Raw genomic sequence first — 56,519 nt, forward strand, 5'->3', positions numbered from 1 at the left:
TCGGCTTGCGCCGCCTGGTCCGCCGAAGCTTCGAGCCGACCCCGTTCCAAAGACTGCACGACCAAGTCCGTCGCCTGCCGCGTCACCGCGCCGGGTACCTCGCCGACCAGCAGCAACGCGCCCGCCAGTTCGTCGTGGACGTGCAACGGGACCGCCGTCACGCCCCGCGAGGTGATCGGCTCCTCCTGGTGCAGCACGTCGTCCAGGATTTGGGACACCGCGTCGTCAGCTCCGGGGCGGCCGGACCACATCAACGTGCCGGAGAGATCGGAGAGCCCTAGTCCGGCGACGTCGAAAAGCCGTCGCAGACCGTGTACGGCGCGCCGGGCGCGGACTCCGGACAGGCCGTCTTTCAGGTCGTCGGCGACCTTCCGCGCCGCGCCGAGCACGCCGACGGCGTCCGGGCGGGAGCGCCACGGCAGCCGGGCACTCTCGGTCATCGACGAGCCTCCCCTCGGGTACCTGGGGGAGTAGATACTAGCCCGTAACAAGGCGAAGGGGACTTTCCGTGCGGAAAGTCCCCTTCGATCGCGACCAGAGGCTAGCAGCTCTGCTTGTAGAAGTACTGCGAATTGGCGTCCAGGTCGTCCTTGGTGATCGAGTGCAGCTGCGCGGTCAGGTTCCGCTCGGTCGGCTTGCCCTCGAGCGCGGCCACCGCCTGGTCGACGCCCTTCGTGCCGATCTGCGCCGGGTCCTGGGCGATGAGCGCCTGGTACTCGCCCTTCTTCAGACCGTCCACTTCGGACGGGCTGGCGTCGAAGCCGACCAGGTTGACCTTGCCGATCTTGCCCGCGTTGCGCAGGCCGGTCGCCGCGCCCTCGCCGGTGTTGAGGTTGGTGGCGAAGATGCCGACGAGATCCGGCGTCGAGGCCAGCGCCGCGGTGACCTTCGACGCTGCCTGGTCCGGCTCGTTCTGAGTGAACTGGATGCCCACCGACTTGAGGTTCGAGTGGTTCTTCAGCTCGTCCTCGAAGCCCTTCGCCCGGGCGGCGGTGGTGGAGGTGCCCGCGATGGTGTCGAGGACCAGCACCGAACCCGGCTTGTCGCCGACGAGCTTCGCCATGGTCTGCGCGGCGAGCTTGCCGCCCTCGGCGTTGTCCGAGGACACCGACGACACCGCGACGCTCTTGTCCTTGAGCGAGGTGTCGACCTCGACGATCTTCGTGCCGCGGTTTTTCACCTGCTGGATCGGCGCGAGCATCGCCTGGTCGTCGGTCGGCGCGATGAGCAGCGCGGCGGGCGGATTGGAGCCCATCGCGTTGACGATCGACGTCTGCATGGCCGCGTCGAACTTCTGCGGCGCCTGCGTGGTCAGTTCGTAGCCGAGCTTCTTCGCTTCGGCCTGCGCGCCGCACTGCATCGAGATGTAGAACGGTTCCGCCTGTACGCCGGGCACCAGCGCGAGTTTCTTGCTGTTCGCGGAGTTGCCGCCGGGCTTGTCCCCGGACCCGCTCTGCCCCACCTGCCCGGAGCCGCACGCGGCCACCAGCATGGCCGCGGACGCGAGCGTCCCCGCGGCGAGGACGGTTTTGCTAAATTTCATCGTAAGCACCTCTTTGTACTCGGGAACCGATTCAGCGGGAGTTGCGCTTGCGGCGGCGGCGCTGGTCGAACCACACCGCCGCGATCAGGACGGCGCCGACCGCGATCATCTGCCAGAAGTCCTGCACGTGCGTGATGTTGAAGCCCTTCTTCAGCACCGCCGGGATGAACACCCCGATCACCGTGCCGAGCATCGAGCCGACGCCGCCGAAGAGGCTCGTGCCGCCCATCACCGTCGCGGAGATGGCGTTGAGGTTGTCGTTGGTGTGCGCCGAGATCGTGGTCGACGCGTAATAGGCGAGCGACAGGAAACCCGCGATTCCGGCGAGGAAACCAGTGAGCAGGTACACCTTCAGCAGGTGCGCGGTCACACCGATGCCTGAGCGTCGCGCCGCCTCGGCGTTCGAGCCGACCGCGAACGTGTAGCGGCCGAACCGCGTGGTGTGCAGCAGCCACGCACCGATCAGCGTGATCACCACGGCCACCAGCACGAGGTTCGGGACCCCGCCGAACGACGTGCCGTAGCCGAGGGTCTTGTTCAGTTCGGTGGGCACGCTGCGCACGTCCGACCCGCCGTTGAGCAGGTACGACGCGCCGAGCGCCGCTCCCATCGTGCCGAGCGTGACGATCAGCGGCGGAATGCCCGCCACCGCGATGAGGAAGCCGTTGATCAGGCCCCAGACCGTGCCCGCGAGCACCGCCGCGACAAGCCCGACGGTGATGACGCCCCAGCCCGCGTGCGAGGCGTCGCCGCCGCTGAGCGCTTCCATGGTCTTGCCCGCGACCATCCCGGCGAAGATCAGCACCGACCCGACGGACAGGTCGATGCCGGAGGTGATGATCACGAACGTCATGCCGACCGAAAGCACCAGCAGCACGGACGTTTCGATCAGCAGCGTCTGGAAGGTGAACAGCGTCGCGAACTCGGCGGGCGCGATGGCGGTGAACACCGCGATCAACGCGATCAGCACCAGCGCGATCCAGAACGTATTGGCCCCGATGAGCCGTTTCCCCAGCGGACGCTTGCCGAACCCGCCGTCCACAGTGGCCTGGATATCCTTCACCGGAGCGCTCATGCCGCCTCCTCCTGAACGAGAGCCCCGGTCATCGCCGCGACCAGGTCCTCGAGCTTCGTGTCCGCACCGGCGAATCGGGCCACCCGCTTGCCCAGACGCAGCACCTCGATCCGATCCGACACCGAAAGCACCTCAGGCATGTTGTGGCTGATCAGCACGACCGCGATGCCCTTGTCGCGGACCTTCTTGATCACGTCCAGCACGCGTTCGCGCTGCACCACCCCGAGCGCGGCGGTCGGCTCGTCCATGAACACGACCTTCGAAGCCCACACCACCGACCGTGCCACCGCCACGCTTTGCCGCTGCCCGCCGGACAGCGAACCGATCGGCACGTCGGTGCTCTGCAGAGTCACGCCGAGCCGCTCGAACTCGACGACCGCCTGGCGGCGCATCTCCGCCTTGTCCAGCATGCCGAGCTTGCCGAGGATGCCCTTGCGCGGGATTTCCCGGCCCAGGAACAGATTCGCCGCCGGGTCCAGCTCCGGCGCGACGGCGAGATCCTGGTACACCGTCTCGATCCCGGCCCGGCGCGCGGCCACCGGCGAGTCGAGATGGACCTCTTTCCCGTCGAGCAAGATCCGGCCCGACGTCGGCTGTTCGGCTCCGGACAGGCACTTCACGAGCGTGGACTTGCCCGCGCCGTTGTCGCCGATCAATGCGGTCACCTCACCCGCGCGCGCCTGGAAAGACGCGCCGCGCAAGGCTTCCACCGATCCGTAGTGCTTGGTCAGGTCCACCGCGTCGAGCAGGATCTCGCTCATCGGCGCTAACTCCTTTCCGGGGCGGGCGGACGGCAGCGGATGACGGTGAGCGAGCCGGACAGCTCGGTCTGGCCCGCGGCGAACGGCACCGCGTAGGTGTCGCCCTTGGTCATCGGGAACTCGCCGCCGTGCTCGGTGCGCAGGGTGCCTTCGCCGTCGAGCGCGACGAGCACGCTGAACGACGGGTCGAGCGAGAACGCGTTGCCGGACAACTGAATGCGGTCGGCGCGGAAGAACTCCGCCGAGCCCGGCGCGAGCAAGTCCACTGTGGTCGCTTCGTCGCCGGAGGTGTGCTTCACGATCGTCTTGAGCCGGTCGTCGTCCCAGCCCGAGGTGTCGAGCGTTTCGATCGCGGTGTCGAAGCCGATCCCGAGGTGGCCCTTTTCCGGCGAGGCAAGGAAATCACGCCATTCCAGGGTCAGCGAGAAGTCCGTCGGCTGCTGCAGTTCGACCACGAAGACGCCTTCGCCGATCGCGTGCGGCAGCCCGGCCGGGATGTAGACCGTGTCGCCTGCTTGCACCGGGATGCTGTTGAGCGCGCCCAGCATGCTCGGCGCGTCCTGTTCGCGGGTCCACTCGGCGACGGTTTCCTTGCTCAGCGTCTCCCGGAAACCCGGGTAGACGCGCGGGTCGTCGCCGTAGGTGCCGACCACGATCCACGCCTCGGTCTTGCCGAAGTGCGAGTCGAAGTGCTTGCGGGCAAAGGAATCCGACGGGTGGAAGTGCACCGGAAGCCGCTGTCCGGCGTCGAGCAGCTTGACCAGCAGGCCGGTCGAGTCGCCGAGCTTGGCGACGTGCGCCGCGCCCAGCCACGCGACCGGGTCGGCGCCGACCGCGTCGCGCAGCCAGATCCCGCTGGGCAGCTTGGTGAGACCGTTGGTCTCCTGGCCGAACATGGTGGTGACGGAACCGACCCAGTCCTCCGGCCCGAACTTCGAGTCGGTGCCGGTGGCGCCGCGCAGGGCGGCGATGGCGTCGCCGCCCCGGTAGAACTGCGGCGGCTGGTTGGCCGGGAGTGCGACCGGCTCGAGGTGCTGGGTCACAGGGCGGCCTCACCGGAACCGCGGGCGACTAGGTGCACGGGCAGAACTACCTTTCTCGGGGCGGACTGATCGCCCTGGATGCGGGCGAACAGCAGCTCGGCCGCTGCGTGCCCGAGGGCGCTGACGTCGTGGGCGATCACGGTGACCGGCGGGTCGAGCAGGTCCGCCAGTTCGAAATCGTCGAAGCTCACCAGCGCGGGCCGGTGCTCGGCGTGCGCGAGCGCGCGCAGCAGGTGCACCGCGACCCGGTTGTTGCCCGCGATCACGGCGGTGGCCGGGTTCGGGCCGCCGGCCAGCTTGCGCACCGCGTTGCCGACGGTTTCCGGCGTCGGCGTCTGCATCGCCACGAGGCTCTCGTCGTAGGAGATCCCGTTGCGCACACAGCCTTCCCGGAAGCCGCGCAGCCGCTCGGCGGCGGTGAAGATGTCCGGGCTGTCGCCGAGGAACGCGATGCGCCGGTGGCCGTGCCGCACGAGATGGCTGACCGCCTCGATGGTGCCGCCGAGGTTGTCCACGAGCACGGTGTCGGCCACGATGTCGCCGGCCGGCCGGTCGAGGAACACCACCGGCGTGCCCGCGCGCATTTCCGGCACGAGATAGCCGTGCTGCAGCCCGGCGGGCACGATCAGCAGCCCGTCCACGCGCCGCGCGCAGAACTCCAGCGACAGCTCGCGCTCGCGGTCGGAATTCTCGCCGGACGACCCGGTCAGCACGTGTCTGCCGAAGGACGTCGCGATCCGTTCCACCGCGCGGTTCAGCTCGGAGTAGAAGGGGTTGCCGACGTCTTCGACGACCAGGCCGATGGTGCCGGTGGTCGAGCCGCGGCGCAGGTTGCGGGCGCCGAGGTTCCGGCGGAACCCCAGCTGTTCGATCGCGGCCACCACGCGTTCGGCGGTGTCCGGATGCACCGCGGGCTCGTCGTTGACGACCCGCGACACCGTTTTGATGCTGACGCCGGCCAGCCGCGCCACATCGCTCATCGTGGCCCGCCTGCTGGCGGGGCGGGGAAGCCCGTCCGCGTCCCGGCCCGAGTGAGACAACGTTGTCATAATGCGGGGGATTGGACACCATCCGGCCGCTTCGTGTCAATGGCCGCCGACCGGCTGTGCCCTGGGCGACGAATCCGCTGGTGCGGATGGTGGACATCGTTGTCTCGAATCGGACAGGCTCTCACCGCGGTCTTGACGATCCGGTGAGCCATTGCCGAAGGTAGCCCGCATCGACGGTGCGCGACAAGGTTGTCATCGATGCCTCGAGGTCGGTGACGGCGGGTTCGCGCCGGACAACTGGAGAGGCGATGGCGATGGCGCGAGCGCGCTGGAGAGCCGGACTGATCTTCCTGACTTCCGCGGTCGTGGCGACTGGGGCCTCCTTGGCCCCCGCTGCCCCCGCACTGGCCGACACCGGGGCGAACGCCGCGAAGACCGCTGACCTGGCGAAGTGGGTGAACCCGTTCGTCGGCACCCGGCCCGGCGGCGCGGACCACGGGACCGGCGGCGGCGCGGGCAACACCTTCCCCGGCGCGGTCGCGCCGTTCGGCATGGTGCAGTGGAGCCCGGACACGAAGAAATCCCAGCCGGGCGGCTATTTCTACGACGACAACACGATCACCGGCTTCAGCCTCACGCACCTTTCCGGCGCGGGCTGCACCACGTATCAGGACCTGCCGTTCATGCCGTACGTCGGCGAGATCAGCACGTCGCCCGCGACCGATCCGGGCCACTACACCTCGACCTTCGACCACAAGAACGAGCACGCGACGGCCGGCGCGTACGACGTCGCCCTCGACAACGGGGCGAAGGTCGAACTGAGCGCGACCCAGCGCACCGGTTCTGGCCGCTTCACCTACCCGGCGGGCGCGGCGTCGACGTTGCTGGTCAACACTTCCGGCTCAGTCAACGGCACCGACGACGCGTCGATCAGCATCGGCAAGGACACCATCAGCGGCTGGGCGACCAGCGGCCGGTTCTGCGGCGCGAAGAACTCCTACCGGGTCTACTTCTCGGCGAAGTTCGACACCCCGTTCGAGTCGGTCGGGACGTGGAAGAACGGCGCGGTGACGCCGGGCAAGACCGCGGAGACCGGCGGCGCCAGGGCGAAGGTCGCCCAGCCCAACGGCATCGGTTCCTCGATGGCGCGCCCGGCGAAGGCCAAGCCACAGGACACCACGGTCAGCGGACCGGGCAGCGGCGGGTACGTGACCTTCCCGAACCTCAACGGCGCGCAGGTCAACGTCCAGGTCGGACTGTCCTTTGTGTCCGTAGACGGGGCGAAGGCGAACCTGAAGGCGGAGAACAACGGCAAGAAGTCGTTCGACCAGGTGGCCGCGTCCGCGCGGCAGGCGTGGAACGACCAGCTCGGCAAGATCCAGGTCAGCGGCGGCAGCGACGCCGACACCACGACGTTCTACACCTCGCTGTACCACTCGCTGATCCAGCCGAACGTGTTCTCCGATGTGGACGGTCGCTACCCAGGCTTCGACGGCCGGATCCACCAGGCCGACCGCGGCCACGCGATGTACACCAACATCTCCGGCTGGGACATCTACCGCTCCGAAGTCCCGCTGCTGGCCACGATCGCGCCGAAGCAGACCTCGGACCTCGTGCGCTCGATGATGGCCTTCGCCGAACAGGGCGGTTCGTGGGACCGCTGGACGGTGGCGAACGACTACACCGGCGTGATGAACGGGGATCCGTACCACATCATCGTTTCCAGCGCCTACGCGTTCGGCGCGCGTGACTTCGACGCGCAGAAAGCGTTGCTGCTCATGATCAAGGGCGCGACGCAGCCGACGCAGGGCTACACCGAACGGCCGGGTCTGCAGGACTACCAGCGGCTCGGCTACGTGCCCGGCGCGGCGGCGGACACCCTGGAGTACACGAGCGCCGACTTCGCCATCGCCCAGTTCGCGAAGCGGCTCGGCGACAGCGCCACGTACACCACGTTCATGAAGCGCGCGCAGTACTGGCAGAACCTCTACAACCCGGGCAGCGGACACCTGCAGCCGCGCAACGCGGACGGCTCGTTCTCCGGGAACTACGACCCGGCCAGCTCGCAGGGCTGGGTCGAGGGCAACGGCGCGCAGTACGACTGGATGGTCCCGTACGACCTCGCCGGTCTCGTGACCGCGTTCGGCGGCACCACCGCCACGCAGTCGCGTTTGGACACTTTCTTCACGAAGCTGAACGCCGGGACCCATGAGCCGTACGCGTTCCTGGGCAACGAGCCGAACTCGAACGCGCCGTACGTGTACTCGTTCGCCGGTGCTCCGGCGAAGACGCAGAACATCGTGCGCCGGGCGATGGACGAGCTGTACAACCCGCGTCCGGAAGGCTTGATCGGCAACGACGACCTCGGGCAGATGTCGTCCTGGTACGTCTGGTCCGCGCTCGGCGTCTACCCGGAGATCCCGGGCCGCGCGGAAACCGTGCTGACCACGCCGCGTTTCGCGCACGCCGAGGTGACCACCGGGGCGGGCAAGAAGATCACCGTCAACGCTCCCGGCACCGGCGAGTACACCAGCGGCCTGAAGGTGAACGGCGGCACGGCCACCAAGGCGTGGCTGTCGGAAGGCCTGATCTCGCAGGGCGGCAAGCTGGACTTCACTCGCTCGACGACCGCGACCGCGTGGGGTTCCGCTCCGGCTGACGCGCCGCCGTCGTTCCGCGAACAGGAGAAGCCGAGCCTGTCCTTTGTGGACCCGGCACGCGCGGTGGTGCCCGCTGGCACGACCTCGACCGCTTCGGTGGGCGTGCAGGATCTGTCCGGCACCGCCAGGACCTGGACCTACTCCGCGGGCAGCGCGGACGGCATCACGCTGACCCCCGCGACCGGTTCCGTCCAGGTTCCCGCGGCGGGCAAGGGCCACGCTGACGTGACGGTGAGCGTTCCGGCGGGCACCTCCGACGGTCCGCGCCGGATCCCGGTCACCTTCTCCTCGCCGGGTCTCGCGGACGTCCAGGCGGTGCTGACCGTCCTGGTGGCGAAGCCGAACAGCTGGCTGGCCACGGTGAACAACACCGGGCTGTCGCCGGACTCCAACTCGGCGGCCGGGAACTTCGACGGCGGTGGCTGGAGCTACTCCGCGGACGCACTGGCCAAGGCCGGCGCCAAGCCGGGCAGCACGGTGTCGAGCGACGGGCTGAACTTCACCTGGCCGTCGTTCCCGGTCGGCGACCCGGACAACGTCGTGGCCTCGGGACAGACGATCAACCTGTCCGGTTCGGGACGGCTCGCGCTGCTCGGCTCCGCCAGCAACGGCAACGCGCAAGGCACGCTCACCGTCACCTACACCGACGGCAGCAAGTCCACTGCCACCATCGGATTCTCGGACTGGACTCTCGGCGGCGGCGGAGCGCAGCCGGCGTTCGGCAACCGGATCGTCCTGTCCACGCCGTACCGCAATTCCGCGGGCGGCGACCCGCAGCAGATCCGCACGATGGTGTTCGCCACCGCGCCGATCACGCTGGACGCGGGCAAAACCGTCGCGAGCGTGACGCTGCCGAGCGGCGTCAGCGGCGGCTCCCTGCACGTGTTCGCCATCGCCGCGGGCTGATCCACTCGTTCCGCAGAAGGGCTCCCGGCGGGAATTCCCGCGGGGAGCCTCTTCTGCGGACTTTTCCAAGGAGTCTCATGAGGAGCAGAGTTGTGGCGGGCGCGACGGCGCTCGCCGTGGTCGCGGCCGCGCTGACGCCGGTCGCGGCACAGGCGCGTCCGGCCGATCCGCTGGACGCGGTGAACACGTTCATCGGCACCCAGGACGAGGGCAACACCTTCCCCGGTGCGTCCGCGCCGTTCGGCATGGTCCAGTCCAGCCCGATCACCACGCACTACGCCGGATACCTGTACACCGACACCGCGATCCGCGGCTTCGGGCACTTCTTCCTGTCCGGCGCGGGCTGCTGGGAACAGGGCGGCCTGGTGTCCATGCTGCCCACCACCGGCGACATCGGCCCGGGCGCGGCGTTCGACACCAGCAAGCCGGCGACCTTCGACCAAGCCAAGTACGCCGCGCCGTACACGCACGAAGGCGAAGTCGGCAAACCCGGCTACTACAAGGTGCATCTCACCGGCTACGGCGGCATCGACGTCGAAACCACCGCCAGTACCCGCAGCGGCGTCGAACGGTATTCCTTCGACAAATCCGGCCCGGCCAACGTTTTCGTCAATGTCGGGCAGGCCAACGCGAAGGAACCGGTCAGCGGCAGCAGCGTCCGGATCGTCGACGACCACACCATCGCGGGCACCGTCGAATCGCAGGCTTTCTGCGGTGGCAAGCCTTACACCACTTACTTCACCACGAAATTCGACCAGCCGTTCTCCTCGTACGGCACGTGGTCGCCGGACGGCGGCACGCCCGGCAGCCGCTCGGCACAAGGCGGCGCGGGCCTGCGCGGCGCGTGGCTGACCTTCCCCAAGGGCGGCCAAGTCACTGCCACCACATCGATTTCCCAAGTGGACGCTCGCGGTGCGGACACGAACCTCGCCGCCTCGCGCGTCCGTCCGTTCGACGCAGTGAAGAAGGACGTCCAGCGAGACTGGCGACGCGAACTGTCCAGTGTGGACATCACCGGCGGCACCCCGGACGACCGCACGGTCTTCTACACCTCGCTCTACCACGCCTTCCTGCAACCGCTGACCGCGAACGACGCCGACGGCCGGTACTACGGCTTCGACAAGAAGATCCACCGCGCGATCGGCTGGACGTACTACGACTTCTTCTCCCTCTGGGACACCTACCGCTCGCAGAACCAGTTGCTGGCGCTGCTGAAACCGGACCGCGCCCGCGACATCGCGAAGAGCATCCTCGCCATCCACGACCAAGGCGGCTGGCTCCCGCGCTGGGCGTACGCGAGCCAGGAAACGAACACGATGACCGGCGACCCGGTCACGCCGTTCCTGGTCGACCTGTGGCGGTTCGGCGCGCTGAGCGGCGAAGAAATGCACGCCTACCAAGCACTGCTGCAGAATTCGACCGAGATCCCGCCCGCGTCGTCGCCGTTCCAAGGCCGTTCCGGCAACGCGAGCTACCAGGCCGACGGATTCGTCCAATACGACCCGAATTTCCCGAAAAAGGGCCAGGACACCGATCCGGCACACGGCGCGTCCGCGACGCTGGAATACGCCCTCGCCGACTGCTCCCTCTCGGTGATGGCCTCCGCGCTCGGCCGCAAGCAAGACGCGAAGCAACTCGCCGCCAAGGGCCGGACGTACGCGACGCTGTGGGATCCGTCCGTGACCGACCGCGGCTTCACCGGCTACTTCCGCCCGAAGGTCACCGGCGGCAGCTGGTACACCCCGGCTGACGGCCCGTACAGCCCGCAAGGCCAGGACGGCTTCCACGAGGGCACGGCCTGGCAGTACCAGTGGCTGGTGCAGCAGGACGTGCCCGGCCTGGTCGCGAAGATGGGCGGCGCGGCCAACGCGGGCAAGCGGCTCGACGACTTCTTCGCCTACGACGACCTGGTGAAGGACCCGGCGAAGACCGCGCACGAGAAGTGGGTCGTCGGCCCGTACGACTACTACAAGCAGTTCCGCTACAACCCCAACAACGAGCCCGATCTGCACTCGCCGTGGATGTACACGCTCACCGGGCAGCCGTGGAAGACCTCCGCGGTGGTGCGGGCCGCGCACACCTTGTTCACGAACGCTCCCAACGGCGTCACCGGCAACGACGACCTCGGCACCATGTCCGCCTGGTACGTCTTCAGCGCGCTCGGCCTCTACCCGGCCGTTCCGGGCACCGGCAACTTCGTGCTGAACGCGCCGCGGTTCGCCAAGTCGGTAGTGCACCTGCCGAACGGCCGCGACTTCACCATCAACGCGCGCGGCGCGAACGGGGCGCAATTGCAGTACGTCTCCGGGTTGCGCGTCAACGGCACGGCGTCGGACAAAACGTTCGTCAGCCTCGAACAACTGCGCCGCGGGTCCACTCTGGACTTCGCGCTGACCGCCGACGCGCCGAAGGCCACGTGGGGAACGTCACCCTCCTCCGCGCCGCCTTCTCCTTGTGCCGGTTAGTGTTCGCACGTGGACGGTAAGTGAAGGCCGCCTCCCGGATCCTGGGATCGGGAGGCGGCCTTTCCCGTTAACCGGGCATTTCCCGCCTGTTTCCGGCTCTCGTCCGGAATTGGTTCGGACCTTTGCCGCGATTGCTCGTGACCAGAGTCACGGGCCCCGGTGTTCCGGTGAGGCCGGTCACGCCTCACACTGGTCTCATACCCGTTCGACAGTGCTGTTGACGCCAGGCGGTTTCCGTCCGCCTTGGACAGTCCGTCGGACGTGTTTTTTGTGTGTGCAGTCAGCACGCACCGGGTGACGCACAGGAGGATGTCGTGTCCAGCAAGGCCGCTCTCGTGTTCCGCGTGGCCGCAGTCGCCGAGGCTCTGTCCTGGCTCGGCTTGCTGATCGGGATGTTTCTCAAGTACGTCGTCGACGCGTCTAACGAGGGCGGCGTGCCCGTCCTCGGCATGGTGCACGGCGTCGTCTTCGCCCTGTACGTGATCGTCTCCCTGTCCGTGGCCAAGCCGCTGGGCTGGCGCGGCAAGACCCTGGTGCTGGCGCTGCTCGCGAGCATTCCGCCGCTGTTCACCTGGCTGTTCGAGAAGTGGGCCCTGCGCAACGGCAAGCTGGACGGCCCGCAGCGGCTGACCCACGGCGGCGTCGGCCTCTTCGTCCGCGCGCAGGAGCCGGTCGGCGTCTGATCTTCCGCTTTTCCCGAAGGGCCCGTGCGAACCGCGCGGGCCCTTCGTGCGTTACGAGGTGAAATCGCCCGCGGACTTGCGGACCTTGGTGAGCAGGTCGGTGAGCTGCTCCACCTGCCGCTCGGTGAGCCCAGTAAGCCCGAAGTCGATGTCGGTGACCGCGGCGGTGGCGGTTTCCCGCAGCGCGCGCCCCTCGTCGGTGATCTCGACGAGCGTGGTGCGCCGGTCGGTGGGATGCGGCACGCGCTTCACGAGCCCGTCGCGCTCGAGCCGGTCCACTATGTTGGTGACGCTGGTGGGATGCAGTTGGAGCCGTTCGCCCATCACCCGCATCGGCAGCCGCGCGTTGCGGGAGAAGGTGAGCAGCACCAGCGCCTCGTAGCGGGCGAAGGTGAGGCCGTGCGGCTTGAGAGCGCCGTCGACCGCCGACTGGATGATCTGCTGCACCCGCATCACACCGGTGACCGCGGCCATGGTTCCGGCCGGGCCGATCCGGTCTTCCCACAGCTGCGCGGCACGGGCGATCGGATCGAACGGCAGCGGACGGTTCATGGCAACCGAAGCTACCAGCGGGTACCCCGGTCGTGGGGGTCGCCCTGCGAGAACAGCGAAAGGAATCCGGCATGATCGTCGCGTTCAGCGTGAGCCCCTCGGCGGGGGAACCGGACGGCGGAGTGAGCGAGGCCGTCTCGCGCGCGGTGAAGGTGGTGCGCGAATCGGGCCTGCCGAACTCGACCAGCTCGATGTTCACGGAGATCGAAGGCGACTGGGACTCCGTGATGGCGGTGGTGAAGAAGGCGGTGGAAGCCGCGGGGGAGGGCTCGGCGCGCGTCGGGCTGGTGCTGAAGGCCGACATCCGCCCCGGTTACGACTCCGGCCAGCTCACCGCGAAGGTCGAGCGCGTGGAAGCGCACCTGCGCGAGGACTGAGCTACGGAATCGGCGGCGTGAACGCGACGGTCCAGCGTCCCTTGGCGCTGGTCACCGCGAGCCGGTAGCTGAACTGCTCGCCCGTCCCGGTCTTCCCCTGCACGACGGCCGCGGTCGGCGAGCGCTCGTCCGGCGCGAGCCGCACGGAGATGTCGTGCGCGTTGCCGTCCTTGAGGACGCTGACGTAGTCCTTGGCGAGGTCGTCGCCGCCGGAGCCGGGGACGTCGAAGAGCCCGGCGAGCGCGTCCGCGTCCCGCCCGCTCAGCGCCGCGGTCAGCTCCGTGCGCAGTTCCGGCGGGGACGCCGCGCCGGGCGGGTCCTGGTGCGCGACGGTCGCCGTGATGCTGGCGATCCACGCCACCGCGACCACGACGGCCGCGGCCACCGTGACGTTGCGCCGGCTGAGCATCCTGCGGCCTCCTCGTTGTCCTCGCGCAGAGCATGCCTCAGCGGAGTGCGTATGCCAAAAGCGAACCTCGGGGCTGCTGCTGAACTCTCGCGGCGAGGCGTGCCAGGATGGAGGGCGTGACACACCCACGCGGATCTGCAGCGAACTCAGCGGCCATGTCCGCCGCGTTGTCCGGCGCGGTCGACCTGTCCGCGCTCAAAGCCAGGGCGGAGGCGTCCCGGAACCAGCCGCCTTCGGGGGCGGGACAGCCGGGCGGCACGTCCGCGCCTCCGTCGGACACGGTGCTCGAGGTCACCGAGGCGACCTTCCAGTCCGTCGTCGAACTCTCCCTCAACCAGCTCGTGGTCGTCGACCTGTGGGCCGGGTTCTCCGAACAGTGCCAGCAGCTGACCGCGGTGCTGGAGCGGCTGGCCGGCGAGAGCGGCGGCGCCTGGGTGCTCGCGAAGGTCGACGTCGAGGCGAACCCGCGCATCGCGCAGGCGTTCGGCGCGCAGTCGGTCCCGACCGTGGTCGCGATCGCGGGCGGCCAGCCGGTGGACGCCTTCTCCGGCGCGCTGCCGGAGCCGGAGATCCGCAAGTGGCTGAACTCCCTGCTCGACGCGCTGCGCGACCGCCTGCCCGGCATCCGCGCCGCCGAAGAGGCCCGCGGTCCGGTCGAGGAGCCGGAAGACCCGCGCTTCACCGAGGCGGAGGAAGCCTTCGAGCAGGGCGACTACGCCGCCGCGCAGGCCGCGTACGAGCGCATCCTGGACGCCGAACCGGCCAACGAGCTGGCGAAGAACGCGCTGGCCCAGGTCAAGTTCACCGCCCGCGCCGAAGCCGCCGACCCGAGCGCCCGCGAGAAGGCCGAGGCCGACCCGAAGGACATCGACGCCCAGCTCGCGGCCGCCGACCTGGACATCGCGGAACAGGACGTGGAAGGCGCGTTCCGCCGCCTGGTCGACGTCGTCCGCCGCACCGCCGGGGACGACCGCAACCGCGTCCGCGAACACCTGGTCGCCCTGTTCGAACTCTTCGACCCGGCCGACGAGCGCGTCGCGAAGGCCCGCCGCGACCTGGCGAGCGCCCTGTTCTGAGCTGACGAAAAGGGCCGCACCGGAGCGTTCCGGTGCGGCCCTTTTTCTGTCTGGCTCAGGGGTACTGCTTCGAGCAGGAAGACGACCCCTCGAGATAGCCCCGCCGCAGCGCCTCGACCCGGTCGAACCCGCTGTCCGGCCGCTCCCCGTTCACGTTCGCCGACACCAGCCCGTCCGGCCGGAGCAGATCCGCGATCGCCTCGTCCAGGTCGCCGGACGACAGCTTCAGCCGCACCTCGCCGGTCGGGTGGTTCGAGAACGCCGCCCAAGCCCCTACGAGGCAAGCCGTGCGCAACCCGGCATTGGGTGTGTCGATCGACGCTCCCACGCCCTTCTGGACCCCGATCGCGTACCGCGACGCCAGCTCGGCGAAGGCGGCGAAGTCGCCCAGCCCGCCCCCAGGCCGGCCGGCCATCTCGGCTTCCTGGTCCACCGGCTCGGCCAGCTTCTCCAGCGCCCGCTGGTCGAAAACCACCGTGTTGTCGTTGGGGCAATAAGACGCGGGCGGGGTGCTCGGCCCGCCGGGACAGCTGCCCGACCCGGCCCGGAACTGCGGCCCCTGCACGCCCGCTTCCCGGAACGCCTCGTCGAGGCTGCCCTTCAGCTTCGCCACCCGCTGCTCGTCGAACGGGGCGTCGCCCTTGCCCTTGTCGCCCGAGTCGAACGGCCGCTCGGTCAACCGCTTCTGCACGTTCTGCGCGTTCATCGCCGCGCATTCCTTCGGCCCCTTCTCGAACCCGGCCTGGAACGCGTACGTCCGGTCGAAGGCCGTGCCGTGCGCCTGCCGGTCCGTCGCGCTGGTCCCGGCCTGGTCGCGGATGAAGAACATCGCCGCCATGATCTGGTCGAGCCCCTCGGCGGTCGACACCCGGTAGAACTTGCTCTTGTCCTCGGCGACCCACCGGAAGTACCCGCCGGCGAAGCAGTCCGCCTGCTGCTCCTTCACCACCGTCGGCGTCGACTTCGAAATCCCCGCGGTCGCCCCGAGCCGGTACTGGATCGCGTGGCCGAACTCGTGCGCCAGCACGGTCACCACCGACATCGGCCCGAACCGCTTGCGCAGCATCGGCAGCAGCACGCCGCGGTCCCAGGCCACCGAATCGTCGCCCGCGCAGTAGAACGCGTTCACCAGCTGCTTGACGCTGCCGCACGCGGTGTCCTCGGTGTCGTGCTTCGAGTCGTAGGACAGCAGCGATTTGACCGGCTCGAACCGCTTGCCGCCGAACTCCGCGGGCAGCGCCTCGGTCCAGTACGCCTGCACGTCCGCGATCGCGGCGGTGGCGAGCTGGTCGTCCTCGCCGCCGCTGGCGTTGCGCACCCGCAGGTCCGGCCGCGGCGCGTCGGTCCGCAGCCCGCTCTCGAAGTGCGTGACCGGCAGGCCGGCGACGTTCCCGGCTCCCGGCGTCGCCGCCGGAGTCTTGTCCCCGCACGCGGCTGTTCCCAGCACGGTCGCCGCGACCAGCGCGACCAGCGCGTACCGGCGTCCCCCTCGGCTCATGTTCCCTCGTTCCCCATCCGCGTCCGACAACGAACCGGGACATTACTGACCCGGATGGCGGAACGTGGCGGCAATCCCCGAAGTGGGGTGCGAGCGCGGGCGAAGCGGGCCGGATATCGTCGCTGACCATGCGTGCAGTCCGCCGGTTCACCGTCCGTGCCAGCCTGCCCGAGCCGCTCGCCGGGCTCGGGGCACTCGCGACCAACCTTCGCTGGACCTGGCATCCGCCGACGCGCGACCTGTTCGCCTCGATGGACGCCGAACTGTTCAACAAGATCCGCGACCCGCTGCGCATGCTCACCGCGCTGCCGCCGGAGCGGCTCGAGGAACTGGCGAAGGACGAGGACTTCCTGAACCGCACCCGCGAGGCCGCGGCCGGGCTGGAGCGCTACCTCAGCGAACCGCGCTGGTACCAGCGGCGCACCGACGACGGCCTTCCGCAGGCGGTCGCGTACTTCTCGATGGAATTCGGGGTCACCGAGGCGCTGCCGAACTACTCCGGCGGCCTCGGCGTGCTCGCCGGCGACCACCTCAAGGCGGCCTCGGACCTCGGCGTCCCGATGGTCGGCGTCGGCCTGCTGTACCGGTCCGGCTACTTCCGCCAGGGCCTGTCGCTGGACGGCTGGCAGGTCGAGCACTACCCGGTGATCGACCCGAACGCCTTCCCGCTGGAGCTGGTCACCGAGGACGGCCGCCCGGTGCTGGTCGAGGTCGCCATGCCCGGCGGACGCGACCTGCGCGCGCAGATGTGGCGGGCGCGCGTCGGCCGGATCCCGCTGCTGCTGCTCGACACCGACATCGAGGCCAACGACGAGGACCTCCGCTCGGTCACCGACCGGCTGTACGGCGGCGACGCCGACCACCGGATCCGGCAGGAGATCCTGGCCGGCATCGGCGGGTTCCGCGCGGTGCGGAAGTTCTGCGAGCTGACCGGGCATCCGCAGCCGAAGGTGTTCCACACCAACGAGGGCCACGCCGGATTCCTCGGGCTGGAGCGTGCCCGCGAGATCATCCAGTCCGACGGTCTCGCCTTCGACGAGGCGCTGCCCGCGGTCCGCGCCGGCACCGTGTTCACCACGCACACGCCGGTCAGCGCGGGCATCGACCGCTTCCCGGTCGACCTCGTGCAGCGGTACTTCTCCGACGGCAGGCTCGTCCCGGACGTCGACGTCCGCCGCGTGCTGCAACTCGGCGCGGAGGACAACCCCGGCCTGTTCAACATGGCGCACATGGGACTGCGGCTGGCGCAACGGGCGAACGGCGTCTCCAAGCTGCACGGCCGCGTCACGCGCCGGATGTTTTCCCGCCTGTGGCCCGGTTTCGACGACGCCGAGGTGCCGATCGCGTCCATCACCAACGGCGTGCACGGGCCGACCTGGGTGGCGCGCGAGCTGAGCGCGCTGCTCGGCGGCAACCACGAGGAGTTCGGCCACGAGGGCCGCACGCCGGACAGTTCGCTGCGCGACGGCGTCAGCGACCAGCAGCTGTGGGAACTGCGCCGGGAACTGCGGGGGAAGCTGGTCGGCGAGGTCCGGCGGCGGGTGCGGGCGGCGTGGATGCAGCGCGGCGCGTCAGCATTGGAACTGGGCTGGACCGTCCGCGTCTTCGACCCGGACGTGCTGACCGTCGGCTTCGCCCGCCGCGTGCCGACGTACAAGCGGCTCACGCTGATGCTGCGCGACCCGGACCGGCTGCGCGCGCTGCTGCTGGACGAGAAGCGCCCGATCCAGATCGTGATCGGCGGCAAATCGCATCCCGCCGACGAGAACGGCAAACAGCTGATCCAGCAGATCGTGCGGTTCGTCGACGATCCCGCGGTGCGCCACCGCATCGTCTTCCTGCCGGACTACGACATGTCGATGGCCCGCTACCTCTACCGCGGCTGCGACGTGTGGCTGAACAACCCGGTGCGGACGCTGGAAGCGTGCGGCACGTCCGGGATGAAGTCGGCGCTCAACGGCGGCCTGAACCTGTCCATCAAGGACGGTTGGTGGGACGAGTGCTACGACGGCTCGAACGGCTGGGCCATCCCCACCGCGGACGGCGTCACCGACCCGCTCCGCCGCGACGACCTCGAAGCCGCGGCGCTGTACGACCTGCTCGGCCAGCAGATCGCGCCGCTCTACTACGACACCGGCGAGGACGGCGTGCCGACCGGCTGGCTCGCGATGGTCTGGCACACGCTCGAAACGCTGGGCCCGCGAGTGCAGGCGTCGCGAATGGTGCGCGAGTACGTGGATTCCGGTTACCTGCCCGCATCGAGGATGGTCGCCGCCGCCACCGACAACGGCCACCAGGGCGCGCTTTCGCTGGCGGACTACCGGACCAAACTGGAAGTCGCGTGGCCGCGCGTGCGGATCTTCGACGCCGAACTCCAGTACGACCACACCGAACGCCTCGTGGTGGGCACCGAGGTCACCATCCGCGCCCGGATCGACCTGGCCGGCCTCGAACCGTCCGAAGTGGACATCCAAGCCGTAGTGGGCCAGGTCGGCGACGGGGACGAACTCGCGGACGCGGTACAGGTCCCGATGACACCGGACGGAATCGGCGCGTTCGCCGCGACCCTGCGCCTGCCACGAGCAGGCTCGGTCGGCTACACGGTGCGGGTGCTGCCGAAGCATCCGCTGCTGGCTAGTCCGGCGGAACTGGCGCGCGTCGTGCTCGCCTGAGCCCGCTCGCGCCCCAATGCCACATTGGGTGCATCTGACGCACCCAATGTGGCGTTCGGTGCGTGGGACGCACCCAATGCCACATTGGGGCGCTCGCGACCCAGCTCAATCGACCGCCGGGGTTCCGCCTTCCCGCACCGGCAACCCAGCCGCCGCCCAAGCCCGGAACCCGCCCACCAGATCCGTAGCCCGCGCCAGCCCCAGCCGCTGCAGATCCGCCGCGGCCAGGCTCGACGCGTACCCCTCGTTGCACACCACCACCGCGACCGTCTCCGCCGAAACCCCCGGCAGCCGCCACTCGCTTTCCGGGGCCAGCCGCCACTCCAGGTGGATCCGCTCGACCACCACCGAGCCGGGGATCTCGCCCTCGGCGACCCGGTTGGCGTACGGCCGGATGTCGACGATCAGCGCGCCGTCGGCCTGCAATTCGGCGGCGCGCGCCGGGTCCGCCCGGTCCAGCGTGGACCGGGCGGCGGCGAGGAAACCATCAAGTGCGCTCATGACCGCACAATGGCAGGAAGCGGCGGGATCTCGTTCGGCACGTCGGCGAGGCTCGTGTACTCGCGCGTCGGCACCAGCGGCGGCGAGTAGGCGTGCACGCTGGCCGCCGGTTCGCTGCCGACGCCGAGCACCTGGTGCGCGCGCCCCGCTCCGAAGCCGATGCCCTGGCCCGCGAGGTGCGTGCGGCGGCGCACCGGGCCGCCGGGGTAGCGGTACTCCTCGCCGAGTTCGCCCTGCAGCACGGTGAACGAACCCGACGCGCCGCCGTGGTCGTGCGGCTTCGTGGCCTGGCCGGGCAGCCACGACAGCAGCCACAGTTCGACGCCGTCGGTCAGCGCGAGGCGCGCCCACCAGCGCCGGTCCTCGTCGAAGCGCAGGACGTCGCGCAGGCTGGTGGTCAGTTCGGTGGTGACCGTGCGGGTCAGGTCGACCAGCTCGCGCGGCGTCCACAGCAGCCGCGACGGGTGCAGCAACTCGGGCAGCAGCGGATCGGTCAGCTGGGGGTGGATTTCGATTTCCGGACGGACGATGGACGTGGTCAACGCGGGTGCTCCTGGAATGAGTCGGTGCCGGGACGCGAGGCAGCGCGGCACGCCGACGGAGGATCAGCGTGCGTGCCGCGCCCGGCTACATCCGCTGGAAGCCACCAGGAGCAGGTCGATCGCGCGACGGCGCCACAACACGGGGCGCGCGGACCTGGACATGCCGGGGATGCTGCCACAGCCACGCGATCACGGCCGCTCGTCCCAGCGGCTGGACGCCCGGCGCGCCGTTAGCCCCGGGCGGGTGCGAGTCGGTGCCCGGGCGACCGCCACAATGGGCTCGTGAGCGAGCCGATCCTGCCCAGCGATCCTGACGACCTCGTCGTGCGGATGTCCGGTGTCGGCGTCCGCCGTACCGGAAACGACCTCCTCGCGGCCCTCGACTGGGCGGTCGAGCTGGACGAGCGATGGGTGGTGCTCGGGCCGAACGGGGCCGGCAAGACCACCCTGCTCCGCCTGGCCGCCGCCGAACTGCACCCCACCTCCGGCACTGTCGACCTGCTCGGCGACCGGATCGGCAAGGTGAACATCTTCGACCTGCGCCCGCGCATCGGGTTCACCTCCGCCGCGATCGCCCAGCGCGTGCCCGGCGACGAGCTCGTCGGCGACGTCGTGGTCAGCGCCGGGTACGCGGTGATGGGCCGCTGGCGCGAGCAGTACGACCGGATGGACCTCGACCGGGCGACCGAACTGCTCGGCACGCTCGGCATCGCGCACCTGGCCGAGCGCACGTTCGGCACGCTGAGCGAGGGCGAGCGCAAGCGCGTGCTGATCGCCCGCTCGCTGATGACCGACCCGGAGCTGCTGCTGCTCGACGAGCCCGCCGCGGGCCTCGACCTCGGCGGCCGCGAGGACCTCGTGGCCCGGCTGTCGGTGCTCGCGATGGACCCGGACGCGCCGGCGATGGTGCTGGTCACCCACCACGTCGAGGAGATCCCGCCGGGCTTCACCCACGCGCTGCTGCTGCGCGAGGGCCGCGCGGTGGTGTCCGGGCTGGTGGACGACGTGATCACCAGCGAGAACCTGTCCAAGACGTTCGACCAGGACCTGGTGCTGCAGCGTTCGGGCGAGCGGTTCTTCGCCCGCCGCAGGTAGGTCGGCTAGGTTGGCCTTACCGGCCGGTAGCCTGCTGGCGCTGCGTCAACGCCGTTAACGAGGAGGAGTTCGCGTGGGAGAGTTCGTAACCCTGGAGGTCGAGGGCGGGGTCGGCACGATCCGGCTGGACCGGCCGCCGGTCAACGCGCTGAACAACCAGGTGCAGGCCGAGCTCGCCGAGGCCGCGCGCGAGGCGTCCGACCGCGACGACGTGCGCGCGGTGATCCTCTACGGCGGCGAGAAGACCTTCGCCGGCGGCGCGGACATCAAGGAGATGGCGTCCCGCACGTACCCGGAGATCGCGAAGTTCGGCGCCGAGCTGACCGCGTCGCTCGCCCGGGTCGCGAACATCCCGAAGCCGGTCGTCTGCGCGATCACCGGCTACGCCCTCGGCGGCGGCCTCGAACTGGCGCTGACCGCGGACTGGCGGATCGCCGGCGACAACGTGAAGGTCGGCCAGCCGGAGATCCAGCTCGGCATCATCCCCGGCGCGGGCGGCACGCAGCGGCTGACCCGGCTGATCGGCCCGAGCAAGGCCAAGGACCTGATCTTCACCGGCCGGTTCGTGAAGGCCGAAGAGGCGCTCAAGCTCGGCATCGTCGACGAGGTCGTGGCCCCGGACGACGTGTACGCGGCGGCGCACAAGTGGGCCTCGCAGTTCGCGAACGGCCCGGCGGTGGCACTGCGCGCGGCGAAGACCGCGATCGACTCCGGCCTCGACGTCGACCTGGCCACCGGCCTCAAGATCGAGACGCAGCTGTTCACCGCGCTGTGGGCGACGGAGGACCAGAAGAACGGCATGCAGTCGTTCATCGACAACGGCCCCGGCAAGGCCAGTTTCGAGGGGAAGTGACTTCCGTGTCCGACCCGGCGCCGAACCCGCACGCCACCGAAGACGAGGTCAAGGCGGCCTACGCCGACCCGAAGCTCGCGAACGTCCTCTACCACGACTGGGAAGCCGGGACGTACGACGAGAAGTGGTCGATTTCCTACGACGAGCGCTGCATCTCCTACGCCACCGACGTGTTCAACGCGGTGGCGGGCGACGACGGCCAGCCGTACCAGCACGCGATGGAACTGGGCAGCGGCACCGGCTTCTTCCTGCTGAACCTGATGCAGGGCGGCGTCGCGAAGAAGGGTTCGGTCACCGACCTGTCGCCGGGCATGGTGCAGGTCGCGCTGCGCAACGCCGAGGGCCTCGGCCTCGACGTCGACGGCCGGGTCGCCGACGCGGAGCGGATCCCGTACGACGACAACACGTTCGACCTCGTGGTCGGGCACGCGGTGCTGCACCACATCCCGGACGTGCGCCAGGCGTTCGGCGAGGTGCTGCGCGTGCTCAAGCCGGGCGGGCGGTTCGTGTTCGCCGGCGAGCCGACGAAAATCGGCGACCGCTACGCGCGCCGCCTCGGCCAGCTCACCTGGTACCTGACCACGAACATCACCAAGCTGCCCGCGCTGAGCGGCTGGCGGCGTCCGCAGTCCGAATTGGACGAATCCTCGCGCGCGGCGGCGCTGGAGGCTGTGGTCGACATCCACACCTTCGACCCGTCGGAGCTGGAAGCGATGGCGCGCGGCGCCGGCGCCCAGGACGTCCGCGCGGTCACCGAGGAGTTCTCGGCGGCGCTGGCCGGCTGGCCGATCCGCACCTTCGAGGCCGCGGTGCCGCAGGAGAAGCTCACCGTGCGCTGGCGGCTGTTCGCCTACCACCTGTGGCTGCGGCTGTCCGCTTTGGACAAGAAGCTGCTGTCGAAGGTGCTGCCGCGCGAGCTGTTCTACAACGTGATGATCACCGGGACCAAGCGGCCGTCCTGAATTGCCCTACAGTTTCACGCTCGACGACGTCGCCTTCCTGCGCTCCGGCGCGGGACGGGCGGCGCTCGCCGAGTGCTCCGCTTTGGACGGTTCGCGGATCGCGGACGTCACGACCGCTCGTCGCCTGGCCGGGGAGCACGCTTCCCCGGTGCTGGAAACCGTTGCGCTGCGGCATAAATCGGTTCTGAAACTGGCTTCGTCCGAAGATTGGCTGTTCACTGGCGACGCCCTGCAGCAGGCGAGCGCTACGCCAGTGGCCCGGCATCGAGCTTCCCGGCTCGCGGGGTTGCCGGTGCACGACGTCACCTGCTCGGTCGGCGCGGACCTGGTTGAACTGTCTCGCGTCGCCTCGGTGGCTGTCGGGTCCGATGTGGACCCCGTACGGCTGGAAATGGCTCAGCACAACGCTTCCGCTGCCGGAGTTTCCCCGCTCATCGCCCGGGCCGACGCCTTGCGGCCGATTTCCCGGGCCACCGCAGTGGTCGCCGATCCCGCCCGCCGCGACTCCGCGGGTCGCCGGGTGTGGCGTCCGGCCGACTTCCTGCCGCCGCTCGACGAACTCGTGGCCGCGTATCCCGGCCGGATCCTGTCGGTGAAATGCGCGCCCGGCATGGATTTCTCCATCGCGCCGTGGGCGGACGAGGTCGAACTCGTGTCGCTCGACGGCCAAGTCCGCGAAGCCTGCCTGTGGCGCGGGCTCTCGTCCGGGGTCACCCGCCGCGCGACAGTGTTGCGTTCGGACGGTACACAGTGGACTCTCACTGACGCGGAACCGGACGACATTCCTGTGCGGGCGGCGGGGGAGTGGCTGGTCGATCCGGACGGCGCGGTCGTCCGAGCCGGGCTCGTGCGGCATTACGCGGCGCGGCACGGCTTGTGGCAACTGGACGAACGCATCGCCTACCTCACCGGCGACACGCCGCCGCCCGGAGTTCGTGCCTTCCGGGTGCTCGAACAGTTGCCGTACCGGGAAAAGACGCTCGGACAGGCGTTGAAGAAGCTCGACGTCGGACGGCTGGAGATCCTCGTCCGCGGCCTCGACGTAGACCCGGACGCCTTGCGTCGCAAGCTGAAACCGCGCGGTCGCGAAGGGTCCACTGTGGTGCTGACGCGGATCGGCCGGTCGCCGGTGGCGTTCGTGTGCCGCGCCGAGCGCATCCCGATGGAGGGTTCCCAAGCCGGGGAACGCGGCGTAAGTTCTGCGGGTTGACGCATCATCACTGGAGGGTCGCTGTGTCTCGTTTTCCCGCTCTCGTCAAACTGGCCGCCGCCGCGGCCATCGGAGCCACCGTCGCAGGCGGCGCGACCGCGCTGGCCGGGTCCGACGCCGTCACTGCCGCGCACGGCCGCGAACCGGCCAACATCGGCCAGGTGAAGAACGACGTCAAGGCGTACTACGGGGACTGGCTCGACGCGTCCGGCAAGCACCACTACTCCGAAACCAGCCGGTTCGTCACCGACACCAAGCGCGTGGTCGCCGACGCGAAGCGGTACCTGCAGCAGAAGCTCGGGAAGGTGAAGAACCCGGCGATCGTGCTCGACGTGGACGACACGTCCGAGATCACCTACGGCTGGGAAGCCGACAACGACTTCGGCTTCGACCCGGTGAAGCAGCAGAAAGCCATCGACGACGGCACGTTCGAGGCCAACAAGCCGGTGCTGGAACTGGCGAAGTGGGCCGCCGACCGCGGGGTGCGGATCTACTTCCTGACCGGCCGCAACGACAAGCAGGGCCCGCAGTCGCTCAAGAACCTCGCCAACGAGGGCTACCCGACCCCGGCCGGCGCGTACTTCAAGCCGAAGACCACCCCGCCGGACTATCTGCCGTGCGGGCTGACCTGCACCACCGTCCAGTACAAATCGGGCACCCGCGCGCACATCCAGTCGACCGGCGCGCACATCGTGCTCAACCTCGGCGACCAGTTCAGCGACCTCGAAGGCGGCTACGCGGACCGCCCGGTGAAGCTGCCGAACCCGATGTACTACCTGCCCTGAGTTCCTTGCCGGAAGCAGCCCGGGTCCCGCGCCGGGCCCGGGCTGCTCCGTTTCTCCTCAGCCGGAATACCCGGCGAAGATCTTCGAGAATTCGTACGGCTGCTGGGAAATGTTCGTGCACCGGTACAGCGGCCCGCTGCACGCGTTCGCGTCCCGGCCGAGTTCCCAGAACGACAGCATTCCCAGGTGGACACTCTGCGCGAAGCTGACCACGGCGCTGGCGTCCTTTGGGTAGAAGATCTCGTTCTGCGAATCGTTGACGCCGAGCATCGGCGTGAGCCCGACCTTCTGCCAAGCGTCCGCATCGGACAGTCCGAGCGCCGATTTCAGTTGCGCCTGCGTGGATCGCGCCGCCTGGATCGCCTTGGCACCCTGGTCGCCGGAGCCCTGGTAGTAGTCCATCGCCATGACGTTCACCAGGTCGAGATTGACGCCCGCGTCCCGCGCCGAGGTCACGACGTTCAGCCCGTCCGACGTGAGCCCGGTCGGAAGCACCGGCAGCGTCAGGGAAATCTTGAGCCCGGGATTGTCGTCCTGCACCTTTTTCAGTGCCTGCGAACGAAGTTTGATCGAACCCGGGTCGGCGACCGCCGCGCCCTCGATGTCCACGTCGATGTACTTGAGGTCGTAGGCTTTGATCACCGCCTCGTACTCGCCGACCAGCGAATTGACGTCCCCGCACGCCTGCGCGAGCTCGACGCCGGACGCACCGCCGAACGAGACCTTGACGTCTCCGCCCGCCGCGCGGATCTTCGCGATTTCGTCGGACTGCCAGCCCTGGCGCGGGTCGTAAGCAGCGAACCAGCTGGCCTTGCAAGCAGCTCCGGTGACGAAGCCGAGGGTGAAACTCTTGATGCCGCTCTGCTGGGACATCGAAGACAGCACAGGCGACGGCCACGCGCCCATGTCCACATAGGGCGCGAGCGCGATCGACGAGCCGCTCGCCGCGGCCGCGGTGCTCGGCGGCGCCGCGAGTCCGGCTACGGCCAGCAACCCGCCGAGCGCGGCCGCCAGTTTCCGGGGGGAGGGGAGACGCATAGGTGGAACCTCCACGGTGAGGACCGAGGGGCGGTAAACCCCTGTCCAAATGGTATAGACCAATAACCCCGTGGAGGCCATACGCCATTAGTAGGCCGATCCGTCCCGCTGACCGGGATTCAGCGTCGCGCGGCGAGCCGGTACCGCAGGTCGACCGCCAGCGCCGGATCCCCGTCGTGCACCCGGTCCCACCGAACCGGTTTCCCGCCCGGATTGTCGAACAGCCGCACCCCGGAGCCCAGCATCACCGGCATGAGATGCACCTGGAACTCGTCGAGAATCCCCAGCTCAACGCATTGCCGCGCGATATCCTGGCTGTGCAGCTCAAGATCCTTCCCGCCGGCCGCCGCGAGCCCGATCTCGACCGCCTCCCGGACGTCGCAGCCGAGAAACGTCACCCCGTCCTCGGCCGGAGCGTCCTCCGGATGATGGGTGAGCACGAAAACGGGCCCGCTCCACGCTCCGCCATACGGCTGCCTGGCGACCTCCCCGGGCACGCGGGCGACGAGCGCGTCAAACCCGCGCCGTCCGCCCAGAATCGCCCCGATCCGCGCGATGGATTCCTCGTGCACCCCCGGCGTGACACGCACGCCCGACATCCAGTCCATCGCATGCCCGTCCGCGGCGACGAACCCGTCCAGCGACATCGCGACGTGCCACAACACCTTGCCCATGAGTCCTCCTCGTGTGCTCAATAACGAGGTAGACCGGCAGGGCAGCGAAAACTCATCGGTCTCCTGGCGTCAGGTTCTCCGAACAGATGCTCAGCAGCTCAGCCAGCCGATGCCGCTCGTCCTCCGGCATCCCGGCGAGCATCCGCTCCTCGACCTGGTCGACCAGCCGATGCGCCTCTTTCAACCGGTCTTCGCCGGACGCCGTGAGCCGCACCGGCCGCGCCCGCCCGGTCGACGCTTCCTCGGCAACCGCGACCAGCCCGGCCGTCTTCAGCCCGGCCAGGACGTCCCGCAACGACTGCCGCGTCACGAAGCAATGCCGCGCGAGTTCAGCCGACGACGCTCCCGGGTTCTCCGCCAGTGCCGCCAGCACCGCGTACTGCGCCATCGACAGCCCGATCGGCCGCAAGAGCTCGTCGGACGCCTGCCGGAACGCCTGCTGCACCCGCTTCACGAGGTACCCCGGCCGCCGCGTCGTCTCTTGACTCATGACAGGAACCTTACACATAATGGCCATTGTCAGGAACCTGTCATAGGGAGAATCCGATGCCGCTCACCACCATCAGCACCGACGCCGACGTCGCCACCCTGGTGAACGTCTTCACTGTCGCCCCGGAAAAGCAGCGAGCCCTCGTCGAGGTCCTGACGACGGCGACGGAAGAGGTCATCCGCCACCGGCCCGGCTTCGTGTCCGCGAACATCCACGCGAGCACCGACGGCACCCGCGTGGTGAACTACGCCCAGTGGGCGAGCGCCGAGGATTTCCAGGCCATGCTCGCCGCCCCGGAATGCCGCGACCACCTGTCCGCCGCCCTGGCCCTGGCCGAGAGCGATCCGCACCTGTGCACCGTGGAATCCGTGCACCACGCCTGATTCATGCTGGGTCAACGGGTGACCCCGGCGCCTCTGTATGCGGACGCGCGAGCCCTGCCGACCTCGCCCCGACATGACGGCGCTGCCTCACGCCACCCCTCAGCAACCCAGCTGCGGCCAACCCCCGGTCTGGCAGGGTTGCCCGTAACCAGACCGGGGGAGCCGTCACCTCTTCCGAGCCACCAGCACGGTGTCCCGAACCATCATCTCCGCCCCGACCGCAGGCCTTTCACGATTGTCCGCGGCCACCGACGCCCACGACTGATCCAGCGTCTCCGCCACTTCCTCCGCCGTGAACATCATGTCTGGCATGTGCGGCCGCCCGGCGTGATGATCCGCGGGGTCGTGCCCCACCACCAGCAGCGTGCCGCCCGGAGCCACCGCGTCCGCGAGCCGCGCGAACGCGGCGGTACGGGCCGTCGACGGAATGTGCAGAAAATGCGACGTCACCAGGTCGTACTTCGACTCGGGCACCCACTCGCCCAAATCCGCCGCAACCCACGTGATCCGGTCCGCGACCCCGAGCTTCGCCGCCTGCACGCGTCCACGTTCGATGGCCGTCGTGGAGAAGTCGACCGCCGTCACGCGCCAACCCTGCTGCGCGAGCCATAGCGCGTCGCCACCCTCGCCACAACCGGCGTCCAGCGCGTGCCCCGGCTCGAGACCGCGAGCCTCGGTCACGAGCTGATCGTTCGGCCGTCCGCTCCACATTCCGTCCTGCGAGCGATACCGCTCCTCCCAGGAGGCCCGATCGAACGGCGGTGCCTCCGCGTGGTGCGCGTCGGCTCGCGCGCCCTCGCGGTCTTTGGCTTGGTGCTCGTCGGCTCGCGCGCCCTCGCGGTCCTCGGGGTGGCGCTCGTCGGCTCGTGCACCCTCGCGGTCTTCGGCGTGGCGCTCGATGGCTCGCGCGGCCTCCTGCTCCTCGGTCTGGTGGTCGTTGGCTCGCGTGCCTTCGCGGTCCTCGGCGTGGCGCTCGTCGGCTCGTGCGCCTTCGCGGTCCTGCGTGTGGAGCTCGTTGACCCGTGCGCCCTCGCGGTCTTCGGCTTGGTGCTCGTCGGCTCGCGCGACCTCTCGCTCATCGGCTTGGCGCTCGTCGGCTCGCACGCCCTCCCGGTCCTCGGCGAGGCGCTCGTTAGCCCGCGCAACCTCCCGCTCCATCTCATGCGAGAACGGCATTTCCCGCAGCCGCACGGCTTCCGCGGCCTCCTCCTCGACCAGTTCGCCATTGATCGCCGCCCCGGCCATCAACCCAGCCGCGGCGGAAACGACGACCTGCGCCCGCATGTCCGTGACGTTCCCCGCCACCCACAAACCGGGCACCGACGTCCGCCCGGCAGCGTCCGCGGGAACCCGCGTGCCGATCACGAAACCGTTGAACTCCACCGGTTCCGGCTCGATCCCGAGCGGCGCGAGAAAGTCCGCCCGCGTCCTGGCCGGCGCCGCGACCGCCAACGCCTCGCGCGCCACGACCTCGCCCGATTCGAGCCGCACCCCGGTCAGCTGGTCGCCCTCGGCCTCGACTGCGGCGACCGCCCCGTCCACGATCCGGATCCCGCGAGCCAGCAGCGGAGCCTCGTCGAAATCCCCGTGCGTGTGCCGGAAAACGACCACGTCGTCGGTCAGCTGCCGCCACATCAACGCCTGGTGCACGGTCATCGGACCGGTCGACAGCACGCCGACCGCCCGGTCGCGGACCTCCCAGCCGTGGCAGTACGGGCAATGCAGTACGTCGCGCCCCCACCGCGCCGCCAGCCCGGCGACCTCGGGAAGCTCGTCGACGAGACCAGTCGCGACCAGCACCCGCCGCGCGCGCGTGCGTCGCCCGTCGGCCAGCGAGATCTCGAACCCGTTGTCCCCCTTGGCAACCGAGGTCACCGTCGCTGCGACGACCTCGCCGCCGTACCCGGCCAGCTCCGCGCGCCCGAGCGAGAGCAACTCGGCGGGCGGCGTGCTCTCGCGGCCAAGATAGTTGTGCACGTGTCCCGCTGGCGCGTTGCGCGGTTCGCCGGAATCGACGACCAGCACCGACCGCCGCGACCGAGCGAGCGCCACCGCTCCGCTGAGCCCGGCCGCACCGCCGCCGACCACCACCACGTCGTACTTCTCGTCCACTGGATCCTCCTGTCAGTCCCCGTGCCACGGACTATCCGGAGAACGCGCCGACTTGACAAAGTTCTTTGCCGAAGTGGCAAATTGAACGGCATGAGCGAAGACGACCAGGACCTGGGCGACGTCCTGCACGCGGTCGGCCCGAGGCTGCGCGCGCTGCGCAAACAACGCAACGCGACGCTGACCGGCCTCTCGGAAACGACCGGCATCTCGGTGAGCACCCTGTCCCGCCTCGAGGCAGGCCAGCGCAAACCGACCCTGGAGCTGCTGCTGGCCCTGGCCCGCGCGTACCAGGTCCCGCTGGACGAACTGGTCGGCGCACCCCCGACCGGCGACCCGCGCCTGCACCCGAAACCCTTCGTCCGGCACGGCAGGACCTACCTGCCGCTCACCCGTCGCCCAGGCGGCCTGCGCGCCTACAAGATGATCCTCCCGCCAGAACGTTCGCCCGAGCCTCCGGACCAGCGGGTCCACGAGGGATACGAGTGGATGTACGTCCTGTCCGGACAGCTGCGTCTGATGCTCGGCGAACACGACGTGATCCTCCGACCAGGCGAGGTCGCCGAGTTCGACACCCACGTCCCGCACTGGTTCGGCAACGCGGGGGACGAGGTCTGCGAGGTCCTGGCCCTGTTCGGCCCGCAAGGAGAACGCTTCCACGTCCGCGCCCGCCCAACCTCTTGACGCATACCCATATCGGCATATGATTACCGCATGGCACGGGCAGCAACCACCGCGGACGTCTTCAACGCCGTCGCCGAACCACGGCGCCGGGAAATCCTGGACGTCCTAGCCGAGGGCGAACGCCCAGTGAACGACCTGGTCCGCGTGCTGGGCTTAGGCCAACCGCAAGTGTCGAAGCACCTGCGAGTTCTGCGCGAGGTAGGCGCAGTCGAGGTACGCGACGAGGGCAGGCAACGCCTCTACAGCCTGAACGGCCGCGCCCTCAAACCGATCCACGACTGGGTACGCCGCTACGAACGCTCCTGGGAGGAACGGTTCGCCTCGCTGGACGCCGTGCTGGAAGAAATGGACACGACCGAGGAGGAAACCCCATGACCGACACGACGACCGGCACCGCGAAGGTGACGCTGCCCGCTGACGACCAAATCCTGATCACCCGCGACTTCGCCGCCCCGCGGCAGCACGTCTACCGCGCCTGGACCACGCCGGAGCTGGTGAAACGCTGGTGGGCAGGCAAAGGGGGCACCGTGACGTCCGTAGACATCGACCTGCGCGTCGGCGGCCAATGGCGCTACGTGATGCTGGCGAACGGCAATTTCGAGGTCGCTTTTCACGGCGAGTACCGAGAGATAACGCCCAACGAACGCCTGGTCCACACCGAGGTCTACGAAACCCCCGGTGCCGAGGATGTGGAAGCTCCCGTGGTCACCGTGACGTTCGCCGAATCGGGCGGCCGCACCACAGTGACCATGCTGACCGAAACGCACACCAAGGAACTCCGCGACGCCATCCTGGAATCCGGTATGGAGGGCGGAATGCAGACGTCGATGGACGCACTGGAAGAAGTCGCGGTTTCGCTGAATTGAGCCGGCGGTTGTTTCTCGTTGACTCTCCTCCCTGGAGCCTGGCCCGGCTGAGCGCACGCACAACCTGAACCCGTGCTCAGCCAGCCATGCTCAGCGTCGTCGCTCTTCCGTGCCAGCACGACGGTCGCGCCACGCCCGGCTGAGCTCCCCAGCAATCGGTCTCGGCGGCGGTCATGCCCACACCGCCGGGCCCTCCGCCTACTCCCTTCCGTCCCACCTTTCACCTGCTCCCTTCCGCCCCAACTGTGCGGCCGCTGCTTGCCTTCGCACCTCCTTCTTCCGCGCTGCTTGTCGCAGGTTTCGTTGTCTGGCTGCGGTTTGTTGCCGGTTCGGCTGTCTGCTCGCTGCTCGCCGTGGCGCGGGTCGTCGAGCATTTCGCGGGCCGCCCGCACGCTGGTTTCGCCGCCTGGCTGCCGCTTACTACCGGTGCGACTGTCCGCACGTCTACTACAGGTGCGACTGTCCACGTGTCGCTTGCCGTACTACCGGTGCGGCTGTCCACGCGTCGCTTGCCGCTGGCCCTCCTACCCGGCTGCCGCCCATTATCGGCCTTGCTGTCCGGCTGCCGCCCATTGTCAGTCAAGCTACCCGGCGGCCGTCCATCGCTGGCCTAGCTGCTCGTGCGCCGCTCATTGCCGACCTTGCTGCTCGTGGGCCGCTCATCGCCGCCCCTGCTGTCCGTGCGCCGCTCGCTGCTGTCCTCGCTGTCCTCCCGTCGTCTGTCCTCGATCCTGCAGCCTGCGCACCGTCCGTCGATGGCTTGACTGTCCACTCGCCGCTTGTCGCCGATCCGCCTCTCTGCACACTGCTCGTCGCCCGCCTTGCAATCCGCCCGCTGCTCGCAGCCCCATCCGTCCGCCCGAAGCCAGGCCGGCACCCCCTCAGCATTGTCGATCACCGCCACGGCAGACCGCGGTGCAGTAACCGCAACACGGTCACGATCCTTGAACGCCACACTCAAGCCGGCACACAGACGCGCACGAATGGCAAGAAATCCATTGATGGGTAAAGAAGAACCTTCGAAGGTTGATGCCACCACTCTACCAGCCCCGGCATCACCCAACCGTGCGAACTTCCCGCGCGCAGTCAGCACGCCCACGGCGACCGACGCCACCGCTAGCACCCCAAACCCCCATGGTGGCAACAAACTCTTGCCATCAGGATGAGTGCTGACCACCAACCACATGGACGCAGCGGCCGCAGCGGCGACCCCAGAAAGAGGCCACGCAGCAGCACTTCCCAGAACCAACGGCTACGTGAAATACCAGGGAAGCGCCACCGGAGCCAGCACAACAGTCGTAAACAGCGCCACAGCAGCTCCGCGCACCGCACGCCCGCCACCCGCTCGCGAACGCCACCACAACCAGGCGACCACAACCACGAGCACAACGCATCCCACAATCCGGCTCACCGCAACAGCTTCCGCCGGATCGCCTGCCAGTAAGCCCACGATCTTCCCGGCCGACGTCGAGGCCGACAACCACGGTTCGAGCTCCGAATTTCCGCTCAACGCACGAATCCACCCGAGGCTGACCCCGGCGAAGACACTGCAGAGACCCATCGTGACGACCACAATGGACATCGCGGCGATGAGCGTGAATCCGTAGCCACGAACGGAAAACTGCCCACCCGATCGACGACGTGCCCACTCCCACCAGAGAAACGGCAACGCCGCCGCAGCCGGAACTTTCACCGCCGCAGCAAGTGCTACCAAGACGAACCCCAACCCTGGTACAGTGGTGATCACCAACGCCGCGCCCGCACTCAAGAGCCCGATCATCAGCAAATCGTTGTGCCCGCCTGAAACCACGCACAGCACCGTCAACGGGTTCGCAGCCGCCATCCACAGTGCGCATTCCGGCCGCGCGCCCAGTCGTCGGCACAAGATCGGCACAGCGACGCACATCAGCGCCAAACCCGCCGTCATGGCAAGGCGGGTCAGCAGCGCCCCGAGAATCACGTTGTCACCAGTTACCGAGAGGACGCTTTTCACGATCAGGATATGCAACGGCCCATAAGGCGACGGAATACGCAGCCAGCCGCCAGCCGCATTGTCAGTGATCGGACCCGGAAAGTTCGCCGCAACGCGGGTGTAGGGATCAAACCCGGACTGTGCCACCACGCCCTGTGCGAGGTACGTGTACAAGTCCGTGCTGAACAACGGCGGCGCGCAAAGCAGCGGTGCGCACCACATCCAGGTGGTCCGCACGATCTTTCGCGCGTCCGCCTGCCCAGCACGCGCGGAGTGTCCTAATCGGACCCAAGCTGATACCAGGAGGAAAATGCCGAGATAGACAACAGCAGTCGCCAGCAGGCGGCCATGGCCGAAGCGCACGGCGCTGAACACGGTTCCGGACAGCACAGGATCATGCGGCACCGTCGCGCCCGCGCCGAACGCTCCGAGCGAAACCAGGACCGATCCAGCGAGCCCAACAGCAGGCGCTCCGCGTCTGGGAAACCGCGCAGCCAAGGTGCGTTTCGCGGAGCGCGCCGAGACGGAAGCGCTTCTTCCGGCGAACGCTGGTGTGGACACGCGTTTCCCGGCGAGACCGGCGGCAGACGCGCTCGCTCGAGAAGACCTCGCGGTAAAGGCGCGCATTCTCGGGAGCGCAGAGGTAGCCGCGTGTCTTCCGGCGGCCTTCGGGGCTGGCGCGTGTTTTCCAGCGACTCGTGCGTCAGGCCAGGCCCGTGCGATCGATCCGAGCCACGCCACGAATCCGAACGGCCCAAGGAGCCTAGGCTGCGCCAAGAATCCAGACGGTTCGAGCCGTCCGGCGCTCCCTGTGCCTGCTCCGGACGAGAAACTGGACGCGGCCACCGCAACCCGGCTGAGTGGTCTGACCGGCGAGGTGCATCGGCCAAGAGCGCGCGGCTCGAGCAGTGCACGGGACCGGGCTCGCACACTCGGCTCGCGCTGTGTCCTGCGCGGAAATCGCACGGCGGACCAGAATCTCGCGACAGAGCCGCCTGTCCCTGCGACCCGTGCACCAGACGCGCGTTTCCCGGCGAAGATCATCCCGCAGGTCTAGTCAGCGCGTGGTCCCGGGCAGTTAAGATCGGCGTTTATCCGGTCTTTATCCGTTCGGCGTTGTACTGGCGCTCGTGAGGAGAAGCTGAATGCGAGTGCTCGTGGCCGAAGACGAGCGGATGCTGGCCGACTCCGTCACGGAGGGCTTGCGGCACCTCGGCATGGCAGTCGACGTTTGCTACGACGGCGACGCCGCGCTCGAACGCGTCGCCGTCCATCGGTACGACGTCGTGCTGCTGGACCGAGACCTGCCGCGGGTGCACGGCGACGAAATCTGCCGAAGGATCGCCGGCGACGGCAGCGAGACCCGGGTGCTGATGCTGACCGCCGCGGCGGGTATTCGCGACCGGGTCGAAGGGCTCGGTCTCGGCGCGGACGATTATCTCACGAAGCCGTTCGCGTTCGCCGAACTCGTCGCCAGGGTGCACGCCCTGGCGAGGCGAGCACGACCCTCGTTGCCGCCGGTGCTGCACGGCGCGGGCGTCGAGCTGGACCCAGCCAAGCGGTTCGCGTCGCGCGACGGTCGGCCGTTGTCCTTGTCTCCCAAGGAATTCGCCGTGTTGGAGGTGCTGCTGCGGGCCGAGGAGCGGGTCGTCAGCCCGGAAGAGCTGCTGGAGAAGGCATGGGACGAACACGCCGATCCGTTCACGAACACAGTGCGGATGACGGTCATGACGCTGCGGAAGAAACTCGGCCCGCCGCCGATAGTCCACACGGTTCCCGGCGCTGGCTACCGTTTGGCTACCTGAAACGGGCCCGAGCCTCGCTGCGCGGTCGCATCGAGCTGGTGTTCCTCGGCGGGCTGCTGGTCGCGCTGGTCCTGGCGTACCCAGTCGGCAAAGGAGTCTCCATGGTGCTCGGGACCTACGTGGACACTTCGTTCTGCCCGCGCGGTACCGCCTGCCGAAACCCGCTGGGCACGATCTTGTGGTTCCTGCCGCTGGCCCTCGTCGTCATTCTGGCGATCCGCAGCTGGCGCCCGGTGGTGTCGTGGGTGGTGCGGCCGTTGCTGGATCTTTCGTCCACCATCGACCAGCTCGGGCCGCGGAACCTGGGGCAGCGCATGCCGCCGCACCAGACCGAGCGCGAGCTGCGGGTCCTCTCGACAGCGGTCAACGGAATGCTCGACCGCGTCGCGGCCGGCTTCGAAGGTCAGCGCCGATTCGCGGCGAACGCGTCGCACGAGCTGCGCACGCCGCTCGCGGTGCAGCGGACGCTCGCGGAGGTCGCGATCGTCACCGGCGGGGGAGAGGACGTGCGGCGGCTCGCGGCGCAGCTGCTCGTCGTCAACGAACGCAACGAGCAGCTGATCGAGGGCTTGCTGGTGCTGGCCGAAGCCGACCGCGGACTGCCCGGCATGGTCCCGGTCCGGCTTGACGAGCTGGTGGACGCCGTCGTCACCCGGTACGGCGATCAGCTGACCGAGCACGAACTGACCCTGCGCCACCACTCGGCCGAGCGCACGGTGCCCGGCGATCCCGTCCTGCTCGAACGGATGATCGCCAACCTCGTGCACAACGCGATCAAGTACAACCGGCCCGGCGGGTGGGTCGAGGTGAACGTCGGCGGCGAACCGGCGCTGAGCGTCCGCAACTCCGGTGACCGCGTGCCTGCCGAGGCAGTCGATTCGCTCTTCCAGCCGTTCCGCAGGCTGACCGACGAACGCCTGAACCATCGCGACGGAGCCGGCCTCGGTTTGTCGATCGTGAACTCGGTAGCCACCGCACACCGCGGTCGGGTGTCCGCGGTCGCGGTGCCGGACGGCGGGCTGCGGGTCGACGTCGTGCTGCCGTGATTCAGCCGTACGTGTAGAACCCCTCGCCGGTCTTGATCCCGAGCTTCCCCGCGTCGACGTAGCTGCGCAGCAGGTCCCGCGGCCCGGCAGACAGGTGCGGATTCTCGTCCGCGTAATGGTTTTCGATGTCCAGCACGACGTCCAGGCCGACCTGGTCCATCATCTGGAATGGCCCGTACGGCAGATGCCAGTTGATCTTGAACATCCCGTCCACGTCCTCCGGCCGCGCGACACCCTCCGCGACGACGGCCAGCGATTCCCGTTTGATCGCCGCCCACACGCGGTTGAAGATGAAGCCGACGCTTTCCTTTCGCGCCTCGAACGGATGAATGCCGAACTCCGGCAGCACTCCGAGCAGCGTGTCGAGCACGGTCCGGCCGGTTTCGCCGTCGGACATGAGGTCGACCGCGTTCGCCGTCGGTGGCATGTAGAAGTGGATGTTGCACAGCCGCGATTTGTCGCGCACCTTCTCGGCCATCATCCGCGACGGATACGACGACGAGTTCGTCGCGAAGATGGTGTCGGCGGGCGCGGCTTCGTCGATTTGGCCCCACAGCGGGATTTTGATGTCCAGTCGCTCTGGCACCGCCTCCACGACCAGCCACGCGTCACGTAGCGCGTCCTCGATCGACGCCGCGTCCTCGACCTGGCCGACTTCGCCGCTGCCGCGTTTTTCCAGCAGGACAGGCAACGCTTCCGCCACGTATTCCGCCGCCGCGGCGACCTGTTCGGCGCTCGGGTCGCTGATCCGCACGGTCCCGCCGCGCGAGGCGAACATCAGCGCGATGCGCCTGCCCAGCGTCCCGGCACCGAACACGGTGACCGGCCGGTCGCGGATCTGGTCGAATGTGTACGCGTACGGCATGGCGGCTCACCTTTCGATCTTGAGCCAACAAGACCACCCGTCCTCGCCCGCCGCAATTCCGCGCCCACCGCCGGGGGACCGGCCGCGTAGAATGCGGCGGTGGTCGAGGTTCGCGAGGTTCGCCGTCTCTGTTACGACTTCGCCCGGAGCACCGGCGGAACCCTGACCGATTTCCGCGTCCCGACCGTCACGCCGAACTTTTGGCAAGCCGTCATCGAGTATCCCGACCGCACGGTCTCGGTCGTCGCCGCCAACGACGCGCCGGTGGTCGCGCTCGCCCGGCCGCGCTCGTTCGACTTCACGCCAGCGCGGGAATGGGGGCCGTTGGAGTTCGTCGACGAACCGGGCCTGATCGCGGTGCTGGCGCAAACCGAGCAGTTCCAAGTGCTCACGCCAGCCGACCTCGATCGGTCCTTCGTCGCCAAAGAATGGCCACACCTCACGCGGTCCGACGTCGCGTACTGGAAACCATCGACCGTCGGCGAAGCCCTGTTCAATTACTGGGACTGACCTCCCGAACCCCGGTCAGCGGAAAGGTACCGCCACCGGACACCGTGACGGAGCCGGAGAACAGATCCCCGTCAACTGTGCCGGTCACGCTCACCTCGAAGCGCACCGGATCAGTCACCAGCGCGGTAAAGGCGACTTTTTGGCCGTCGACCGTCCCCGACACGATGGGGACCGTGACCTTCAGCTGAGTGTCAAAGATGGAACCGGACACCTTGGTGCCGTCAGTTGCGAGGTCGAGGAGCAGGTCCTTGCTCCCCGCAGGGTGCGTGAACGTGATCTTCCAGCTGCCGTCCGGACCGGTTTCGCCGCTGGCGGGCCAAACCTGCTGAGAAGCGACTGCCACCGGCACCGGAGGCTCGCCGAGCGCCGGTTGCCCAGGCTTCACCGGAACGCCCGCGGAATTCAGAAACCCCGCCATCATCCGGTAATAGCCGACGAGGAACAGAATCTCGATGATCTCGGCATGGTCGCGAGTCGCAGCGAGAGCGGCCCACGTTTCGTCGGACACAAAGACATTCGCGCACAGCTCGTCGACGGCACGCAGCACCGCATCGTCCTCGGGCGGCCAACTGGCGTCCGGATCGGAGAGAGCCGCGATCTCCGCCTCCGTCGCGCCACCGCCGAGCGCGGCCGGCGCATGGTTGGCCCACTCGTACGGTGCGTCGCACCGCAGCGCGACGCGAAGAATCGCCAGCTCGCGGATCCGCGGATGCAGTTTTCCCTGGCTCAACAGGTAAGCGCCCAACGCACCGGACGCCTGCATCACTTCCGGCGCACGGGCGAGAACCTGGATCACGGTTTCCGCACCGAGTTTCGCCAGCTTTTGCTGATCAGGATCCATCTCGTCGAGTTCGAGCGGCGGGATGCGGGGGATCGTCGCGTGCGGCATGTCAGTTTCCTTCCGCGGGCAGGCGGTCGAGCGCCGCCTGCGCTTCCTCGAGGCTGAGCTGCGGATGCGAGTAGATGTCGATCAGCGCCCGGGCAAGCATGTTGTCGCCAGCCGGGCTGAGGATGTCGATGCCCGCCGCACGGGAAATGTGCTGGTGCAGCACGGTGATCGACAACGCCATCGCGGTGCCGATCGCGGCACGGACCTTGGGCTCGACTGTCGGCGGATCCGTCCGTTGCCGATCAGCGGCGACGAGCCGGTTCGTGCCGAGTTCGACCATCTCGTCGAACAACGGCGCGACGCCGCCCTCGACGAGCGCCCGGACGAGATAGTCGCGGTACGGCCCGACAGCGACCCGCGCCGCCGCGACAGGATTCGCGGTGACGCTGGTGGCCAGGTCGTCCGGCACCTGGTCGTTGAGTTCGCGGAGGAGCTTGATCAGGTGCGCGTCGCACGCCTCGCGGAGCGCCTGTTTGGACCCGAAGTGGTGCCGCACCAATCCCAGTGACACCCCGGCTTCCACCGCGATGCCGCGGATCGTGGCGCGCTCGAAGCCGTGCTCGCCGAAGTGCCGCATCGCCGCGTCGCGGATACGGGCACGCGCGGTCAGGTCGTCGGGGTCGGTCATGACATCTTCGCTATACGCATGAACAGTACGCTACACGCATGTATAGCCTTCGCGCTACTGTGAAGCGGCGGGAACGCCGTTGTCCCCGCGCTGACGCTGGTCAGAACTGCTTTTCGCCGCCGTCGACGTAGATGTTCGCGCCCAGGATGAAACTGCTCTGCTCCGACGCGAGGAACAGCACGGCGTCCGCAACCTCGCGCGGCGTTCCCATCCGTCCAAGCGGAACCCGTGCCGCGAAACTCGCCCGAGCCTCGTCGACCTTGTCCGCGCCGACCGCCTTCTCGAGTACCGGCGTGTCGATAGTGCCGGGCGACACCACGTTGACCCGGATGCCGCGGTCCTTCAACTCGTTCGCCCAAGTCCGGGCGTAGGAACGGAGGGCAGCTTTCGACGCCGAATACGTTCCGAACGACGCGAGACCGTCATCGGCGCGCACTGACGAATTCAAGATCACCGATGCACCTTTGTTGAGCAGCGGCAACGCTTTCTGCACGGTGAAGAGCGTGCCGCGAACGTTGGTGGTGAAGACCTGATCGAAGTGTTCCGGAGTGGTCTCCTTCAGGCTCGCAAAAGATCCCGCCGCCGCGTTGGCGAAAACGATGTCGAGTCCCTTGCTCCGGGCGCGAACCGCGTCGTAAAGCCGATCAAGGTCGCTCAGGTCGGCGATGTCACCCGCAACCGCGGTGGCCGAACCGATGGTCTTCGCGGCCGCGTCCAGCGCGCCCTGATTCCGGCCGGTGATGAAGACATGCGCGCCCTCGGCAGCGAGCCGTTCGGCCGCGGCCAGGCCGATCCCACTGCTTCCGCCGGTGACGACCGCTGTCTTGCCCTCGAACTGTCCCACTGCTGACCTCCGAATTATTCGGTACCGATCGGTACTTAAAGCGACCGTAGCACTTCTGAACCGATCGGTACTGAAGGGGTATGCTGGCGAGGTGACCAGTCAGGACAAGGCGCAGATCGGCCGACCGCGCGGATTCGACGCCGACGAGGCGCTCCGGCGCGCCATGCTGGTGTTCTGGGAGCAGGGCTACGAAGGAGCCAGCCTGGCTGATCTGACCGGGGCCATGGGCATCACGAAGACCAGCATGTACGCGGCTTTCGGCAACAAAGAGCAGCTGTTTCGCAAGGCATTGGCTCTCTACGACGAAGGCCCCGCCTCCTACGGTCCGCGAGCCTGGGCTGAGCCGACTGCCGCCAAGGTGGCCGCCGCGATACTCAACGGCGCCGTCCGAGCGACCACCGATCCCGATTGTCCGCCCGGCTGCCTGGGCGTCCAAGGCTCATTGGCGGCCGGCGAACTGGGCCACCCCGCGCGCGAATTGCTCGTCGAGTGGCGAAACTCCGCGCGCCGAGCCCTGGAGAAGCGATTTCGACGCGCCATCGATGAACACGATTTGCCGCCAGACGCCGACGCGGCACGGCTGGCCCGCTACGTCATGACGGTCGCGTTCGGAATCGCCGTCGAAGCGGCAAGCGGCGCAACCCGAGAAGAACTGCAGGAAGTCGCCGACGCGGCCCTGAGCAACTGGCCGCCTGCCTGAGCTTCAGTCTTTGCAGTAAAGGTCGACCGCGATGGTCATCCGAGCGCGAAACTCGTCGCGGGTGTCCGCGTCGTACTTGATCCCGATCGCCGTGCTGATCAATGTCCCAGCGATGTCGTCGGGTGAGCGCCCCCCAATCGCGTCGATGACGAGCGCACGGAACCGCTTCGGATACTCAGCCGGCATCGTGCCGAGCAGATCGGGATTCGAGTCGATCAGAACGCCGATCTCCGCAGCCATCGGCCCCACGTACCGACCGGCCCAGTGGTCGAACGCCTCGATCAGCCGCTCGCGAAGCGGTTGCCGCAAATCGGCGAGAGCGACCCGAGCTGCCTCGATGCTGCCGTCGAGCGAATGCCGCACGGTCGCGCGGAACAGCTCCGGCTTGGACGAGAAGTAGAAGTACAAGCCAGGACGCGAGATGTCTGCGGCCTTCGCGACGTCGTCCATGGACGCCTTGCGATAGCCGTAGCGCGCGAACACCTCCAGTGCCGAGTCCAGTACGTGCGTGCGCCGATCACTGCTCATAGACACACTATACAAACTACGTCCGATGCGTATAGTTCGAAGGGTGTCTCAATCCTCCTTGATCCGCACGGCCTTCGACGCCACCAGCACCGCCGACGACGTCCTCGCAGGCCAGAACCTCACCGGTGTCCGCGCAATCGTCACCGGCGCCACGTCCGGCCTCGGTCGCGAAACAGCCCGCGCGCTCGCCTCCGTCGGCGCGGACGTCACCCTGGCCGTACGCAACACCGCCCTCGGCGCAAGCGTCGCCGAGGAGATCACCGCCTCCGCCGGGAACCGAGCCGTCCGCGTCGCCCACCTCGAACTGGCCGACCTCGCCACCGTCACCCGCTTCACCGCACGCTGGGACGGCCCGCTGCACCTGCTGATCAACAATGCCGGCGTCATGCGTCCGACCCTGGGGCGCACTCCACAGGGTTGGGAACTGCAGTTCGCGACCAATCACCTCGGCCACTTTGCGCTGGCACTGGGCCTGCACGACGCCCTGGCCGCAGGCGCGAATCAGCGAGGAACGGCCCGGATCGTCGCGGTGACCTCCGGCGCGCACATGTACTCACCCGTTGTCTTTGATGACATCCACTTTACCCGCCGAGCCTACGACCCCCAATTGGCTTACGGGCAGTCGAAAACGGCCAACTCGCTGTTCGCCGTCGAAGCGACCCGCCGGTGGGCAGCCGACGGAATCGTCGCCAACGCGGTCAACCCCGGCGGGGTTTCCACTGGCCTGCAACGGGATTTCACCCAAGACATGAAGAACCACTTGGGCCGGCTCGAAGCCGCCGGAGTCTTCGCCTACAAGACCGTCGAACAAGGCGCGGCCACCACCCTCGTCGCCGCGACCGCCCCGGAATTCGCCCATAACGGTGGTCATTACCTGGACGACGGCAACGAATCTCCGACCGTTCCCGACGATGTCGACTTGGCCGGCAACAGCCACGCAGTCAAACGCTGGGCCCGCCACGCCTCGGCCGCGCAGCAGCTATGGGAGGCGTCCCTAGACCTGGTCCGTCAACGCTGACGAGGCCCGCTGGAGATCCGTCACTGTCAACGAAAGCACGTTTGTTGCCACAAGCGCGTGTCTCACGTTCGCTCGGTTTTCGCCGTGCACACGACAGATTGAGCCGCGGACCTGTGGTTGCCATCGCAGGTCGCACCAATCCGCGGAACGGCATTCTCGAGAGATCACCGCGCAAGTCAGGCCGTCGGCCGGCCCGCACCCGCGTAGTCGTCGCCGGGCTTCCGATACGGATGGACTTGCACCGCCTGCCCAGTCTGCGGCGCGTCGATCATCTGCTGATTCCCGATGTACAGCCCCACGTGATGGATCTTCGTAGCGGGCGCACCGTAGAAGATCAAATCGCCCAACTGGGGTTCGCTCACATGGGGAACGCTGCGGAATTGCGTATCCGCCGTCCGCATCAGCTTGACGTCAGCGCTCGCGTAAGCAGCGGTCGTCAGACCGGAACAGTCGAAGCCCGGATCGGCGTCTCGAGTGCCATTGCCGCCCCAGACGTACGGCAGACCAATCTGGTCAATCGCGAAGTCGACCGCAGTGAGCACCGCGGGATTAGGCGGCTGATCGCTCTGGCCGACCGTGCCGTAGACGTTGGTCGTCGCAAGAGTCCGATGCAAGACGACCGGCGCCGGCTCCAACGTGGCGACCCCGTTCCACCAATCTGTCGCCAGATCGCGGCCATTCGCACAGAGCGCGCGCCCAGCCGTGAGCGCCGAGTCATCGATGTTCTGAATGTCAGGCTTGCCGCCGGACGCGCTGCGCTGCCACTTGCTCCACACCGCAGGAGAGAGCTGCAACGGCCCCGCTGCCCCCGGCGTCGAAACAGGCCGGTGATAGAAGTCGAGAACCTCCACCGTGCCAAGCGGTTTCGCGAGAGTCCCGTTTTCCCCGACTCGATTACCCTGCGCCCGCCCATGATCGCTGGTGATCTTCCCGATCGCGGCGAGGGTGATCCAGGACAGGTGACAGTCGGGTTGCTCCTTGCTGAGCGTGACGGTCGCCTGTGCGTACCCGTTCATCGCCCGCAACGGGATATCGAGCCACTGACTGGTCCGCGACGCCCACGCCCCGAACTCCCCAGCCCGCGGCACCCCAGGCTGTGACGGCACCACCGACGTCGGCGCAGCCGAGACCGGAGCCGTCTTCGAGGTACTCGGAACCAATGACGACGTCGCCGCGACGTTCCCGGAATTCGCATCACCGGCACCGTCGCCCGGCAAAACCCGCACCGCGACAACCAACGCCGCGACGACCACCACAACCGCCGCCAACGTCACCACGGCCCGCCGATTCCGCGCGAGAAAACCCTGCCTCGCCGAACGCGCGCCTCGTTCGCCCTCCGAGACCTGGCCCCCGTCGCTATTTAACGGCGACGCGCTGGTCAGTTCAGGCGAGTCGCCTACCCGCGACGACTCACCAGCCAGCCCGGAGGTTTCGCCACTCAGCGGCGACACGCTGGTCGACCCAGGATTTTCGCCACTCGCTGGCGACGATTCACCGATCGACGAAGGACCGGAGCCGCCCGATTCGCCGTTCACTGGCGATGCCTCACCGACGGACGAACCACCCGCGTCGACTGTTTCGCCACTCAGCGGCGACACACTGGTCGACCCAGCATTCTCGCCACTCGCTGGCGACGAGTCACTGACCGACGAAGCACCGGAGCCACCCGATCCGCCAGTCACCGGCGACGCCCCACCGGCGAACGAAGGACCGGAGCCAGCCGATTCGCCACTAACCGGCAGCGGACCCGCGCCCTCAGGCTCCCCGCCGGCCACCGCACCAGGCGTGACCTGCGATTCGCCACCCAGCGGCGATCTCCCGGCCCCGTCCATCACCGGCCCCCGGCGAGTCTCGACAGCACGAACTCGCGCAGCACGTCCAGTTCCGTATCCACCGCCACCTCGATCGGCCGCCCGGTGGACCTGTTCGGGACCGCCCGCCGGTCGACGATCGTCATGCCGCGGGTCGGGCCGAGGCCGGCGTCGATGTCGACCGGGTAGGTCTCCGTGCGCAGGATGCCCGGGCGGATCGCCTCGGCGACGGCCACCGCGTCGTGCATGACGATGCCTTCGTAGCCGAGCACCTGGCGGTAGTGCGCCAGGTAGTCCGGGGTGAACGAGTTCAGCGCCTGCCCGACCGGTCCGGACGCAGCGAGTTTCGCCAGCCACGTGCTGTCGACCGCGCACCGGTGGGTGAGATCGAGGGGGACCATCACGCACGGGACGTCGTCCTCGGCGATCACGCGTCGGGCCGCGTCTGGGTCGGCCCAGATGTTGAATTCGGAGACCGCGGTCGAGTTGCCGAGGGCGATCGCTCCGCCCATCAGGACGATGCGCGCGATCTTCGAACGCACCCCGGGGTGGGCCGCGAGCAGGGCGGCGATGTTCGTGAGCGGGCCGATCGGTGCGATGGTCACTGGTTCGTCCGAGGCTTCGAGCAGCGAGACCATCAGGCTGACCGCGTCGGAATCCTCGAGCGGACGGGTGGCGTCGGGCAGCGAAGCGGCGTGCCCGGAAAGTCCGTCGGAGCCGTGGACGGTGCTCGACCGGTGCAGATCGCGGTACAGGAGCGGCCGCGAGGCCCCCGCGGCGACCGGGACGTCCGGGCGGTCGCACATCTGCAGCAACCGGCGCGCGTTCGCGGTGGTCGTGGCCAGCGGCACGTTGCCGAAGACCGTCGTCACGCCCAGCAGGTCGACGTCCGCCGACCTCGCGGCCAGTGCGATCGCGAAAGCATCATCGACGCCGGGGTCGGTGTCGATGATCAGCTTGGTCCCCATCCTGCTCCCCTTGCGTGTGGCCGGCCGTCGTCCACAGGTTACGGTCAAGGGCATGACGTCGATGTGGGGTGCGCCCGCGTTGTCGCGCGTGCGCGCCTGGCGGCGGGCCCGGCGGGACCCGCACCAGGCGAAGTTCCTGACGGCCGACTCGCTGCGCTGGATCCTGCGCAATCGCGCGTACACGCCGTGGTACCTCGTGCGCTATTACCGGCTGCTGAAATTCCGCATCGCGAACCCGCACATCATCCTGCGCGGCATGCTGTTCCTCGGCAAGAACGTCGAGATCCACTGCCGTCCCGGATACGGCCGGATGGAGATCGGCCGCTGGGTGCACATCGGCGACGGCAACGCCATCCGCTGTCACGAGGGGTCCCTTCGCATCGGCGACAAGTCGGTGTTCGGACGGCAGAACGTGATCAACTGCTATCTCGACATCGAGCTCGGCGCCGCCACGCTCGTCGCCGACTGGGTGTACATCTGCGACTTCGACCACGTGACCGCGGACATCCACGTGCCGATCAAGGACCAGGGCATCGTCAAGTCGCCGGTCCGGATCGGCCCGGACACCTGGCTCGGCACGAAGGTCAGCGTCCTCAAGGGCACGCGCGTCGGCCGCGGCAGCGTGCTCGGTGCGCACGCCGTGGTGCGCGGTGACATCCCGGACTACTCGATCGCGGTTGGTTCACCGGCCCGGGTGGTCCGCAACCGCGAGGACGACTACGCCGCGGATGCGGCCCGGCGTGAGGCCGTCGCGGACATGGCGCGCAAGGCGAACAAGGCACTGCAGAAAACGCTCGGCGACAGCTGACGCCAGCGCGTCGCACGTCGAGTTCGGCGCCGAAAATAACCTGACAGCGTCGATAGCCTCGCCTTATGAGCGAAGCCCTCAGCCGACACGTCGCCGCCTTCAACAACCGTGACCTGCCAGGCCTCCTCGACGGCTTCACCGAGGACGCGGTCTGGATCACCGGCAGCAGCGTCGTGCGCGGACGCGAGGAACTCACCGAGTTGTTCAGCGGTGCCATGGAACAACTTCTTCCGACGCTGAAGGTCGAGAACGTTCTCGCGGACGGTGATCAGATTGCCGCCCAATTGACCGAACGGCTCACCCACAACGGCGAGGACCAGGTTTTCGCCATCGCCGGGTTCTATCGGCTGTCCGGAGACCGCATCAAGTCGGCGAAGATCTACCGCGAGGGCAGCGCCGAACTCGACTGACCGGTGTTGCCGTTTTTTGGCGAATCGCGCTGACCTGCGGGAACGTGAGCCCGTGCGGCCCGATTAGCCGGTCGACGGCAGGGGAGCGGCCTACCTGGACGCCCGTGACTAGGTCCCGGCCAGATGACTCCGACAGCGCCTTCGCCACTACATCGTCGATGAATGCGGTCTTCGCTGAGGTGTAAGCAGCGCGGTCGGTGCGGAAGCGATGGGCGAGTGAGCGCTTCAGCGTTGCGTAGGCCTGCGCGGTGCTCGGGTGGGCGCGCAGGAAGTCCCGGAACGCGAGTACCCGAGCGAGATTCTCGTTGTCGGCTGCGCAGACGTAGAGGTGATGCGGTGGACTGTCCGGAGGCCGAGCGAAGGCTTCTCGACCGGGAATGCCGAGATCGCCTCTAGGCCGATAGCCGATCGCCAGAAAACTGGCGACAACAGCGGGCAGGTCGTCGCGGGTGGCGATCACGACGGCCAGGTCGATGATCGGTTTAGCGGCCAGCTCGGGGACTGCGGTGCTGCCGACGTGCTCGACGCGCTGCGCGAGTCCGCCCACCGCCGCGGTGATGCGGTCGCTGAGGCCGGCGAAGACCTGAGGCCATCGTGGGTCGTAGTCCACGATCTCGACTGGCGCGTCCACTCAGATCGTCCTCTTGGCTCGTGCTCTCGCCGGGCCACCCATCGCCTGGTCACGGCTTCGCACGGCGTCGGGTGGACACCGATGCCTCAGAGCAGGAAATGGAACAACGGACTCCCCGGTTCCACCCGCTCCACCTGCAGCGGGCTCTTCTCCAGCCGCGCCAGCAGTCCGGGCAGGTCCGCGCGCCGCGGGATCTCGACGCCGATCAGCGCCGGCCCGATCTCCCGGTTGTTGCGCTTCACGTACTCGAACCGCGTGATGTCGTCCTCCGGCCCGAGGATTTCGTCAAGGAACCGCCGGAGCGCGCCGGGTTCCTGCGGGAAGCTGACGAGGAAGTAGTGCTTCAGCCCCTCGTGCATCAGCGAGCGTTCGAGGACTTCGCTGTACCGGCTGACGTCGTTGTTGCCGCCGGACACGATGCACACCACCGTCTGCCCCTGCTCGACCTGCACGCTGGTCCCGAGCGAAGCGGCCGCGAGCGCACCTGCGGGTTCGGCGATGATGCCGTCCGACTGGTACATCGACAGCATTTCCGTGCACACCGCGCCCTCGGCGACGGACGTCAGCTCCGCGCCGCTGTCGCGGATCAACGGGAACGTCACCTGACCGGCCTCGCGCACCGCGGCACCGTCCACGAACGGGTCCACCGCGTCGATCCGCACCGGTTCGCCCGCTTCAAGAGCCGCCGCCATGCACATCGCGCCTGCCGGTTCGACGCCGACGACCCGGATGTCCGGATGCCGCTCGCGAACCCACGTCGCGATCCCAGCCAGCAACCCTCCGCCGCCAACAGGCACCACTAGGACATCCGGCACGAAGCCGAGCTGCGAAACCACTTCAAGCGCGACAGTGCCCTGACCCGCGACAGTGCGTACGTCGTCGAACGCTGGCACGAGCGTCGCTCCAGTGCGGTGGGCGTCATCCTTAGCCGCGGCGAAGGCGTCTTCGTACGTCTCGCCGACGACGATGACCTCGATGTGCGCGCCGCCGAGAGCTGCAATGCGTTCACGCTTCTGCCGCGGCGTCGTGCCCGGCACGTACACGCGACCGTTCGCCCCTAAGCGGCGACACGCGTACGCGACGCCTTGTGCGTGGTTGCCCGCGCTCGCGCAGACGACACCGCGCTCCCGCGTCGAATCGTCGAGCTGCACGATGAAGTTGTACGCGCCGCGGATCTTGTACGAGCGGACCGTCTGCTGGTCTTCGCGCTTAAGCCAGACGCGCGCGTCTACGCGGGACGAGAGACGCGCGTTGGGCTCCAGGGGCGTACGTGTGACCACGCCCGCGAGCCGTTCGGCGGCCTGTTCGACCAGTTCTGCGTTCACCGTGTCGATGTCGTGCACTCGGGTGAATGTACTTCGCACCCGGTGAACACGTCCGGGGCACTCACGTCACTGGCCGCGTTCACGTCTTCGGCACCGCCGGGTACGGGACGAAGGTGCTGGTGTTTTCGTCCACCGTGAGCGGTTTGCCGATCGCCGGAAACGCGCGTTGCGAACAAGCGGGCCGGTCGCACACCTTGCACCCCATGCCGATTGGCGTCGCGGCGGCGGGTTCGTCCAGGTCAAGACCGGTCGAGTAGATCAGCCGGCCAGCGTGTCGCAGCTCGCAGCCGAGACCGACGGTGAACGTCTTGCCCGGGCTGCCGTACCCGCCGATATTGCGCGACACCGTCCGCGCGACCCAGAAGTACCGCTTGCCGTCCGGCAGCGCCGCGATCTGCGTGAGGATCTTGCCCGGCGAGGTGAAGGCCTCGTAGATGTTCCACAACGGGCAAGCGCCGCCGACGCGCGAGAAGTGAAAACCGGCCGCTGACTGGCGTTTCGACATGTTCCCGGCCCGGTCGACGCGCACGAACGAGAACGGCACGCCGCGCTGTTTTGGCCGCTGAAGAGTCGACAGCCGGTGGCACGTCGTCTCGAATCCGACGCCGAAGTGGTCGCAAAGGCGCTCGATGTCATACCGGAACTCCTCGGCCGCGGCCAGGAACGGGCTGTACGGCAGGATCAGCGCGCCCGCGAAGTAGTTAGCCAGGCCGACGCGCGCGAGCGTCCGCGCGGCCGGGCCGGAAAACGCCCACGAATCGGCGAGTTCGGTGATCAGATCGTCGTATTCCAGCAACGCGATCTGGGACGCCATCCGGAACGCCTGCTGTCCGACCCGGAGGCTCGGGGCCAGCCGCAACACCCGCGTCGCCGGCTCGTACCGATGCTGTTCACCTGCGGATTCGTTGATGCCCTCGTTCGTCACGTCGACGCCGTAGCGCTGCCACAGCCGTTCCTTGAGCGACCCCAGCACCGACCCGCGCCGCAGCGGGATCTGCGCGGCCATCCGCTCGGCCCGCTCGTCCAGTTCGGCGACGTAGTTCTCCCGCTCGTAGAAGAAGTCGCGGACCTCCTCGTGCGGCAGCGGCGCGGCGGCGCTCCCGTGCAGGCCGAGGCCGTTTTCCGTGGTCAGCGCCGCCGTGCTCTCGACCGCGTTCCGGTAGCTGCGATGCAGTTTCACCAGCGCCTGGGCGATGGACGGCAAGTTGCTGGCCAGGTCGTTCAGCTCGCTCGTGGTCGCTTCGACGCCGACGGCCTCGTCGAGCAGCGCTTCCTTCACATCGGCGACGAGCCGCGAGGTGTCGTTGTTGGCGAAAAACTCCGTGTCGACGCCGAATGCCTGCGTGATCCGCAGCAGCACCGGCACGGTCAGCGGGCGCGAGTTGTGCTCGATCTGATTGAGGTAACTGGGTGAGATCTCGAGCACACGGGCGAGATCCGCCTGGCTCATCGACCGGCTTTCGCGCAGATGCCGCAGCCGCGCCCCGGCGAAAGTTTTGTCCATGAGTGCTCCGTCCGGCCGGAAGGTTTCCGGGCCTGAACGATTACGTGAACGATCAAGCCCGCGAATTTTCGGTGCGGTTGCGAACAGCAGATTCGCAACCTTTGCAACATGCTAGGCAATCTTCGCAGAAATTGGCAAATTGGAGCAGTGGACCGAGTTTTCCCGCTCGTGTCAGGGTCGTGACCAGGCAAGGCGAGCAATCGCAAACTTCGCAACACGGGAGAGTCCGATGACCGAGCAGGCCAATCAGCTCGAGCAGGCGGCGGCCGAGCTGGCCGAGCAGTGGAAGACCGACCCCCGCTGGGCGGGTGTCCAGCGGACCTACTCCGCCGCCGACGTGGTGAAGCTTCGCGGTTCTGTCGTCGAAGAGCACACCCTCGCCCGCCGCGGCGCCGAGAAGCTGTGGGAGCTGCTGCACAGCGAGGACTACGTCCACGCGCTGGGCGCGCTCACCGGCAACCAGGCCGTGCAGCAGGTGCGCGCCGGCCTGAAGGCCATCTACCTGTCCGGCTGGCAGGTCGCCGCCGACGCCAACCTCGCCGGCCAGACCTACCCGGACCAGAGCCTCTACCCGGCCAACTCGGTCCCGGCCGTCGTCCGCCGCATCAACAACGCGCTGGGCCGCGCCGACCAGATCAACTGGGCCGAGGGCAACGGCGACATCGACTGGTTCGCCCCGATCGTCGCCGACGCGGAAGCCGGCTTCGGCGGTCCGCTGAACGCGTTCGAGCTGATGAAGGGCATGATCGCGGCCGGTGCCGCGGGCGTGCACTGGGAAGACCAGCTCGCGTCCGAGAAGAAGTGCGGCCACCTCGGCGGCAAGGTCCTCATCCCGACCAAGCAGCACGAGCGCACCCTGAACGCCGCCCGTCTCGCCGCCGACGTGCTGAACGTGCCGTCCCTGGTCGTCGCCCGCACCGACGCCCAGGCCGCGACCCTGCTGACCAGCGACGTCGACGAGCGCGACCGCAAGTACCTCACCGGCGGCCGCACCTCCGAGGGCTTCTACGAGGTCAACAACGGCATCGAGCCGTGCATCGACCGCGGCCTGGCCTACGCGCAGTACGCCGACCTGCTGTGGATGGAGACCTCCACGCCGGACCTCGAGGTCGCCCGCAAGTACGCCGAGGCGATCAAGGCGCAGTACCCGGACCAGATGCTGGCCTACAACTGCTCGCCGTCGTTCAACTGGAAGAAGCACCTCGACGACGACACCATCGCGCGGTTCCAGCGCGAGCTCGGCGCCATGGGCTACAAGTTCCAGTTCATCACGCTGGCCGGTTTCCACGCGCTGAACTACTCGATGTTCGACCTGGCGCACGGCTACGCCCGCAACGGCATGAGCGCCTACGTCGACCTGCAGGAGCGCGAGTTCGCTTCGGAGGAGCGCGGCTACACCGCGACGAAGCACCAGCGCGAGGTCGGCACCGGCTGGTTCGACCTGGTGTCCACCGCGCTGAACCCGGAGAGCTCGACCACCGCGCTCAAGGGTTCGACCGAAGAAGACCAGTTCCACTGACGCACCCCGCGGGCCGGCGATTCCGGTCGCCGGCCCGCCCCTTCCCTTTCCCCCTTCGCGGAGGTACGAGATGGCTGACACGTTGAACACCCGCATCGAGGTCACCGGGCCCGCCGATGGCCGCTTCGCCGAGATCCTCACCCCGGCAGCACTGGACTTCGTAGCCAAACTCGACAACACCTTCGCCGGACGCCGCCGCGAACTCCTCGACGAGCGCCGCCGCCGTCGCGAGCGGCTGCAGTCGGGGGAGGAGCAGCTGGACTTCCTGCCCGAAACGCGGGCGATCCGGTCGGACGAGAGCTGGCACATCGCCCCCGTCGCGCCCGGTCTGGAGGACCGCCGCGTCGAGATCACCGGCCCGACCGACCGGAAGATGACGGTCAACGCGCTCAACTCCGGCGCGAAGGTGTGGCTGGCGGACTTCGAGGACGCGACGTCGCCGACCTGGCACAACGTCGTCGACGGCCAGCTCAACCTGTTCGACGCCATCCGCCGCAACATCGACTTCACCACCGAGGCCGGCAAGCGCTACACGATCGGCGACGACCCGGCGACGATCGTCGCCCGCCCCCGCGGCTGGCACCTGGTCGAGAAGCACATCCGCATCGACGGCCGCCCGGTTTCGGCGAGCCTCGTGGACTTCGGCCTGTACTTATTCCACAACGCCCGGCAGCTTTTGGCGCGCGGCAGCGGCCCGTACTTCTACCTGCCGAAGCTGGAAAGCCACCAGGAAGCGCGCCTGTGGAACGACGTGTTCCTGCTGGCGCAGAAGGAACTCGGCATCCCGCGCGGCACCATCCGCGCGACCGTGCTGATCGAGACGATCACCGCGGCCTTCGAGATGGACGAGATCCTCTACGAACTCCGCGAGCACGCGGCCGGCCTGAACGCCGGACGGTGGGACTACATCTTCAGCGTCATCAAGAACTTCTCCGCGCACGGCGCCGACTTCGTGCTGCCGGACCGTGCCCAGGTGACGATGACGGTCCCCTTCATGCGCGCCTACACCGAACTGCTCGTCAGCACCTGCCACCGCCGCGGGGCCCACGCGATCGGCGGGATGGCCGCGTTCATCCCGAGCAAGGACCCGGTCACCAACGAGAACGCGCTCGAGAAGGTCCGCCAGGACAAGGAACGCGAGGCCGGCGACGGCTTCGACGGCTCCTGGGTCGCGCACCCCGGCCTGGTCCCGGTGTGCCGCGAGGTGTTCGACCAGGTGCTCGGCGGCTGGCCGAACCAGCTCGGCAAGCTGCGTGAAGACGTGACTGTCGACGCTTCGGACCTGCTCGACGTCGCGAGCGCCGGCGGCGAGGTCACCGAAGCGGGCGTGCGGGCGAACATCAATGTCGCCCTCCGCTACATCGACTCCTGGCTGCGAGGCACCGGCGCCGCGGCGATCCACAACCTCATGGAGGACGCCGCGACGGCGGAGATCGCGCGGTGCCAGGTGTGGCAGTGGATCCGCAACGGCACGAAGCTCGAGGACGGCACGGCGCTGACCCACGAGCTGGCCGTCGAATTCCTGGACGACGAACTGACGAAGGTCCGCACGGACCTCGGCTCGTCGGCCCGCCTCGACGACGCCCGCGCGATCTTCACCGAGACCGCCCTCGGCGAGAAGCTGCCGAGCTTCCTCACGACTGTCGCCTACGCCCGCTACCTGACCGAGCGGTGACAGGCTCCGGTCGCCAGTGACCTGACCACCGGCGACCGGTTACCCAGCACCACATTTTGGGATGGTGCAGGGGACGGGTCCGGTGGCGGAGGCTCCCCGCCACCGGACCCGGGTCTTTCCGGACCCGCGCTCCTTCGCTGTTGAGCGGCGAGGGGCGCGGGTTTTCGGCTTCGCGGGTTTTCGATGCTTCGGGCTTGGCCGTGGCTTGGCTTCTCGCTCACTTCCGCACGCACGCTGCCCGAACCCCGGGTGCTGTTCGGGTCGGCGGTGTCGTGGCCGCTCAGTGGCGAACCCCGCGTACGCCCCAGGTCGCGCTTGATCTCGCCTCTCGTCGCGGATCAAGCCGATCACCGCTGCCAGTTCGACCGCGTTACCCAGTTCGGACCCGCGCTCCAGCCCCGACGCCCGATGTCGCCGAGTCCCTGACACGCCCGCGCCGGATGGATTTCGCCCGCTCTCTTCAACCGGTCTCCAGCCCCTTGACCACGCTCAGCCATCGCTCCTCGAACGGCCTATCCCACGGAGATCTCGGCTCCTAACCCGGTCCGCCCGATAACGCGAACGAGCTGCGCCGATCTGCCCGACTCCGCCGTCGCCCGGCCGAACCACCGTTGCCGCTCAATGGCGAATGCCTGGTAGACGCCCATTTCAAGCCTTCGATCGCCCTCCTGGCCACGACGGCTCCCTTCCGCGGCAGGCACCCGAAGCCGCGCCGTCCAACTGCCGAACACACCTTGCCTATTTGATTCGACATACATATATTGCACATGTAACTACCTGGGGGAGCGTCGCCGGCGAGGGTGCCGGGCAGCTTCCGATCTGACTCGCATCCGGAGAAACCCATGCATTGGCTTTACCTCGGCATCGCTGTGCTCTTCGAGATCGCCTTCGCGCTCGGAGCCAACGCCACGGACGGGTTCACCAAGCTGTGGCCGTCGGTGTTCACGCTGGTCATGGCGGCCGGCGGCATCTTCTTCCTCAGCCGGGCCCTGCTGACCCTCGACGTCGGCGTCGGCTACGCGATCTGGACCGGTCTCGGCTCGGTGGGCATCGTGCTGCTGGGCGCGCTGATCTTCAAAGAGAAGCTCAACTGGCGCAAGCTCATCGGCTTCGGCCTGGTGATCTGCGGCATCATCGGTCTCCAGCTAACCGGTGCCTGACGCTCCTCTTCCCGCTCCCGAAAGGATTTCCGCCGTGTCCGTTCAGCCCGAAGCAGCACCAGCCATCACACCGGAGAGTACGCAGACTAATCGCCGAGCATGGGGCATCCTTCTCTTCGCCGGAGTCTGCGAAATCGCGTTCGCCGTCAGCACGGACGGCAGCCGAGGCTTCACCAACCTGCCGTGGTCGATCGCCACGGTGATTACGGCCGCCGCAACGATTTTCACGCTCAGCCTGGCCTTGCGCACCATCGACGTCGGCGTCGGCTACGCGGTCTGGACGGGTATCGGCGCGAGCGGCGCCGCGATCTTCGGCGCGATCATCTTCGGCGAAAGTCTGGGACCGCTGCGCATCCTGTTCCTGGCAGTGATCATCACCGGCGTCATCTGCCTCAAACTCGCCGGCGGATCCACCGATTCGGCGAAGGCTGACGACTGACCGTATCCAGCCCGACGTCCCGCCAAATCCGCCAGTTGGCAGCGAATCTGCCTAACTCTGGCGGCGGGCACCGTCAGCACGTTTTCGTCACTACGCTGCACCATTGCTTGCGACGAACCTGGAGGCCAGCCAATGCCGATGGCGACCGTCAACGACCGCCCGCTCTTCTTCGCCGACACCGGGGGAGACGGACCGGTCTTGCTCCTGGGACACGGCTACTTCCTGGACCACTCAACGTTCTCGCCGCAAGCAGCGGTGCTCGCGCCCACGTGGCGCCTGATCACCTGGGACGCCCGCGGCCACGGGCAAACCCCGGATGACGACCCCGGCACCTCATACACCTATTGGGACCAAGCCCGAGACGCGCTCGGCCTGCTCGACCACCTGGGCATCGAACGCGCCGTCGCAGGCGGACTGTCCCAAGGCGGATTCACCGCGCTACGAATCGCTTTGCTGGCACCCGAACGGGTCGCAGGCCTGGTGCTCTGGGACACCGAAGCAACACCGTGCGACCCAGCCGACAAAGCAGCCTACGGCGGCATGTTCGCCGCATTGCGCGAGTACGGACCAATCGATGACCTCATCGTACCGTTGTCGACACAGCTGCTCGGAGAATCCGACCTGCGTGACGAGTTGCGCGCACGATGGCGTGCCGAACCCGCACTGCCGCTAGGCCCAGCCGCGCACTGCCTGCTGGAACGAGACGACGTCTCGCCCCGACTGAACGAAATCACCTGCCCGGCGTTGCTGATGTGGGGCGAGCAAGACGTTTCCCTTCCGCGCGACCGTATGGACCTGCTGAGCGAACGCCTCCCGAACGCCGGCGAGGTGCACGTAATCCGCGGCGCGGCCCACACCCCAACTCTGACTCATCCAGAGCAGGTCAACCCGTTGCTGCAACAGTTCCTGCAGACGCTGGCCTGACCGGTACCACCGAGCGGCCGAGACTGCTCACGTAGCCAGAAAACCCGAATTCTCCCATCTCCCAGCGCCATGCAGACCACCGCGATCTCCGGACATGAGAGGCTTGACGAACGCACAATTGCATGCACGCACATGTGCTATACAAGAGGTCTCGGCGTCACTTCTCGACGCTGGACAAGGCTTTGCCGGAGAGGTCGTTCGCGTGACCACCACACCTTCCCCTGGCCGCAAGCAGGCCGGTGCGAAACTCACCACCCTCGGCGCGATGTGGCCCCGCATGATGGCCCTTCGCAGCCGGATCGACCATGAGGTCGAGCAAGCCCTGCAACGCCAGTTGCACCTGGGCTTCTCGGAATTCGTCGCCCTGATGTCGCTGGCCGATCGCCCCGACGGCGAACTCCGCATGCAGGAGCTCGCGGACGCGACGTCACTCAACCAGAGCTCCGCGACCCGCCTGGTGGGCCGGCTCGAGCGGACCGGTCTGACCGAACGACGTCTCTGCGAATACGACCGCCGAGGCGTCTACACCGGAATCACCGACGCCGGACGAGCCACGTTGCGCAAAGCCGTCCCGGTCTACGAAGCAGCCTTGGCGAACGCTTTCGACCGCGTGGCAGCGGACCCCGATTACCGCGACCTCATCGCCGCCGTCGATCCCCGCTGAAAGCGCTCTGACCAGGTATTCGCCACTGAACGGCGAATCTCGCCGACCACCTGCGACCAGCGTTTAACTTACACCTCGAACGCATTGCCAGTCGCGATCTTCGGCCGTCCCAACTCTACCGGTTCGCCGACCCGAGCCCGCCGATAAACCTCGACGGTCGCCTCAGCGATCCGTCCCCAGTCGAAGTCCGCGCCCAGCCGGGCCTGTGCTGCACGCGCGCGCCGGGTCGCAGCCGGGACGTCGCTCAAGACAGTCGTCACGGATGAGGCGAGACCCGCGACGTCACCTGGCGCGAAGGCCAAGCCGGTCTCCCCGTCGATGACAACCTCGCCGAGCCCGCCCGCGGTCGACGCCACCAACGGCGCTTTCGCGGCAGCAGCCTCCAGCGCGACAATCCCGAACGGCTCATACCGGCTCGGCAGCACGACCGCATCGGCCGCAGCGAGGAGAGCTCGCAGGTCGCGGTCGGAAAGATGACCGACGAAGTCCACCGCCCGGCGAATCCGCAGCTTTCGAGCCTGCGCGACGAGTTCGTCGTGATGTCGCCCTTTACCGGCGACGACCACCCGAGTCCCCGGAAACCGTCGGCGGATCCGGGGCAGCGCGGCCAGCAGGTCTTGCACGCCTTTTTCCCACTCAAGCCGGCCGAAGAACAGCAGGAACGGAGCCCCGTCCGGGCTGTGCTGCTCCCGCATCCTCGCGACCTCGCTGGACGACACGCGCCAGCTGCGCCCCTCGATGCCGTTGTGGATCACCGCGACGTCAGCAGGGTCGATCTCGAAGAGGTGCGCGACCTCCTTGCGCATGGCCTGCGAACAGGTGATCACCGCGTCGGCGCGGTTGGCCAGCCACCATTCGACCGAATGCACCTGCTGGTTGAGCGGATGCGACAGCCACCCCGAATGCCGGCCCGCTTCGGTCGCGTGGATCGTCCCGACGAGCGGCACCCGGGCAGCCTCGGCGACCGCGATCGCC

The 56,519-nt window shown here is 68.2% G+C and carries 56 protein-coding genes (2 of these 56 cut by a window edge); 28 read left to right on the forward strand and 28 right to left on the reverse strand.

What is annotated here, in order from left to right; genetic code table 11:
- The 6 genes from WA670_RS16750 to WA670_RS16775 form a co-directional block, all read right to left on the reverse strand.
- Positions 1-440, reverse strand: the start of a protein-coding gene (locus WA670_RS16750; protein ID WP_037811896.1) for a sensor histidine kinase. The gene continues 610 nt to the left of window position 1, outside the view; the window shows 440 of its 1,050 coding nt (coding positions 1-440); its start codon is at positions 438-440; the stop codon falls past the left edge of the window.
- Between the two features lie 101 nt (positions 441-541).
- Positions 542-1,543 (reverse strand): ABC transporter substrate-binding protein, encoded by a 1,002-nt coding sequence (locus WA670_RS16755; RefSeq protein WP_336158244.1) that lies wholly within the window; start codon positions 1,541-1,543, stop codon positions 542-544.
- 31 nt (positions 1,544-1,574) lie between these two features.
- A complete protein-coding gene (locus WA670_RS16760) occupies positions 1,575-2,618 on the reverse strand; it encodes an ABC transporter permease (RefSeq protein WP_037811892.1) in 1,044 nt (347 codons plus the stop codon).
- Positions 2,615-3,379 (reverse strand): ATP-binding cassette domain-containing protein, encoded by a 765-nt coding sequence (locus tag WA670_RS16765; protein WP_275293079.1) that lies wholly within the window; start codon positions 3,377-3,379, stop codon positions 2,615-2,617. Before WA670_RS16765 ends, WA670_RS16760 begins: the two co-directional genes overlap by 4 nt.
- Before the next feature lie 5 nt (positions 3,380-3,384).
- Positions 3,385-4,422, reverse strand: coding sequence for a class I mannose-6-phosphate isomerase (locus WA670_RS16770; protein ID WP_037811889.1), 1,038 nt, complete (start codon positions 4,420-4,422; stop codon positions 3,385-3,387).
- Positions 4,419-5,402 carry a LacI family DNA-binding transcriptional regulator gene (locus tag WA670_RS16775; protein ID WP_037811888.1) on the reverse strand — a complete coding sequence of 328 codons (984 nt, stop codon included), beginning with the start codon at positions 5,400-5,402 and terminating at the stop codon, positions 4,419-4,421. Before WA670_RS16775 ends, WA670_RS16770 begins: the two co-directional genes overlap by 4 nt.
- Before the next feature lie 317 nt (positions 5,403-5,719).
- Here WA670_RS16775 and WA670_RS16780 point away from each other — a divergent pair, with 317 nt between their 5' ends.
- The 3 genes from WA670_RS16780 to WA670_RS16790 all read left to right on the forward strand — a co-directional run bounded on the left by WA670_RS16780 (position 5,720) and on the right by WA670_RS16790 (position 12,125).
- The gene (locus WA670_RS16780; RefSeq protein ID WP_336158245.1) at positions 5,720-8,977 is read left to right on the forward strand and encodes a GH92 family glycosyl hydrolase; all 3,258 of its coding nucleotides are present in this window, start codon (positions 5,720-5,722) and stop codon (positions 8,975-8,977) included.
- Between the two features lie 77 nt (positions 8,978-9,054).
- Entirely contained in the window at positions 9,055-11,442 is a 2,388-nt protein-coding gene (locus WA670_RS16785; RefSeq protein ID WP_134727799.1) for a GH92 family glycosyl hydrolase, read from the forward strand.
- A 314-nt stretch (positions 11,443-11,756) separates the two neighbouring features.
- The gene (locus WA670_RS16790; protein ID WP_037811885.1) at positions 11,757-12,125 is read left to right on the forward strand and encodes a DUF3817 domain-containing protein; all 369 of its coding nucleotides are present in this window, start codon (positions 11,757-11,759) and stop codon (positions 12,123-12,125) included.
- 51 nt (positions 12,126-12,176) lie between these two features.
- On the opposite strand, the gene WA670_RS16795 is transcribed toward WA670_RS16790, so the two are convergent.
- A complete protein-coding gene (locus WA670_RS16795; RefSeq protein ID WP_336158246.1) occupies positions 12,177-12,677 on the reverse strand; it encodes a MarR family winged helix-turn-helix transcriptional regulator in 501 nt (166 codons plus the stop codon).
- Positions 12,678-12,748: 71 nt separating this feature from the next.
- Between WA670_RS16795 and WA670_RS16800 the strand changes: the two genes are divergently transcribed.
- Positions 12,749-13,054: a thiamine-binding protein gene (locus WA670_RS16800; protein ID WP_043839187.1), complete on the forward strand. Its 306-nt coding sequence runs from the start codon at positions 12,749-12,751 to the stop codon at positions 13,052-13,054.
- Position 13,055: 1 nt separating this feature from the next.
- Here the strand turns inward: WA670_RS16800 and WA670_RS16805 are convergent, their stop codons facing one another.
- A complete protein-coding gene (locus tag WA670_RS16805; RefSeq protein WP_336158247.1) occupies positions 13,056-13,463 on the reverse strand; it encodes a hypothetical protein in 408 nt (135 codons plus the stop codon).
- A gap of 155 nt (positions 13,464-13,618) precedes the next feature.
- Between WA670_RS16805 and WA670_RS16810 the strand changes: the two genes are divergently transcribed.
- Positions 13,619-14,539 (forward strand): tetratricopeptide repeat protein, encoded by a 921-nt coding sequence (locus tag WA670_RS16810; protein ID WP_199817577.1) that lies wholly within the window; start codon positions 13,619-13,621, stop codon positions 14,537-14,539.
- A gap of 55 nt (positions 14,540-14,594) precedes the next feature.
- Here the strand turns inward: WA670_RS16810 and WA670_RS16815 are convergent, their stop codons facing one another.
- Positions 14,595-16,037, reverse strand: a complete 1,443-nt coding sequence (locus WA670_RS16815) for a neutral zinc metallopeptidase (protein ID WP_037811879.1) — start codon at positions 16,035-16,037, stop codon at positions 14,595-14,597.
- Between the two features lie 128 nt (positions 16,038-16,165).
- Between WA670_RS16815 and glgP the strand changes: the two genes are divergently transcribed.
- Positions 16,166-18,709 carry an alpha-glucan family phosphorylase gene (glgP, locus tag WA670_RS16820; RefSeq protein WP_336158248.1) on the forward strand — a complete coding sequence of 848 codons (2,544 nt, stop codon included), beginning with the start codon at positions 16,166-16,168 and terminating at the stop codon, positions 18,707-18,709.
- Between the two features lie 105 nt (positions 18,710-18,814).
- On the opposite strand, the gene WA670_RS16825 is transcribed toward glgP, so the two are convergent.
- Positions 18,815-19,210 carry a rhodanese-like domain-containing protein gene (locus WA670_RS16825; RefSeq protein ID WP_238607940.1) on the reverse strand — a complete coding sequence of 132 codons (396 nt, stop codon included), beginning with the start codon at positions 19,208-19,210 and terminating at the stop codon, positions 18,815-18,817.
- Positions 19,207-19,752 carry a cysteine dioxygenase gene (locus WA670_RS16830; protein WP_037811876.1) on the reverse strand — a complete coding sequence of 182 codons (546 nt, stop codon included), beginning with the start codon at positions 19,750-19,752 and terminating at the stop codon, positions 19,207-19,209. The genes WA670_RS16825 and WA670_RS16830 overlap by 4 nt, the downstream gene beginning before the upstream one ends.
- Before the next feature lie 282 nt (positions 19,753-20,034).
- Here WA670_RS16830 and WA670_RS16835 point away from each other — a divergent pair, with 282 nt between their 5' ends.
- From WA670_RS16835 to WA670_RS16855, 5 genes are all read left to right on the forward strand, one after another.
- Positions 20,035-20,847, forward strand: coding sequence for an ABC transporter ATP-binding protein (locus tag WA670_RS16835; RefSeq protein ID WP_037811875.1), 813 nt, complete (start codon positions 20,035-20,037; stop codon positions 20,845-20,847).
- Positions 20,848-20,920: 73 nt separating this feature from the next.
- Positions 20,921-21,700 (forward strand): enoyl-CoA hydratase/isomerase family protein, encoded by a 780-nt coding sequence (locus tag WA670_RS16840; RefSeq protein WP_009073917.1) that lies wholly within the window; start codon positions 20,921-20,923, stop codon positions 21,698-21,700.
- A complete protein-coding gene (locus tag WA670_RS16845; protein ID WP_037811873.1) occupies positions 21,697-22,662 on the forward strand; it encodes a class I SAM-dependent methyltransferase in 966 nt (321 codons plus the stop codon). The genes WA670_RS16840 and WA670_RS16845 overlap by 4 nt, the downstream gene beginning before the upstream one ends.
- Position 22,663: 1 nt before the next feature.
- A complete protein-coding gene (locus WA670_RS16850; protein WP_336158249.1) occupies positions 22,664-23,872 on the forward strand; it encodes a class I SAM-dependent methyltransferase in 1,209 nt (402 codons plus the stop codon).
- A 23-nt stretch (positions 23,873-23,895) separates the two neighbouring features.
- A complete protein-coding gene (locus WA670_RS16855) occupies positions 23,896-24,657 on the forward strand; it encodes an HAD family acid phosphatase (protein WP_336158250.1) in 762 nt (253 codons plus the stop codon).
- A gap of 57 nt (positions 24,658-24,714) precedes the next feature.
- On the opposite strand, the gene WA670_RS16860 is transcribed toward WA670_RS16855, so the two are convergent.
- The 3 genes from WA670_RS16860 to WA670_RS16870 all read right to left on the reverse strand — a co-directional run bounded on the left by WA670_RS16860 (position 24,715) and on the right by WA670_RS16870 (position 26,859).
- Complete coding sequence (locus WA670_RS16860) at positions 24,715-25,695, reverse strand: chitinase (protein ID WP_205670315.1); 981 nt, start codon at positions 25,693-25,695, stop codon at positions 24,715-24,717.
- A 119-nt stretch (positions 25,696-25,814) separates the two neighbouring features.
- Positions 25,815-26,369, reverse strand: a complete 555-nt coding sequence (locus tag WA670_RS16865) for a dihydrofolate reductase family protein (RefSeq protein ID WP_134669916.1) — start codon at positions 26,367-26,369, stop codon at positions 25,815-25,817.
- A gap of 52 nt (positions 26,370-26,421) precedes the next feature.
- Positions 26,422-26,859 (reverse strand): MarR family winged helix-turn-helix transcriptional regulator, encoded by a 438-nt coding sequence (locus WA670_RS16870; RefSeq protein ID WP_134727803.1) that lies wholly within the window; start codon positions 26,857-26,859, stop codon positions 26,422-26,424.
- A 56-nt stretch (positions 26,860-26,915) separates the two neighbouring features.
- On the opposite strand from WA670_RS16870, the gene WA670_RS16875 reads away from it, so the two are divergent.
- Positions 26,916-27,242 carry a putative quinol monooxygenase gene (locus WA670_RS16875; protein ID WP_134669914.1) on the forward strand — a complete coding sequence of 109 codons (327 nt, stop codon included), beginning with the start codon at positions 26,916-26,918 and terminating at the stop codon, positions 27,240-27,242.
- Positions 27,243-27,407: 165 nt separating this feature from the next.
- On the opposite strand, the gene WA670_RS16880 is transcribed toward WA670_RS16875, so the two are convergent.
- Positions 27,408-29,354 (reverse strand): methyltransferase domain-containing protein, encoded by a 1,947-nt coding sequence (locus tag WA670_RS16880; RefSeq protein ID WP_336158251.1) that lies wholly within the window; start codon positions 29,352-29,354, stop codon positions 27,408-27,410.
- 90 nt (positions 29,355-29,444) lie between these two features.
- On the opposite strand from WA670_RS16880, the gene WA670_RS16885 reads away from it, so the two are divergent.
- Genes WA670_RS16885 through WA670_RS16895 form a run of 3 tightly spaced genes read left to right on the forward strand, consistent with a single transcriptional unit; the run spans position 29,445 to position 30,901 of the window.
- Positions 29,445-30,035, forward strand: a complete 591-nt coding sequence (locus WA670_RS16885) for a helix-turn-helix domain-containing protein (protein ID WP_238607935.1) — start codon at positions 29,445-29,447, stop codon at positions 30,033-30,035.
- Positions 30,036-30,065: 30 nt separating this feature from the next.
- The gene (locus WA670_RS16890; protein WP_134669912.1) at positions 30,066-30,410 is read left to right on the forward strand and encodes an ArsR/SmtB family transcription factor; all 345 of its coding nucleotides are present in this window, start codon (positions 30,066-30,068) and stop codon (positions 30,408-30,410) included.
- Complete coding sequence (locus WA670_RS16895; RefSeq protein ID WP_037811858.1) at positions 30,407-30,901, forward strand: SRPBCC family protein; 495 nt, start codon at positions 30,407-30,409, stop codon at positions 30,899-30,901. Before WA670_RS16890 ends, WA670_RS16895 begins: the two co-directional genes overlap by 4 nt.
- A 610-nt stretch (positions 30,902-31,511) precedes the next feature.
- On the opposite strand, the gene WA670_RS16900 is transcribed toward WA670_RS16895, so the two are convergent.
- Together WA670_RS16900 and mptB are read right to left on the reverse strand one after the other, a co-directional pair.
- The gene (locus WA670_RS16900) at positions 31,512-32,015 is read right to left on the reverse strand and encodes a hypothetical protein (RefSeq protein WP_336158252.1); all 504 of its coding nucleotides are present in this window, start codon (positions 32,013-32,015) and stop codon (positions 31,512-31,514) included.
- A gap of 138 nt (positions 32,016-32,153) precedes the next feature.
- Complete coding sequence (gene mptB / locus WA670_RS16905; RefSeq protein WP_336158253.1) at positions 32,154-33,434, reverse strand: polyprenol phosphomannose-dependent alpha 1,6 mannosyltransferase MptB; 1,281 nt, start codon at positions 33,432-33,434, stop codon at positions 32,154-32,156.
- Between the two features lie 584 nt (positions 33,435-34,018).
- Between mptB and WA670_RS16910 the strand changes: the two genes are divergently transcribed.
- Positions 34,019-34,678 carry a response regulator transcription factor gene (locus WA670_RS16910; protein ID WP_037811855.1) on the forward strand — a complete coding sequence of 220 codons (660 nt, stop codon included), beginning with the start codon at positions 34,019-34,021 and terminating at the stop codon, positions 34,676-34,678.
- 38 nt (positions 34,679-34,716) lie between these two features.
- Positions 34,717-35,724: a sensor histidine kinase gene (locus WA670_RS16915; RefSeq protein WP_275293064.1), complete on the forward strand. Its 1,008-nt coding sequence runs from the start codon at positions 34,717-34,719 to the stop codon at positions 35,722-35,724.
- Between the two features lies 1 nt (position 35,725).
- On the opposite strand, the gene WA670_RS16920 is transcribed toward WA670_RS16915, so the two are convergent.
- Positions 35,726-36,589: a 3-hydroxyacyl-CoA dehydrogenase family protein gene (locus WA670_RS16920; RefSeq protein WP_275293063.1), complete on the reverse strand. Its 864-nt coding sequence runs from the start codon at positions 36,587-36,589 to the stop codon at positions 35,726-35,728.
- A gap of 99 nt (positions 36,590-36,688) precedes the next feature.
- On the opposite strand from WA670_RS16920, the gene WA670_RS16925 reads away from it, so the two are divergent.
- Positions 36,689-37,099 carry a hypothetical protein gene (locus WA670_RS16925; RefSeq protein ID WP_336158254.1) on the forward strand — a complete coding sequence of 137 codons (411 nt, stop codon included), beginning with the start codon at positions 36,689-36,691 and terminating at the stop codon, positions 37,097-37,099.
- On the opposite strand, the gene WA670_RS16930 is transcribed toward WA670_RS16925, so the two are convergent.
- The 3 genes from WA670_RS16930 to WA670_RS16940 form a co-directional block, all read right to left on the reverse strand.
- Positions 37,083-37,988 carry a carboxymuconolactone decarboxylase family protein gene (locus WA670_RS16930; protein WP_336158255.1) on the reverse strand — a complete coding sequence of 302 codons (906 nt, stop codon included), beginning with the start codon at positions 37,986-37,988 and terminating at the stop codon, positions 37,083-37,085. The genes WA670_RS16925 and WA670_RS16930 overlap by 17 nt on opposite strands.
- A gap of 1 nt (position 37,989) precedes the next feature.
- Positions 37,990-38,616, reverse strand: coding sequence for a TetR/AcrR family transcriptional regulator (locus tag WA670_RS16935; protein WP_275293060.1), 627 nt, complete (start codon positions 38,614-38,616; stop codon positions 37,990-37,992).
- Between the two features lie 100 nt (positions 38,617-38,716).
- Positions 38,717-39,460 carry an SDR family oxidoreductase gene (locus tag WA670_RS16940; protein ID WP_336158256.1) on the reverse strand — a complete coding sequence of 248 codons (744 nt, stop codon included), beginning with the start codon at positions 39,458-39,460 and terminating at the stop codon, positions 38,717-38,719.
- A 91-nt stretch (positions 39,461-39,551) separates the two neighbouring features.
- Here WA670_RS16940 and WA670_RS16945 point away from each other — a divergent pair, with 91 nt between their 5' ends.
- Positions 39,552-40,160 (forward strand): TetR/AcrR family transcriptional regulator, encoded by a 609-nt coding sequence (locus WA670_RS16945; RefSeq protein WP_336158257.1) that lies wholly within the window; start codon positions 39,552-39,554, stop codon positions 40,158-40,160.
- A 3-nt stretch (positions 40,161-40,163) separates the two neighbouring features.
- Here the strand turns inward: WA670_RS16945 and WA670_RS16950 are convergent, their stop codons facing one another.
- The gene (locus WA670_RS16950; protein WP_336158258.1) at positions 40,164-40,688 is read right to left on the reverse strand and encodes a TetR/AcrR family transcriptional regulator; all 525 of its coding nucleotides are present in this window, start codon (positions 40,686-40,688) and stop codon (positions 40,164-40,166) included.
- Between the two features lie 43 nt (positions 40,689-40,731).
- Here WA670_RS16950 and WA670_RS16955 point away from each other — a divergent pair, with 43 nt between their 5' ends.
- On the forward strand, positions 40,732-41,706 hold the full coding sequence (locus tag WA670_RS16955; protein WP_336158259.1) for an SDR family NAD(P)-dependent oxidoreductase: 975 nt from the start codon (positions 40,732-40,734) through the stop codon (positions 41,704-41,706).
- 176 nt (positions 41,707-41,882) lie between these two features.
- Here WA670_RS16955 and WA670_RS16960 read toward each other — a convergent pair whose 3' ends face one another.
- Both WA670_RS16960 and WA670_RS16965 read right to left on the reverse strand, forming a co-directional pair.
- Complete coding sequence (locus WA670_RS16960; RefSeq protein ID WP_336158269.1) at positions 41,883-42,983, reverse strand: C40 family peptidase; 1,101 nt, start codon at positions 42,981-42,983, stop codon at positions 41,883-41,885.
- Between the two features lie 554 nt (positions 42,984-43,537).
- Entirely contained in the window at positions 43,538-44,485 is a 948-nt protein-coding gene (locus WA670_RS16965) for a nucleoside hydrolase (protein ID WP_336158260.1), read from the reverse strand.
- A 52-nt stretch (positions 44,486-44,537) separates the two neighbouring features.
- On the opposite strand from WA670_RS16965, the gene WA670_RS16970 reads away from it, so the two are divergent.
- Both WA670_RS16970 and WA670_RS16975 read left to right on the forward strand, forming a co-directional pair.
- Positions 44,538-45,293 carry an acyltransferase gene (locus tag WA670_RS16970; protein ID WP_037712791.1) on the forward strand — a complete coding sequence of 252 codons (756 nt, stop codon included), beginning with the start codon at positions 44,538-44,540 and terminating at the stop codon, positions 45,291-45,293.
- 65 nt (positions 45,294-45,358) lie between these two features.
- A complete protein-coding gene (locus WA670_RS16975) occupies positions 45,359-45,703 on the forward strand; it encodes a nuclear transport factor 2 family protein (protein WP_238607926.1) in 345 nt (114 codons plus the stop codon).
- Here WA670_RS16975 and WA670_RS16980 read toward each other — a convergent pair.
- The 3 genes from WA670_RS16980 to WA670_RS16990 form a co-directional block, all read right to left on the reverse strand.
- The gene (locus tag WA670_RS16980; RefSeq protein WP_238607925.1) at positions 45,657-46,334 is read right to left on the reverse strand and encodes a GrpB family protein; all 678 of its coding nucleotides are present in this window, start codon (positions 46,332-46,334) and stop codon (positions 45,657-45,659) included. The genes WA670_RS16975 and WA670_RS16980 overlap by 47 nt on opposite strands.
- An 86-nt stretch (positions 46,335-46,420) precedes the next feature.
- Complete coding sequence (ilvA, locus tag WA670_RS16985) at positions 46,421-47,677, reverse strand: threonine ammonia-lyase IlvA (RefSeq protein WP_336158261.1); 1,257 nt, start codon at positions 47,675-47,677, stop codon at positions 46,421-46,423.
- 61 nt (positions 47,678-47,738) lie between these two features.
- Positions 47,739-49,163, reverse strand: coding sequence for a short-chain fatty acyl-CoA regulator family protein (locus WA670_RS16990; protein WP_037811830.1), 1,425 nt, complete (start codon positions 49,161-49,163; stop codon positions 47,739-47,741).
- 229 nt (positions 49,164-49,392) lie between these two features.
- On the opposite strand from WA670_RS16990, the gene aceA reads away from it, so the two are divergent.
- From aceA to WA670_RS17020, 6 genes are all read left to right on the forward strand, one after another.
- Complete coding sequence (gene aceA, locus WA670_RS16995) at positions 49,393-50,682, forward strand: isocitrate lyase (RefSeq protein WP_037811829.1); 1,290 nt, start codon at positions 49,393-49,395, stop codon at positions 50,680-50,682.
- Between the two features lie 70 nt (positions 50,683-50,752).
- Complete coding sequence (gene aceB, locus WA670_RS17000) at positions 50,753-52,357, forward strand: malate synthase A (protein ID WP_336158262.1); 1,605 nt, start codon at positions 50,753-50,755, stop codon at positions 52,355-52,357.
- An 842-nt stretch (positions 52,358-53,199) separates the two neighbouring features.
- On the forward strand, positions 53,200-53,517 hold the full coding sequence (locus tag WA670_RS17005) for a DMT family transporter (protein WP_037811827.1): 318 nt from the start codon (positions 53,200-53,202) through the stop codon (positions 53,515-53,517).
- A gap of 34 nt (positions 53,518-53,551) precedes the next feature.
- Positions 53,552-53,956: a DMT family transporter gene (locus WA670_RS17010; protein WP_051728875.1), complete on the forward strand. Its 405-nt coding sequence runs from the start codon at positions 53,552-53,554 to the stop codon at positions 53,954-53,956.
- A 132-nt stretch (positions 53,957-54,088) separates the two neighbouring features.
- Positions 54,089-54,880: an alpha/beta fold hydrolase gene (locus tag WA670_RS17015; protein ID WP_037811825.1), complete on the forward strand. Its 792-nt coding sequence runs from the start codon at positions 54,089-54,091 to the stop codon at positions 54,878-54,880.
- A gap of 202 nt (positions 54,881-55,082) precedes the next feature.
- Positions 55,083-55,544 carry a MarR family winged helix-turn-helix transcriptional regulator gene (locus WA670_RS17020; protein WP_134665620.1) on the forward strand — a complete coding sequence of 154 codons (462 nt, stop codon included), beginning with the start codon at positions 55,083-55,085 and terminating at the stop codon, positions 55,542-55,544.
- Positions 55,545-55,612: 68 nt separating this feature from the next.
- Here WA670_RS17020 and WA670_RS17025 read toward each other — a convergent pair whose 3' ends face one another.
- A protein-coding gene (locus WA670_RS17025; protein WP_037811824.1) for a glycosyltransferase family 4 protein crosses the window boundary here: on the reverse strand, positions 55,613-56,519 show its 3' portion. It continues 347 nt past the right edge of the window; the window shows 907 of its 1,254 coding nt (coding positions 348-1,254); the start codon falls outside the window, past its right edge — the gene reads right to left on this strand; its stop codon occupies positions 55,613-55,615.

This window comes from Amycolatopsis sp. VC5-11, assembly GCF_037034185.1.
GTDB lineage: Bacteria > Actinomycetota > Actinomycetes > Mycobacteriales > Pseudonocardiaceae > Amycolatopsis > Amycolatopsis nivea.

Bases quoted from the DNA above. Each gene is read 5' to 3' on its own strand.
- WA670_RS16755 (WP_336158244.1), bottom strand. From the start codon at position 1,543: ATGAAATTTAGCAAAACCGTCCTCGCCGCGGGGACGCTCGCGTCCGCG.
- WA670_RS16760 (WP_037811892.1), bottom strand. From the start codon at position 2,618: ATGAGCGCTCCGGTGAAGGATATCCAGGCCACTGTGGACGGCGGGTTC.
- WA670_RS16765 (WP_275293079.1), bottom strand. From the start codon at position 3,379: ATGAGCGAGATCCTGCTCGACGCGGTGGACCTGACCAAGCACTACGGA.
- WA670_RS16775 (WP_037811888.1), bottom strand. From the start codon at position 5,402: ATGAGCGATGTGGCGCGGCTGGCCGGCGTCAGCATCAAAACGGTGTCG.
- WA670_RS16780 (WP_336158245.1), top strand. From the start codon at position 5,720: ATGGCGATGGCGCGAGCGCGCTGGAGAGCCGGACTGATCTTCCTGACT.
- WA670_RS16785 (WP_134727799.1), top strand. From the start codon at position 9,055: ATGAGGAGCAGAGTTGTGGCGGGCGCGACGGCGCTCGCCGTGGTCGCG.
- WA670_RS16795 (WP_336158246.1), bottom strand. From the start codon at position 12,677: ATGAACCGTCCGCTGCCGTTCGATCCGATCGCCCGTGCCGCGCAGCTG.
- WA670_RS16800 (WP_043839187.1), top strand. From the start codon at position 12,749: ATGATCGTCGCGTTCAGCGTGAGCCCCTCGGCGGGGGAACCGGACGGC.
- WA670_RS16805 (WP_336158247.1), bottom strand. From the start codon at position 13,463: ATGCTCAGCCGGCGCAACGTCACGGTGGCCGCGGCCGTCGTGGTCGCG.
- WA670_RS16810 (WP_199817577.1), top strand. From the start codon at position 13,619: ATGTCCGCCGCGTTGTCCGGCGCGGTCGACCTGTCCGCGCTCAAAGCC.
- WA670_RS16815 (WP_037811879.1), bottom strand. From the start codon at position 16,037: ATGAGCCGAGGGGGACGCCGGTACGCGCTGGTCGCGCTGGTCGCGGCG.
- glgP (WP_336158248.1), top strand. From the start codon at position 16,166: ATGCGTGCAGTCCGCCGGTTCACCGTCCGTGCCAGCCTGCCCGAGCCG.
- WA670_RS16825 (WP_238607940.1), bottom strand. From the start codon at position 19,210: ATGAGCGCACTTGATGGTTTCCTCGCCGCCGCCCGGTCCACGCTGGAC.
- WA670_RS16860 (WP_205670315.1), bottom strand. From the start codon at position 25,695: ATGCGTCTCCCCTCCCCCCGGAAACTGGCGGCCGCGCTCGGCGGGTTG.
- WA670_RS16865 (WP_134669916.1), bottom strand. From the start codon at position 26,369: ATGGGCAAGGTGTTGTGGCACGTCGCGATGTCGCTGGACGGGTTCGTC.
- WA670_RS16870 (WP_134727803.1), bottom strand. From the start codon at position 26,859: ATGAGTCAAGAGACGACGCGGCGGCCGGGGTACCTCGTGAAGCGGGTG.
- WA670_RS16875 (WP_134669914.1), top strand. From the start codon at position 26,916: ATGCCGCTCACCACCATCAGCACCGACGCCGACGTCGCCACCCTGGTG.
- WA670_RS16885 (WP_238607935.1), top strand. From the start codon at position 29,445: ATGAGCGAAGACGACCAGGACCTGGGCGACGTCCTGCACGCGGTCGGC.
- WA670_RS16890 (WP_134669912.1), top strand. From the start codon at position 30,066: ATGGCACGGGCAGCAACCACCGCGGACGTCTTCAACGCCGTCGCCGAA.
- WA670_RS16895 (WP_037811858.1), top strand. From the start codon at position 30,407: ATGACCGACACGACGACCGGCACCGCGAAGGTGACGCTGCCCGCTGAC.
- WA670_RS16910 (WP_037811855.1), top strand. From the start codon at position 34,019: ATGCGAGTGCTCGTGGCCGAAGACGAGCGGATGCTGGCCGACTCCGTC.
- WA670_RS16920 (WP_275293063.1), bottom strand. From the start codon at position 36,589: ATGCCGTACGCGTACACATTCGACCAGATCCGCGACCGGCCGGTCACC.
- WA670_RS16930 (WP_336158255.1), bottom strand. From the start codon at position 37,988: ATGCCGCACGCGACGATCCCCCGCATCCCGCCGCTCGAACTCGACGAG.
- WA670_RS16935 (WP_275293060.1), bottom strand. From the start codon at position 38,616: ATGACCGACCCCGACGACCTGACCGCGCGTGCCCGTATCCGCGACGCG.
- WA670_RS16950 (WP_336158258.1), bottom strand. From the start codon at position 40,688: ATGAGCAGTGATCGGCGCACGCACGTACTGGACTCGGCACTGGAGGTG.
- WA670_RS16965 (WP_336158260.1), bottom strand. From the start codon at position 44,485: ATGGGGACCAAGCTGATCATCGACACCGACCCCGGCGTCGATGATGCT.
- WA670_RS16970 (WP_037712791.1), top strand. From the start codon at position 44,538: ATGACGTCGATGTGGGGTGCGCCCGCGTTGTCGCGCGTGCGCGCCTGG.
- WA670_RS16975 (WP_238607926.1), top strand. From the start codon at position 45,359: ATGAGCGAAGCCCTCAGCCGACACGTCGCCGCCTTCAACAACCGTGAC.
- WA670_RS16990 (WP_037811830.1), bottom strand. From the start codon at position 49,163: ATGGACAAAACTTTCGCCGGGGCGCGGCTGCGGCATCTGCGCGAAAGC.
- aceA (WP_037811829.1), top strand. From the start codon at position 49,393: ATGACCGAGCAGGCCAATCAGCTCGAGCAGGCGGCGGCCGAGCTGGCC.
- aceB (WP_336158262.1), top strand. From the start codon at position 50,753: ATGGCTGACACGTTGAACACCCGCATCGAGGTCACCGGGCCCGCCGAT.
- WA670_RS17005 (WP_037811827.1), top strand. From the start codon at position 53,200: ATGCATTGGCTTTACCTCGGCATCGCTGTGCTCTTCGAGATCGCCTTC.
- WA670_RS17015 (WP_037811825.1), top strand. From the start codon at position 54,089: ATGCCGATGGCGACCGTCAACGACCGCCCGCTCTTCTTCGCCGACACC.